Source organism: Dolichospermum sp. LEGE 00240 (assembly GCF_015207875.1).
In the GTDB taxonomy this organism is placed as follows: domain Bacteria; phylum Cyanobacteriota; class Cyanobacteriia; order Cyanobacteriales; family Nostocaceae; genus Dolichospermum; species Dolichospermum gracile.
On record NZ_JADEVZ010000040.1, the window covers coordinates 1 to 43,895 of the forward strand.

Sequence of the window (43,895 nt, forward strand, 5' to 3'; positions counted from 1 at the left end):
TATAAGAGACGGGAAGTAGGGGGAGTAGGGGGAGTTGGGAAGAAAGAATTTTCCCAATGACAACGGACAACGGACAACGGACAACGGACAACGGACAACTGACAACGGACAACTGACCAACCTTACAAAAATATTTTTAAAGAATTTGCAAAATTGGCGCGTGAGTTTGCTATTTCTTAAAAAGTCACTAAATTAGGAGAACCGCTTATGACTGCTAAAGGCAAACCCGCTGCTAAACCTTCCTATGCTTTCCGGACTGGTTGGGCGTTGTTACTTTTGGCTATTAACTTTTTGGTAGCAGCTTACTACTTCCACATCATTGAATAGTTAGAAGTAGACTGGTGCTGTTTAAATCGTGCCTTTGAATAAACCTTTGGGGCGAATTAGCAGCACCAAAATCATGATTAAAAGGGCTACACCTTGCTTGTACTGTGAACCTAGCCAGGGGGTGCTAACTTCTTGGGCAATACCAATGATAAAGGCTGCGGCGATCGCTCCGTAAGGATTGCCAATTCCCCCCAAAATCACTGAGGCAAACAAAGGTAAAATCAAAAACCAACCCATATTTGGACGCACTGCTGTAATTAGCCCATACATACTCCCACCTAAAGAAGTGAATGTCCCAGCAATTACCCAAGTCCACAAGATTACTCTATCAACATTAATACCAGAGACCCTAGCTAAATCTAAATCATCAGCTACGGCCCGCATTGCCTTACCAATTTTCGTATTTTGCAGCAAGTAGTGTAGGGATAAAATCGCCAGAATCGCTAACCCCAATACCAATAATTGATTTTGCGGTATTTTTAAAGTCCCCAATTCTAAGGCTGGAATCACGGGTAAATTATAATTTTGGTTTTTACCCCCCCAGAGAAAAATAATTCCATTGCGGAGAAATAAAGCTAGACCGATAGAGATAATAATCAGTGTTGTCGAACTAGCACGGATAGACCGCATTTTTGACCAGAGCAATTTTTCTGCTAGTAACATTCCTCCCACAGTTCCCACAGTAGCCACAATCATGGATAACCAAATATTGAGACCCATAGCATTGACCATAAGAGTCAAATAAGCGCCTAATGTGAGAAAATCACCGTGAGCAAAATTAGACAACCGCAAAATCCCATAGGTTAAGGTTAGTCCTACTGCTGCTAAGGCGATAATGCTACCGACAGCAATACCATTGATAATTAATTGAGAAAATTGTGTAATGTCCATAAATATGCAGTTGCGATGAAATTATTGTGAATTTTTGCAGTTGTTAAATAGATTGGCGTTGAAAATTGTCGCCATAGCAAGGCAAGAGGCAATCATATAATAGGCAAGAGTAAAGAAGTTTGCCGCGATTTTAGAACAAAATATTGATTTTATGTTATTATAAAAAAGTAGGTGTAGTCCAATTAAATGCAGAAATGCAGCCTACAAAACAAAAAACAAATCTCAAAACCAAAGAACCGTGGGGCGCACGGTCTTAAAGCTCAGTTAATGTCCTCATAGAGGAGTCACTGAGAAGCCCACACTCACCTGAAAGGGAGTGTGTGGAGTACGTCACGATCTCCCTGAGGAACGCAAATTTAATAACCTGCAATTCTGATTTAATGTGGAATGGTGCGTTACGCTGTCGCTAACACACCCTACTTTTTTAATTTTGCACTTTATTTAATTCACATTCCTTTTTAATAACCTGCAATTCTGATTTAATGTGGAATGGTGCGTTACGCTGTCGCTAACACACCCTACTTTTTTAATTTTGCACTTTATTTAATTCACATTCCTTACATTCAGGCCAGTTATCCAACAGAATCTTTCTTCCTTCTTCCTTCTTCTTTCTTCCTCCTGGGAATTACGAGAAACCCCAAAATATCGGCATATACCGATTATTGCTCAAACGGCTATGGCAATGAAGGGCGATCGCGAAAGTTGTTTTGCGGCTGGTGTTAACGAGTATATTTCTAAGCCAATAGATTTAAAGCTTTTAGCCAGTCTGGTGGCTAAATATAGCAATTCTCAATGAGTTATGAACAACAAGATCCCCGACTTCTTAAAGAAGTCGGGGATCTGACTTGAATGAGCGATCGCTTTCTCAACAACCATGAATCTTATATATATACCCCTATCATAATTCAAGATATAATTTTCTTCCCATAATATAGGGTAGGCAATTTTGCCCACCCCAGATTACTTTGCGCCTTTGCGCCTTTGCGTGAGACTATTTCAAACTATGCACCTTCCCGTAACTTATCCAACACACTGCGATCTTCCAAAGTCGAAGTATCCCCCGCTATTTCCTGACCTGATGCCAAATTCCGCAACAAACGGCGCATAATCTTGCCAGAACGGGTTTTTGGCAAAGCATCAGTAAACCTGATTTCACCAGGACGAGCGATCGCCCCAATCTCATTGGCAACGTGCTTCTTCAGTTCCTTACTCAACTCCTCACTGGCTTGATAAGTTCCCTCCAAAGTTACAAAAGCCACAACTTCCTCACCTTTCAAATCATCCGGTTTACCCACAACAGCCGCCTCAGCTACCGCCGGATGAGACACCAGAGCCGATTCCACTTCCATCGTCCCTAAGCGGTGTCCAGACACATTCAGGACATCATCCACGCGCCCCATCACCCAGAAATAGCCGTCCTCATCTTTTCTCGCCCCATCGCCGGCAAAATACGTATAATTACCATCTTGGGGGGGAATATGTTCCCAATAGGTACGACGGAAACGATCAGGATCACCGTACACAGTCCGCATCATTCCCGGCCAAGGATGACGAATGGCTAAATAACCACCTTCGTTATCAGGGACAGAATTTCCATCTAAATCTACCACATCCGCAATAATACCAGGGAAGGGGAGAGTAGCTGAACCGGGCTTAGTGGCAATTGCCCCAGGTAGAGGTGTAATCATAATCCCACCAGTTTCCGTTTGCCACCAAGTATCCACAATGGGACAGCGTTCACCACCGATGATTTTGTGATACCACATCCAAGCTTCGGGGTTAATGGGTTCACCCACACTTCCCAGTAATCGCAGAGAAGAAAGATTACGTTTGTTAGGATGGTGTTCACCCATTTTGATAAAGGCGCGAATTGCTGTTGGTGCGGTATAAAAAATATTAACGCCGTATTTCTCAATCACATCCCAAAAACATCCAGGATTAGAAGCACGGGGCGCACCTTCGTACATCAGAGTCGTTGCCCCGTTGGAAAGTGGTCCATAAACAATGTAGCTGTGTCCCGTAATCCAACCGACATCGGCAGTACACCAATATACATCTGTATCTTGGAGATCAAAAATCCATTTGGTGGTGATATGGCTGTATAAGTTATAACCGCCTGTGGTATGGACTACCCCCTTCGGTTTGCCCGTACTACCGGAAGTGTAGAGAACAAACAGCATATCTTCACTGTCCATCGGTTCAGCGGGACAATCAGCGGACACACCTTTTTGTAAATCGTGCCACCAATGATCACGCCCTGCCGCCATCTGTGTTGTTTGATTTGTGCGTTTGACAACTAACACATCTGTAATACTAGGAACGGCATTATTTTCTAAAGCTTTGTCTACCTGTTCTTTCAGGGGGACAATGGCATCCTTGCGCCAACCACCATCGGCTGTGATTACTAACTTGGCTTCGGCATCATTCAAGCGATCGCGCAAAGCTTCAGCACTAAAACCACCGAAAACAACACTGTGAGGTGCGCCAATTCTCGCACAGGCTAACATAGCAATGGCAGCTTCGGGAATCATCGGCATATAAATACCAATGCGATCGCCTTTTTTTGCCCCCAACTGCTTTAATACATTCGCAAACTGGCAGACTTCCCGATGCAATTGAGCATAAGTCAGCGTCCGTGAATCTCCCGGTTCACCTTCCCAAATCAACGCCGCCTTATTTTTCCGCCAAGTAGTGAGATGTCTGTCAAGACAGTTGTAAGAAATATTTATCTTCCCATTCACAAACCACTTGGCAAACGGCGGCTGCCAATCTAGCACCGTATCCCATTTTTGAAACCAATGCAACTCAGTTTCTGCCAAATCTGCCCAAAATTGCTGAGGATCGGCTTTGGCTTGATCATAAAGACGCTGATAATCTGCTAAACTTTTGATCTGGGCATTTTCTGAAAAATCACTGGTAGGCGGAAATAGCCGCTTTTCCTGTAAAATAGACTCTATAGTTGGTTGAGACATAATGATGGATGCAAACAATATTGTGACTGAAAACTATTTTTAACGAAGTTGTACCCAAAAACTTGAGATCTTCATCAGGTTGCGTTAAGTGTAAAGATTATTTACTGAGATGGTAATCCAGTCCTCCTCCAATACGACAATTAATTAACGCTGAATTAGTTCAGTCCGCCGTAACATAAAATAATGATAATGTTTTTAACAACCTTATTTACCGATTTAGTAGGATATAAATTCTCAGATGTCATGTTAGTATTTTACAATAGGGTATAGTTTGGAAGCCAAGGAAATTAAAGACAAACTCAACTTATTAATCGAGCAAGCCGCTGAAATAGATCCAAATCTCACCACAAAATTAAGAGATATCAACCGTTGGATTAAACACATCAAGCTTGGTTCACTGATATCCAAACCTATCGTCGTTGCCTTTTTATTAGAAGTAATTACGGATTCTAAGGTTTGGTTAGCAATTAAGTCTTTACCTTCAGAAGAAGATAAAAGATTACAGTTTGAACAAATGACCGCCAATGAAAGGTATTGGTACGGTTATCTGTTCCCTAAATGGATTAATGCCACAGACACCAAATTTTATATTTGGAAGAAAAAAATGATGGCGGGGGAGTTTAATCAAGCTGATAGTGATATCATTAAATATATAGCTCAGGATGTTGTTCATCGGGAAGGTAGTTTTTGGCGGCGTTATATAGCTGACCTTTCTATGGCGACAGACCTGATTGTTAGCAATCATCAAAATAAACCACTCTGTATTCAAGTTACCAGTGTCAGTGAAGAATTTCATAACACCAAGTATCAAAAGTGGCAAAATTCACTGCAATTGTGGGAAATAGAAAGAGGCTTATTCTTAAGTTACAACCCCCAAGACAATGATTTTATCCATCAGTTAGTCAATGTTGCCCTGTATAACAGTGATCATCTTGCGGAGGGAAAGTATATGAATTTTTCCTGATTCCCGAATGTTGAAATCGAAATCTGTGTCCTAGCTAACATCATTAATCCGCTGAAAACACCATTTATGGTTAACCAACAACAGACTAATAATAGCGCTCAACTCGAAAACCTGACAGAAGCGTTAGCAGCAGCCCGGAATATGCAGCAAGATTGGTTAAATTATGGACTAAATTTTGTTCATATTTATGTAGAAGATGTGGAAGGTGATTGGCTAGAAACTTGGGGTGATGATGAAATATCCAATCCTTTATTTGATGCAATTAAAGACTTTTTAGTTAGCGATGATGATGTCGCCATCAAAATTAGAAAATATGTGGGAGACACATCCTTGTTCGATTTAGCCGTAGATTTAGAAGAATGTTTAAGAATTTCTAGGGAAAATGAGAAAATATCGGCTGTAAAAGATATATTAGCAAGTGATATTGATATTGATGATCTAGAATTATTGGATTTAGCTAATAATTTTGTAGATAAGTGTTGTCAAAAGAATTTAGAAACGAGAATTGTGGAAGTATAGTTTTGGAGAGTTTCATATCCCCGACTTCTTTAAGAAGTCGGGGATCTTGTTTTTTACCATTCATTTAATGCTGGTAAACTATTAACTATTCTCATAGTTTCTAAACTGACTCTCACTATCCTTTTGAGTGACGTACTCCACACACTCCCTTTCAGGTGAGTGTGGGCTTCTCAGTGACTCCTCTATGAGAACATTAACTGAGCTTTAAGACCGTGCGCCCCACGGTTCTTTGGTTTTGAGATTTGTTTTTTGTTTTGTAGGCTGCATTTCTGCATTTAATTGGACTACACCTACTTTTTTATAATAACATAAAATCAATATTTTGTTCGTTTCGTCGCTGTAGCCTTCTTTGTTTTCGCTACGCTCAAATACAATTTGGGCTACGCAACTCAACTCACGCGCCATTCATCCCACGCTCCTAAGAGTGAGACGTGGGGCTTCTGTCGGTTAAGCTAAATCCACTATATAACGGGGATTTTCTGACCAATTATCCTGATTCAGACAAAAAATTGCATCCTGTAAATCCTATAATCCTGGTTATCCTGATTTAGACAATATCATAACTACACTTACCTATAGTTGTAAAGTCTCGACTAGGTTATGTTATATTAAGTTTTTTTATTATCTTAATAAAAATAATTTCATTTAAGTTAATATTCGTTGATGAACTTGTCAGAATCAGGATATCTCAGGATTTAAGGATTAACAGGATGTTATTGATCAATTTTCTGTTGATATCAAAGTTGAAAGAGATTAAATCGGCGTTGCTGAAACCAAGTATGAATTTAGATGTAGAGACGTTACATGGAACGTCTCTACAAGGGTTTGGAGATCATCAAAAATAATTTTCATACCTCAAATCAGCAACGCCATTAAATCATTATTTAATCTATGTTTATAGCGGTATGCAGTTGAATGAGATACAAACTGAAACTTAAAAATCATACAGGATAAGACTTTCCCTCCTGCCTTCTGCCCTCTGCCTCCTGCCTCCTGCTATATCATCTTTTCCTCAACAAAATAAATCATCCTGTAAATCCTGTAATCCTGGTTATCCTGATTCAGACAATTATTAATTATTTCGCCTATTTCCTTCTTTCCTGTAACTTGCGATAAACTGCCTTTAAATCAACCTGATGATGTGCTAAAGCTACAAGAGTATGATAAAATAAGTCTGCCACTTCACCAGCGATCGCATCGGCATCATCATCTTTACAGGCCATGACTACCTCGGCGCTTTCCTCACCAATCTTTTTCAATATCTTATTATCACCACCAGCCAATAATTTACAGGTATAGGAATCTTCATTAGGATGATCACGGCGATCGCAGATGACCGCAAACAACTGTGATAAACTATCCCCAGGTGGTGCTGTCACCGTGCCATCAACTTGATGAAAACAACTGCGTTCCCCCGTATGACAAGCAATATCACCCAATTGCTCCACCCCTATCAAAAGAGCATCACTATCACAGTCATAACGAATAGTTTGTACCTTCTGAATATGCCCAGAAGTAGCGCCCTTATGCCAAAATTCCTGCCGAGAACGACTCCAAAACCAAGTTTCCCCGGTATCCAAAGTCTTTTGTAACGATTCCTGATTCATCCAAGCCATCATCAGCACCGTACCATCTAAATAATCTTGGACAATTGCCGGCACTAAACCCAAGTCATCGTAGCGAATGTTTTCCACAGGGACAGCAGATTGGAAAGATAGCAGTTGGGAAGAAGACATACCAGTTAATTTACAATAATTATTTGACTCAAGATACCATTTTCAGCTAATCCTATACCAGAGAAATTCACAAGTAACTTTTCACCCTATTCTAAGATAGAAGCTCAATTTTAATCACCACTTAATAGGAGATACCCTTGGTCAATACCTCAATTAAAACCACCAAATCACAAGAAATCTTTGCTGCTGCTCAAAACCTCATGCCCGGAGGAGTCAGTTCTCCCGTTCGCGCTTTTAAATCCGTCGGGGGACAACCCATCGTATTTGATCATGTCAATGGCGCTTATATTTGGGACGTAGACGGCAACAAATACATTGACTATGTTGGTACTTGGGGCCCAGCTATTTGTGGTCATGCTCATCCAGAAGTAATATCTGCACTACACACAGCCCTAGATAAAGGCACAAGTTTTGGCGCTCCCTGCACCCTCGAAAACGTTTTAGCCGAAATGGTCATTGATGCTGTTCCTAGCGTCGAAATGGTCAGATTCGTCAACTCTGGAACAGAAGCTTGTATGGCGGTATTACGCCTGATGCGAGCCTTTACAAATCGAGAAAAAGTCATCAAATTTGAAGGCTGCTATCACGGACACGCTGATATGTTCTTGGTCAAAGCTGGTTCTGGTGTTGCTACCTTGGGCTTACCCGACTCCCCAGGAGTCCCCAAATCCGTCACCGCCAATACCTTAACTGCGCCTTTCAATGATTTGGAAGCCGTAAAAGCCCTATTTGAACAAAACCCCCAGGAAATCGCCGGTGTGATTCTTGAACCGGTAGTTGGTAACGCTGGCTTTATTACCCCTGATGCTGGTTTCCTAGAAGGACTACGGGAACTTACCCAAGAACACGGCGCATTATTAGTATTTGATGAAGTGATGACGGGCTTCCGTATTGCCTACGGTGGCGCACAAGCCAAATTTGGTGTTACCCCCGACTTAACTACAATGGGTAAAGTCATTGGTGGTGGTTTACCAGTCGGTGCTTATGGTGGTCGTCGTGAGATTATGTCAATGGTTGCCCCCGCAGGTCCTGTTTATCAAGCTGGAACACTTTCTGGTAATCCTTTAGCCATGACAGCGGGAATTAAAACCCTGGAACTCCTCAGCAAACCCGGTACTTATGAGTATTTAGAAAAAATTACTAAACAGTTAACTGATGGATTGCTAAAAATCTGCTCAGATACAGGTCATGCTGCCTGTGGTGGTCATATTAGTGCCATGTTTGGGCTATTTTTCACCTCAGGGCCTGTGCATAACTATGAAGATGCCAAAAAGGCGGATACAGGCAAATTTGGTCGTTTCCATCGCGGAATGTTAGAACATGGTATTTACCTAGCCCCATCTCAATTTGAAGCTGGTTTTACTTCTTTAGCACATACTTCCGAAGATATTGAACAGACATTAGCTGCTGCTAAAGAGGTGCTGTCTAGTCTGTAAATAGGTAATGGGTAATGGGTAATGGGTAATAAATTCCTTGTTTCCTGTTGTCTATTACCCTCCATAATGTAATAAGAGCATCATTCATTATTCCCCTGAAGCTGTTACGCAGCGAGTTTACATTGCATGAGCTATTGCGTAAATCCCACTTGTTCCCATCCTATAAATTCAGCCCCCAGTCTAATATGTCAGGCTTGTGGCTCGAAATTGCTGTTGCGCGATCGCTTTTGCGCAGTTAAACCCATCGGTCAAGGTGGTTTTGGGGCAACATTTTTAGCAGTAGATCAAAGTCTACCGGGTAACCCGCCTTGTGTGATTAAGCAATTACGTCCAGCAAGTACAACTCCGTACATATTAAAAATGGCACGGGAGTTATTCTCCAGAGAAGCAGAAACTCTCGGTAAAATCGGTAATCATCCCCAAATACCCAGACTACTAGATTATTTTGAAGACAACAATCAATTTTACCTAGTGCAAGAATATGTCAGCGGTTTTACTCTCCAACAAGAAGTGAAAAAAAATGGAGTTTATAGTGAAACCGCAGTCAGGCAATTTTTAAGTGAAATCATGCCCTTGCTGCAATATATCCACGAGCAACAGGTAATTCACCGTGATATTAAGCCAGCTAACTTAATTCGTCGTTCTCAAGATGCCAGATTGGTACTAATTGATTTTGGCGCTGTCAAAAATAAAGTCAGTCAAGTCACAACCAATCAATCCGAACAATCAGCCTTAACAGCCTATGCAATTGGTACTCCTGGTTTTGCACCTCCCGAACAAATGGCGATGCGTCCAGTTTACGCCAGTGATATCTATGCAGTGGGAGTAACTTGTGTTTATTTGCTGACTGGGAAAGTTCCTAAAAACTTAGAATACAATCCCACCACAGGGGAAATGATGTGGGAGCATCTGGTACAAGCCAGTGATCATTTCATTAAGGTATTGAGAAAAATGTTGGACGTATCTGTGCGCAATCGCTATCAAGCCGCACAGGACGTACTTACAGCTTTAGATATGGAGCCATATTTAGATAGTTTAAACCAAAGCTTACTCTCTAAACCCTCTGTACCTACTCAGAATTATTCTTCAAATTCTGGGATTGATTCTATTGGTTATACTCGTGGTAATAATGATGGTGTTGCGAAACTAGCGGCATCTATTCGAGCCAGAAAAGGCAAGACACCAACACCAGCAGACACAGAATGGAAACATGGACACAATCAGGGACGCATTCAGGATAGAGAATTAGCATCTAAACCAGCAGCTAGAGATATAAATAACGCTGATGATCCAGTCTATGCACGAAAATTAGATTCCCAAAGTCTACTGGCAGCCTATGAAAAGGGAAGACGGGATTTTACAGGCTACAATTTTATCCGGTTGAGTGTGCCTAGTGCTAACTTATCAGACAGTAATTTCCATGCTGCTCAATTTCAGAAACCTAATTTTCAAGCGGCTAATCTTCACAATACTGACTTTGGTAGGGCAAGTTTACAACAAGCAAATTTCAAAGATGCGGATTTAAGCAAGGCTTATTTTAGTAATGCTGATTTGGAAGGTGCAGACCTGAGAGGTGCAAACCTCAGTCAAGCTTATCTAAGTCAAGCTAATCTGCGGGGAGCTAATTTGTCTGGCGCTAATCTCACTGGCGCTAAGGTGACTAATGAACAATTGGCTGTAGCTAAAATTAATTGGTTAACGGTGCGTCCGAACGGTAAGCGCGGTTTATTTTAATTCAAGAAATTTATAAAATTATAGCAAATTGCCGATTAATGAGGTACATATACTAATTTTACGAAAACTGTCATCTGTTAACTATCTGACTTTCTATTCTGGCATATTATCTCTAAATGTTCGTTTCTGTCAAAAATTTAGAATTGATTTGTCATTTGTAATGCAATAACTTGACTAAATTACAAAAAAAGGGAACAGGGAACAGGGAAGATAAAAGAAAAATGTTCTTTATCCTTTATTCTGATAGCGCAGCGTGGCGTTAGCCATACTCCTGACTCCTGAATTCTTACGAGTGTAGAAACTACATTTTGAAATTTTCCAGGATTTCGTTTTCTACCTGATATTTTTTATTAACTAATTTTGAAACAGCACTGAAAGGTATGCAGTTGTGCAAAACCACAAGCTACAAGATTCATTATCTTCTCAGTTTATTCTCCGATTAGTGATAGGGAAGCGCTCCGCAGGAATCGCTATTGCCATGCTGGCATCTTTATCTGTGGCTAGTATTAGTGTTTTTATTGTCCTCAAATTTCGGGATGTAGATAATCAAAAACCAGCCAATCCTGTGGTAGCCATACCAGAGATAAAAACCGTCACAGCACTAGGGAGAATTGAACCAGAAGGGGAAGTGATTAAATTATCAGCAGCGATATCTGGAGAAGGAAGTCGAGTTGAGAAGATATTAGTCAAAGAGGGGGATATGGTCAAAACAGGACAGGTAATTGCTATTTTAGATAATAGCGATCGCTTACAGGCAGAATTAACTGAAGCCAAGGCAGAAGTAAACATAATTAAAGCTAAAATTGCCCAAATTCAAGCAGGTGCTAAACCTGGAGAAATTACCGCCCAAAAAGCCATCATTGACAGATTAGCCGCCGAAAGTCAAGGTGATATTAATACTCAAAAAGCAACTTTAGAAAAATTGCAATCTGAATTACTCAATGCTGAAACTGAAAATAAACGTTATCAGGAATTATATACAGCAGGGGCAATTTCCGCATCTCAAAGAGATATTAAAAACCTGAATGTACAAACTGCTAAAAACAATCTTCAAGCAGCACAGTCACAGTTAAAAAAGCTGGAATTTAGTGGTCAACAAAAAATCAAAGAAGCTGCCGCAACCCTAAATCAAATTTCTGAAGTTAGGAAAGTAGATATACAAGCAGCAATAGCCGAACTAAATCGAGCAGATGCAGTAGTGAAAAAAGCCACTATCAATCTTCAAAAAGCCTATGTCAAATCTCCTCAAAATGGACAAGTATTTGAAATCTACACTCACCCAGGAGAATTAATTTCTAATAATGGCATTGCTGACATTGGTAAAACCAGTCAGATGTATGTAGTTGCTGAAGTTTACGAAAGTGATATTACAAAAATTATTCAAGGAAAACAGGTGCGGATAGTTAGCGATACTTTTTCTCAAGAATTACAAGGAAAAGTAGAACGAATCGGTTTACAAGTAAGAAAACAAAACCTCACCAATACAGATCCTTCCAGCAATATTGATAACAGAATCATAAAAGTCCACATCCGACTAAATCAAGCCTCTAGTCAGCAAGCAGCCAAATTTACCAATATGCAAGTTAAGGCAATTATTAGTCTTTAGAGGGTGTTTGAAAAGTATTAGATGAACCCGATAATCTCTAGAAACCTAACCCCCCTCCCCTACAAGGGGAGGGAAGCGGAAAAACTTTTGTTAGTTGGAATGGGGGTTTCAAAGCCTCTCCCCGCACCTCTCCCTAACCCTCTCCTAAAAGGAGAGGGAAAAGGAATAACATTTAATACTGGAGAGGTTTGGAGAGGGGTTTATTTATACATTAAAAACTTTTCAAACATCCTCTTAGTCATTAGTAATTACTCAACACGATTCTTTCTTCTTTCTTTATTCTGACTCCTGACTCCTCGTTCCTATGATTAGTATTTTTCAAAAATTGTGCCGACGAACTCCTTTAGGTTGGTTACAACTTACCCATGAAAAAAGCCGTTTATTGGTAGCAGTATCCGGTATTGCTTTCGCCGATGTTCTTATGTTTATGCAGTCAGGTTTTCAAACTGCTTTATATGATAGTAATACTAGATTGCATCGGAGTTTACAAGCTGATATTATTCTCATTAGTCCCCAAGCTCGTAGTTTACAAAGTATGTCTATTTTTTCTCGTAGACGACTTTATCAAGCAATGGATGTACCAGGGGTAAAATCGGCAGAAGCTATGTATTGTAACCATATTATTTGGAAGAATCCCCAAACACGATTAGAAACAGGAGTGTTAATTATTGGCATCAATCCAGATCAACCAGCTTTTGATTTACCGGAAATTAATCAACAATTACAAAAAATTAAATTACCAAATACAGTCTTATTTGATCGAGCAGCCAGAGGAGAATATCAACAAGCAATTCAGCAAATTCAACAAGGTAAAACTGTCACAACTGAAATTAATGGTAATACAATTACTATTGGTGGCTTATTTAAACTTGGTGCTTCCTTTGCGGCAGATGGGAGCTTAATTACCAGTGCCAATAACTTTTCTCAAATCTTTGCCAGACAGCCTACAAGTAGCGTGAGTATCGGTTTAGTTAAAATCAAACCTGGTTATCAAACCGATCAAGTTGTTGCCCAATTAAAGGCTTATTTAAAAGATGATGTCAAGGTTCTTACTCATCAGGAATTTATTGAATTTGAAAATAATTTTTGGAGTAGTAATTCCCCCATTGGGTTTATTTTCAACCTTGGTGTATCAATGGGATTTGTCGTAGGAATAATTATTGTTTACCAAGTTCTTTCCACCGATGTTAATGCCCATTTGCGAGAATATGCAACTTTCAAAGCCATCGGATATGGTCATGATTATTTACTAACTATAGTGTTTGAAGAAGCTTTAATTTTAGCGGCTTTGGGATTTTTTCCAGGGGTAGCCGTATCTTTAGGACTTTACCAACTAACCCGAACAGCAACAAATTTACCCATGTATATGACGATAATTCGTGGTGTACAAGTCCTACTTTTAACTATAATTATGTGTGCTATTTCTGGGGCGATCGCTACTAGCAAACTCCAATCTGCCGATCCTGCGGATATGTTTTAAGAAGTATATAAGTAGGTGAACAAAATAAAAACCAGGGGTATTACGTTTTGTAAAATGGCGGAAACTCAATCAAAATATCGCATCGAAACAACTTTACATACCGTTACTACCTTTAAATTGTTCTGTTCACCTACTTATAGCCCTTTCTACTATTATGAAATAACGTTTTTACCACCAAGGCGGGGTTTCCCCGCCCTCTGTAAAGAAAGCGGTATAAACACAAGTTATTACCTTCTCAAGTATAGAATGATGGGGCTGGTGACAGTTTGGGCTTGGTTAAAGGATTTTTGGAGGTCGGTGATGATGTCATCCATTGACATATCAGAAGCATCCCGTAAGATTCTGGCATCAATCAATCCCAAGGCAATTGCTAGTTGAGGATCAACACCAAAACGGGTATTAACTATATTCTTCACATCGTCAATGTTTCTGGTTGGCCAAATATGCCCTTGAAATCCAGAGGTATTCAGTCCGGCCTTTTCCAGAGCTTTCCAAGTAAAGTCAATGCAACTGTTGTTAAGTACGCTGTAAGATGTGCTGAAACCGAAATCCTGTGGTCTATCGCCGAAATTTCTCATCACCTCATATTGCGCTTGCGTGATCTCTATAGTTTTAGAGTATTCGCGGCTCTGGTAGTTGGTGTTATCGCTGGTATAAACCTTGCCTGGAGCAAAAGGCGAACCGTGGTGTTGTTCGTCTGGCGCAAATCCATAGCTTTTAGCACTGCCACTGATATCTGTTAACGAATACCACATATGACCTCGAGACGATGTTGTTCCATCTGCAAGAGGAGTTCCACGTCCTGCAATGTTGATAGTTACGGTTTGCATATTTGACCTCTCATTTATCTAAATAGGTAATAGGACTTCTAGAATGTTTGGCATTGGTGAATTGGGGTATAAAAGTCGAAAATTCCATCTCTCACACTTTTACTCTCTGCGCCTCTGCGTGAAATAAAATCATACTTTTACTCAGCAACACCGATTATTGGTACAAAATCAGTAATTCTAATAACTAACAATCCGAGTCGGATAAACTCTAAAAGAATCGAAAAAATTAGCCACTTCTGTAGTTAATTCATTAGAAGTTACAGCTCCCAATATATAAAATCGTCGTCGCACTAAATATCCTTGATATTGTCCTTGAGTACCATCGGCATATTGCACTAGTAATTCAACGCCTGGATATCCTTTCAATACCATATTTGTGCTTTTTACAACTTTATCATTGCGAGAAATGGTTGCTCTTAAAGCAACTTGCAAAACTTCTCGAATCTCCTTTGAACCTAAATACGACATTTCTGGAGGCATATCTCTATGGGATATTAAATACACTGTTTGTGTCGCTGCATTCATTGATCTTAGAGTTTCATCTGTGTTCTACACAGACAAAACCCACCTTCGTGGGTTCAGAACCCTTAATTTTTTATTAGTCCACGTTCGCGTAGCGTGGCGTTAGCCATAAACTTTTAAAACATCCTCTAATATTCTTTGGCTGGTACTCTAAAAGCGGCATATTTCCATTCACCACTTTCTAAATATTCGATGTTAAATACTCCTTGAGTTAATAAAGCAATATCCTTGAGTTGGATAATTCCATCTTCTTTAACTACAACACAATCTGAATTAGTCACAGTAGTTTGATTTTGATTTGCATCTATTTGACTAAGAATTTTATTGCGCCGATCTTGATACTCTTGTTCTGTTATTAGTTTAGACTCGTACAATTTTTTTGATTCTCTCAGTTGGCTTTCTATATTAGATTCACCTGTTTTTTGGACATTATCTACCGTGCAAGAATCAGGTTTAAAAGCAATTTTTCTCACCGGATGATCCCACCATTTAGGAAACTGAGTGAATGCATTAGTTGTTCTGGTTGTATGTACTACTCTGACTTGATTTCCATTGATTTCTAACCGCACCCAATCAGTTGATTTTTTTTGGATTAATCCAGCAACTCCATGAAATAAAATGCTACCAACTGATACGCCAGAATCCGCTAGACGCAGCTTAATAACTCTAGATCCTATGCCTTGTGCTACTTTCATTTCAGGCTGAAATATAATTCTAGTTTTCTGAGGAAGAAAAACAGGATTTTTTTCTATAGCAACTGCTGGATTAACTGCTACAAAATTGACAAAAAATATGACCAATAAAACTCTAAATTTATTCTTCATGATTTCCTTAGATGTGGTATTATTTTCCTTGAATTTCATTTCAAAAATTCCATATCAACAGACGAACACCGCTTTTCATCATCACAAGTAGCAGCCACTAATGAACCATCAGGCTGAACTGCAAATACAAAGTTATCAGCAGCATAAGTAGGATGTGAAATAGACGTTCCAGCATAAACAGGGTTATATCCTAATAAAACCAATCCCTGTGATGAAGACATCAGTTTCATTCTTTGATCTATAGTCGCTTTCTTTCTTATCTCAGGATCAAAGTAACTAACTCTTAAATCTCCGTAATACCCTCTCATAATTAGATAACCTTTATAAACAGTTCCATTGACACTATATGTTAATGTCCATGAGCCATAAAGAGGGTAACTAGCTTCTGTTATTTGGGCAATTTTGAATGATAAAGATTGAGTATTTTGTGTAGAATCTGTAGTAAAAGATGCTTTTGTGAAAGCGGTTTTAGCCTCTACAGATTTCATCCCAAATAAACCCATTCCTACAACTGAAACTAAGACAGAAATAGTCTGCTTAAAATTCATATCTTTGATACCTCATTTTTTTAGGAGACCTATATTTAACCTGTATTTACCTGCGGTTTATTATTCAATTTGTTTGTGTGCAAAATAAAAAATACCTATGCAAAGATTTTGATGAATAGAATAAAATTTGTAGGGTGAATCTGAATCCACCCCACAATATGCAATTAACGATTAAAAACCTTGCCGATATCCGACACTCACACCAAAAGAACCGGGAGGCTCTATATGCAATTAACGATTAAAAACCTCGCCGATATCCGACAATCACACCAAAAGAACCGGGAAGTTCTTTTTCCAAACCCTCAATATTAGGATTTTTGTAATTGCTTATACCAACGTATTTGATTTCAGCGAAGGCATTACCTTTCTTTGCAATTTCATAGGAAACACCTACCTTTGCTTGATATGCAAGGGAGGTTTCAATTTCACTATTAAGGTCATTGCTAATAGAACCAACACCTATACCAGCACCAAGGTAGGGACGGAATTTAGAGCGAGTTCTAATATCGTAGTAGCCATTTACCATAACAGTCGTTGCGGTGACATTACCATCAACTGAGACAGGAGTGCCTAAAAAATCAAACTTATTTATACCAAAAGAACTACTAGCAATTTCTAGTTCTGCACGAGCTTGTGGCCATTGATAACCCCCGGCTATGCTCCATTGCAAAGCAGAATCCAATCCTACTGTCCCAATAGTCTCTGAGTCAATTTTACTTTTATAATCGCTTGGTGAAGCAATACCAACACTTCCACTAATATAAAAGTAGTTACTTTCAGGCAATTTAGAATCAGTCAAATTCATAAGAGGATCATTATTCTGAGCTACTAAATTAGATGATTTGGACTCCTTGCTAGTAGGTAACAAAGAACTATTTGGCATTAAATCGGCAGCTTTCATAGAAACTTCCTCAGCTTGAGCAGAGGTAGTGGAGAAAGTAGCCAATAGAGCCACTACAGAAAGGCACAAATTTTTATTCATGATGTAGGTAAACCTTGATTTTCAACCTGAAAAACTAAATTATTCTGAGTTAGAGACTGTGTAAAATTGACCTTAGCTGGGATACCAGCAAGGCCTTTCCTGAATCTGACGAGCCTTCGTTATCAAAGCATTTCTTCCCCCCAACTATGTCACAGAATTTTATTTTTGTGACATAATCTTTGACTATAATGTGACATATTTGCTTACAGATGTCAACCTCATGAGAGAGATGGGGATTTTCATATCACTTACGTAAATTTCATACCTGCCAAAGTCGTAATAGTGACAGAGAATACTTGATATTTGATTGTAAATTACTGTAAAATAGTCACAATAGTGAATATATAACTGATGCAACTTAAACCGAAAATGAATCAACAAGAGTTTAATCGCATATTTGATAACCTCACAGAAAACCGCAAAAATGTATTGCAGAAAATACTTGCAGGCCACACAGATCCGGCTATAGCTGAAGCCATGAACATTTCAGAAGTATCTGTCAGAAAATATGTTGAAAGAATATGTGATGAATTTAAACCGAAGAATGAATCGGCTGATCATCGTCGTTACAAACGCTCAGACTTAGTTGTATTGTTTGCTAAATACAAACCAGAGTTATTAACTGATAGTTCATCTAAATTAACAAAAGAACTAGAAAAAGCAGTAGATAAAGATAGTGAAGATATTACTAAATCTATCTTGTATCTACTATCAATTAATAAACCTGTTCCAGAGGAATTTAAAAAAGTGCTAAGACGTATTGATTTCAGTGAAAAAGAAAAAAAAGAAATTGCTAGATCTCTAAATAAGTTAGGACATGAAAGCTATCTAAACAATGATTTTGCAATTGCTGCATCTTATCTAGAATTAGCAGTTGAATTAAACCAAAACTATGGTTCTGCTCACTATAATCTGGGAGCAAGTTATGAAAAGTTAGATAATTTAGATGGGGCTTGTCATCACTATCAAATTGCCACTAGATATCAAAATCGTGCTGCTGATGCTGCTATTAATAACTTGGCTCGGTTGCAAATTACCCAAGGAAATAGTGCAGATGCGGTGGAAATGATTGAACCCATTTTATCAAATGTAAAAGATAATACAGTGAAATTAGCATTACACAAAAATCTTGCTTGGGCATATTTTCAGCAAAATTCCTATGAACAAGCACACCAGCATTTACTTATCTGTCTGGAGTTAGACAGCAATTATACTCCAGCTTATTGCTTATTAGCACAAGTCCAAGCAGCACAAGGAAATCAGCAAGCTGCTAGAGAATCATGGCGAAGTTTCCTAGAATTTTATTCCCATGATCAAGAACTTAAAAAAGCCCATTGTAAATTACCAGAATTAGAAAGTTGCAAGTTAGAAGCGATGAGAATTATTAATTCTCTAGACAAATAATATCCGCTCAATTAATTAGGAGGAACTATAGGATCATCATTCTCATCTCCTTGATGATCCTGCATAAACCAAATATTTCCTTTTTTCAGTAATTGTACTGAGAATGACTGCAAAATATGCTCTTGTCCATTGATGTTCGCAAGCTCTGACAGTGAAATTAGTGAATTATCAATACTATTCATATCACCCTCTTTTTTGTCCTTACACAACCAAGTATCTCGAAGGTCAGTGTGATTGTAAATACTAATTGTTAACCAGTGTTTTAGTTAATAAAACTAATAAAACTAATAAAACTAATAAAGTTATGGCAAATTAAGATACAATCCACAACAGGATATCAGGGGAAAACTAGACTATGGATGCGAAACAGATAATTAGAGGACTGAAGGATTGGGTAAAGCGTGAGAAAGCAATAGATTTGAACTTGAGTGATTGTCAAGAGGCGATTTTAGAATATTCTTTGCAAAATATCGCCTATGCCAATATGGAGAATCTCGGTTATGCTGTTGACACCATCAAAAATAATACCGGTCCTGAGTTATTCCAATACCTCAGTCAGGTTACGGGTAGGACAGTTAGCAAAAAGAATTGCTTGTTAACTCTTTCACGACTTTTAGAGCATCCAGGTGGTGAAAAAGATCCAGAAAACAATTCATTACGGTTAGATCTAGAAGAAGCACCAAATCTTCAAGATGTCTATGGACGTGAGCAGGAATTATCTAAATTAGAAACATGGATAGTTACAGAACACTGTGCCTTGGTGGGTGTTTTGGGTATGGGTGGAATTGGGAAAACACTACTATTAAGAAAGTTTGTTGACAAAGTTAAAGATAAGTTTGATTATGTCATTTGGAAGAATTTTAAATATCCCGCTTTATTGGAAGACTTTTTAACTCATATAGAATCATATTTTTTCGTTAATAATTCAGAAACAACTGCAAATAAAAAAAATATATCCCAAAAAATTCTTAGCCTAATTTCTTTCTTGAAACAACATCGTTGCTTACTGATTTTTGATCATTGGGAACAACTAATGATAACTAATGAAATATCAGCAGATCAACGAGAAATCAACTATGATAACTATGGAAGATTTTTAAGGTCTGTTTCAGAATTAGAACATCAAAGCTGCGTAGTATTTATCGGTTTAGAAATACATCGGCAAATGGATATTGCCGACAAATTCAGAGTTAGAGAATTAACCTTAACTGGTTTAAACAGTCGAGACACTCAATATTCTCAATATCTGTTGAGGAATTTTCAGTTGTCAGATCAGGGAATAGAAAAACTGATTGAAGAATATCAAGGATATCCATTAGCTTTAGAATTGGCTGCTCCATATATTCAAACATATCATAATGGTCAAATTTATGAATTCCTGAAAGGAACATTGTTCGTTCACGATGCCATAACTGACATATTTGATAAACATTTTTCTCGGTTATTAAATATAGAAATCAATATTATACGACAATTAGCTCATGAAACAGAACCAATATCACTCCCTGAACTTTATCAATTGTTCCCTTCTATTTCCCAAGCAAAAATTAGTCAATCTATGGATAAATTATGTAGAACTGGGTTAGTCGAAAAGAATGATAGCCAAAAGTTACCAACTTTTGGCGTTGTTCATCGTTTACTTACCAAGTACATTAAAAACCGTTATCGAGAAATTTAATCACTTAAAAGGATACTGACATGATAAATTTTCCTAGAAGAATCCTCAGATACCCTATATTAGCTAAACGTTTATTGTCAATAATCTTGATACTTAGTATTGTTTTATGGGTATATTTGATTTTTAATCCGCAGTTCTTCAGAGATATTTTTTCTGACCTTTCTGAAAATTGGTGTGAAAACTTTGCTTTAAAGGATAATTTGTCTTGTGGTGAGGAAAGTCTTTTTCCAGAGTATAAATCTCTATCTAGTGACTTTAAAAGTGCTGTTTATTCTTTTCAAAAAGGTAACTTTAAAGATGCTATCAATTTTTTCGAGAAGGCGAGAAAAAAGGATCAAAATAACCCCGAAACTCTAATCTATCTCAATAACGCCAAATTAATGCAAGAAAAAGGTAGAAAAAGTTACACTATTGCTGTTGTTGTTCCTATTAATCAGGATTCTAGAGGTACAGGCATAGCAGAAGCTTTGTTAAGAGGCGCGGCTCAGGTTCAAGAAGATTTTAACAAGGAAATAAAACATCCTGGTCTGAAAATTATTATTGCTAATGATGCAAATGACCCTCAAAAGGTTAATAATTTAGCAAAATATCTGCTCTCGAAAGAGGACATAGTTGCAGTTATCGGACATTATGCATCTGAAGTCGCTAAAGAAGCTTTACCTGTTTATCAACAGGAACAAGTAATTATTATGTCTTCTGCTACGGCTGCCAGAGAACATATTTTATCTGGTAGGAAATTCTCACCAAATTTTTTATTTCGGACTGCCCCTAGTGTTAAGTTTCAGGTTCCTATATTAATTAATAAGTTGAAATTATTCCAATTGGCTAATGCAGAAAAAGTAGCTATTTTTTACACACCAAGCAGCACTTTTAGTAAATCTGCTTTTGAAGAGTTCCGCAACCAATTAGGTATAAATAAGATAATTGAAAAAGATGTATCTATCTCTGGTTTTATTCCTGATAGTACCTTAAATGAAGTTAAACAGCAAGGAGCTAAAGCACTGATTCTTATTCCCGATGGTCGAGTTAGTCCCAAAAGTTTCACAAATACTTTAAGCCTGATTGATGTCAATGCAGATCAACTACCAATGGCAGGACAATTGGTTCTGTATGATGAACAAATACTCAACAAAAAAAATATTGTTAAAAACCTTTCAATAGTCATTCCTTGGCATCCTTTAAACAGTCCCAATCAAGAGGTTGTTTCCACAGCTAAACGAATCTGGGGAACCAGTAATATAAATGCTCAAAGCGGGATATTTTATGATGCTACTTTAGTTTTGGCAAAGGCTCTAGAAAAAGTGTCTATAAATGATTCTTTGAAAAAACAAAGATTGGATATACGGCAGCAATTAACTAACTTGCAGGTGCTGGAAGGAGCATCAGGACAGATTTCTTTTGATCAGGATGGAGATAGGAAAGAAAACACTTCACAACTAGTCCGTGTTGTCCCTAATAAATGTTCGACATATGGAGCTATGTTTGTGCCAATTGACTATGATACAAGTAAGTTAAATTGTCCATAAAATAATAAACTATTGAAGTAAATTAGCACTTTATTAACACAACAGAGAGAGAACTATGATTGAGCCTGGAGATATTATTAATAATCGTTATCATATCCTTAAAGAATTAGGAGATGGTGGTTTTGGTAAGACTTTTGAAGTAAAAGATAGTTTTACAAATGATCATAAAGTCATGAAAATTCTAACTCAATATCGGCCAAAACTATTTGAACTTTTTGCACAAGAATGTGATGTATTAAGAAAATTAAATCATCCAGGAATTCCTCATGTTCAAGTGGATGGTTATACTATATTTGGCTGTCCTCACACCCAAGAAATTTTGCATGGTTTAGTGATGGAAAAAATTGCCGGACAGGATTTGGGTAAATGGCTGGAACAAAATAACAAAATTGCTAATACAAAACAAGCCCTTGAATGGTTAGAACAATTGATTCATATTTTGTCTCATGTTCATGCTCAAAACTATTTACACCGAGATATTAAGCCAGGTAACATAATGCTAAAACCTGATAGTCAATTAGTATTAATTGATTTTGGGATTGTTAAGGAATTTATCCAAAAAACTCAAAAGCAAACTATTCCTGCGACAATAGTAGGAACACCAGGCTATAATTCACCAGAACAAGAAGCTGGAAACCAAGTGGACTATACGTCTGATTTTTTCTCATTAGGGCGTACATTTCTTCACTTACTCACAGGTATTTATCCTGGATACGACAACTTTCTAAAAGATGCACGGGGAAGGTTATTATGGCAAGATAAAGCACCAGAAATTTCTGAAGAATTTAAAAACTTAATTGATTATTTAATGGATAATAACCGAAAAAGTAGACCACAAAATACACAAGAGATTTTGCAAATCATTCAAAGAATTAAAGATGGTGAGAAAAAAGTTATATTCCCTATGCCAATCATTTTCTTCAGCCTTGCTCTTAATTTCCTTTTCCTGACTTTACTAGCTATGGGAGTTACATTAGATATAGGCTTAAAAGTTCTCTTCGTCGTTGTTTTATGTGTGATTAGTAGTTTTCTTGTTTTCCCTTGGATTAAATATCTATCATGACATGGACACCCCTCCACGCCCAAATACATCGTACTATCCACGCCCGTCATCTATTCCCACCCAAACAACGTCTATTAGTTGCAGTATCCGGTGGACAAGATTCCCTCTGTTTAATTAAATTACTATTAGACTTACAACCCAAATGGGAATGGAACATAGCCATAGCCCATTGTGATCATTGTTGGCGCGAAGACTCCCAAGCTAATGCTCACCACGTCGCCAATTTAGCAAAAACTTGGCACAAACCCTTTTATTTAGAAACAGCCAATCAACCCGTCAAAAGTGAAGCCACAGCCAGAAATTGGCGATATCAAGCCTTAGCAAAAATCGCCCAGTCTTATAACTATCAATATATTATTACCGGACATACCGCCAGCGATCGCGCCGAAACCTTACTATACAATTTAATTCGTGGTACTGGCACAGATGGTTTGCAAGCCCTAACTTGGCAACGTCCACTCACCGAAAATATTACCCTAATCCGTCCACTCCTTGAAATCACCCGTTCCCAAACAGAACAGTTCTGCCAAAAATTTAACTTACCAATATGGGAAGACTCCACCAATCAAAACCTCAAACATCCCCGCAACCGCATTCGCAAACAACTAATTCCATATCTCAAAGAAAATTTCAACCCCCAAGTAGAAGGAAACCTAGCCCAAACAGCAGAACTCCTGCAAGCAGAGGTAGAATTTCTTGAAGAAACAGCCCTTCATTGGCGGCTAGAAGCCTCAGCAAAGGGTGATAAAGATAATTTACAAATTAATAGGCGCGTATTACAAAAAGCACCCCTAGCAGTGCAACGTCGAGTCATGCGTCAGATCCTCCAAGAAATACTTCCCCATGCACCCAACTTTGAACATATTGAAAAACTCACAGCCCTAATTACAGCCCCCAATCGTTCCCAAACAGATCCTTTCCCCGGTGGTTTGACAGCCATAGTCCAAGGTGACTGGATTAACCTGAGTTCGGTGTTAGGAGTTTCTCCTTCGGAGACGCTACGCGAACGGAGTTTCTCCTTCGGAGACGCTACGGGAACGGAGTTATGATTTTTTCAACGAGATCATCAGGGCTTGAGACTCATATTTGGGGCAGTTTTCCAAAAATTATCGTTATGTCGAACTCAGGTCAGGTTCAATTAATTATTTTCGGCGATTACATTATTCCCTCTTTCCTCTTGCCTCTTGCCTCTTGCCTGTCCCCTTTTTTTTGTAATAAATTAGACTTTTCAAACACCCCCTAAGAAACCAATACCTCCGGTAGATTGACAAAACTCTCAATCACCTGACGCAGATCAAAAACAACCTGAATCTGAGAATCCCCAAATGCTTGTACTTGAGTCAAAGATTCACCCATCTTTGTTAACTGCTCCCGTAACCTATCAAGCTCATCCTGAATAGGTTGCAGAGCTTCCTGATAAAGATTCACTCTTCCCCAACACTCACCAGTAGCCGTTCGTAAATTCAGCAATTGCTCCTCAAGAGCATCAACTTCCCGACGCTTTATTTCTACCTCCTGAGTTTGATGATCAATAGCTACTTGATCCGCTGCAATAGTAATCAGCATCAAAGCTATGTCACTTTCCAACTTTTCAATTTCCGCAGATTTTCGCTGTTTCTCGGCTGCCAATTGGGAAACCAATAATTCTAAATCACTAGATTCCCCCTTAATCTCCACCGAAATCCCTTGTCTTTGCCACAATACCACTTGATTCTGCTGGAGAGTCTTTTGCTGTCCAATCAAATTGCGTCTTTGTCCTACCAAACTTTCGTTCAGCATCTGATAAAGATCCTGTTCATCCGCTAATTCTAAATCTAAATTTACCAGTTCTTCCCCAGTGGCATAAACAATTTTTTGTTGAAGTTCTTCTATAAGTTCTTGCTTGTATTTAAGCTCCTGCTCCTGTTCCTGGACAAAATTAGAATCCCTGTCTAACTTCTCCTGCCAATCTTGCACCATTTTCTCCAATTCTTTCAGCGGCATTTGTTGCAAAGCAGTCACATCAACTGCCGGTTTAGCCACCTCAGCGCTAGTCTTAGTCGCCAAAAGATGCAGCTTGTGGTAAAATTCCTCCTCAGTTTCTAAATGCTGTTTGAGTATGGCAGTTAATTCCTGTTTACTATTAACTATTGTTATTTGTGATTGTAACTGGGTAATTTTTTGTGCTAGAGAATCCTGTGCCTGTTGCAATTCATTTTGGCGATCGCCTAAACTTTGCACCAGTTCCTCTCCCTCCCTTTGCTGCTGATTAGCCCCATGACGTTGGATGTCCAACTTTTGCCAATGTAGATTCAAAGCATCCTGCTGTTTATTTGCAAACTCAAAAGCGTAACCTAGACTTTCCTTAACTATATTAATAGGAGCAGATGTACTTGATAAACGATTAAGCAAATCACTTAATTTTTGACCGCGCTCATTATCCACGAATTGAGACTGTTGAACATTTAATCTAATCTCCTCTAAACAGCGCTGCTCAACGCGCAGATGTTCCCACGCACCTTCTAAATCCCGGCGATTACGTTCAACTTCTGCCCGTAACCGCTCAACTTCCGTGCGAGACGTATTAATCAAGTGTTGTTGTGTATCTATCCGTTTAGAGTCATTCTCCAGTTTTTGTACCTCGTCCCACCGGGATTCCATTTCCATTTCCCGACGATTCAGTTCCTGAATTTGGAGATTCAGCGACTGTTTCCACTGGTCAATTTCCTCCTCCTTAAGTTTAAATTTTTCCACCTGTCGGGAAAAATTTTGCAAAATATTCACCAATGGACGACCAGCATCTTGAACCCGCTGTACTTGACGATTTGGACTCAAATCCACCAGTACCAATGCACCATCATTGAATTTACTTGCTTCATCAGCAACAATCATTTCGTCCGGGATTGGACTCCAATTTTGGTCAGTACGTTGACAAGCGATCAATTTTAGTTCGCTTTTGCCACCGCCACTAAGTAAGCCACCTTTCTGTTTTTGTACTTCTGCTAAATACAGCACACCGTCAATCCTTTTGATGTACTTTGTGTCCGTGTTCTAGGATATACCGTAAATAATTCTGTCAACTTGGTTTTCTTCAACATTAGTCTAGCAGCAGAACGAAGATAAAATTATTTTCTTAGATATCGCATATATTAATACTTGCTCACACTTAATCAAAATCATAAGAATACCCGGTAAGAGGGAAACGGCACGAGCCGTTCTAACCACCTTGAATATTTTTTCATCCTTGCAAGCCCAGTCCCTTTAGGGCTGGGTTACTGACTTAGGCAGTTAGGTTTTTATACAGGTTGATTACCTTTCCTGTTAACAATACTGTGGGCAAAAATCTGAAACCCTATTGATATCGTCACGACTTTATCGGGTTTCAGCCCTATGTTTAGAAAATTGGCAAAGGTATTGTGTTAATTGAGATTATAACATCAAATATAATCAACTTATCACTGGGGGATAAGTCCCCCAGATGGCTTTCATCCCTGGCTCAAAAGACATTAATACTTAAAAATCCCCAAAATTTTTAGGTATCAATTCCGGGGTTTTTAGCCTATCTGCTGATAAGGTAGGGGGAAAGAGGTTGAGTTTTCTTGACTTTTATTCACATACCTTGAATTTTTTCTGTTAACCTACTTAGTCACGAAGAGGAAAAGGGGCAGGGGGCAGGGTGCAAGGGGGAAGACCGGGACGGAGCTTGTACTCATCCTCCGCTCCGCTTGCGCGTTAGGGGAAAGGGCTTCCCCCGCTAGAAAGCTCCCTTCCCCTGCCTATTCCGGTCAAAATACCTCAAGTAGTAAAACTAAAACATCAAGGAGTGCTTTGTAGCTAAATGCAGGGAAACTTAAATGAGATTGATATTTGCAGTATTCTCCAACTAATTGAGTTAGGACAACGGACTGGACAATTATGGGTAGAAGCCCGCACATCATATCCAAGTCACCAACTCAGTGGAGAAGAAACCTTCAAAAATCGGCAAGGAGGAGAAAATACAGCACAGTCATGGTTTGTATTTTTTCTCAACGGTCGAATCGTCTATTGCCAAGCAGATGACAGTAGCTTATCGCGGCTTGACGATTACCTACGTTATTATCGAGTCGAACAGCGACTTGAATCTAAACAACTAGCATCTCTAGCAGTCACTAATTCTCCAGAATATGCTTATATTTGGGCGCTTTTGGAGCAAAATATTATTACTCCGAAAATTGCTCGGACAATCATTTATGGCTTGGTACAAGAAACTTTATTTGATCTCTTGAGCTTGCACCAAGGCAGTTTCATCTTTGAATTAGGGACGGCAATAGTCCCACAATTAACCACCTTGGAAATTGCTCCGCTAGTTGCTAAAATCACCAAACAAGTGCAAGAATGGAAGCAATTATACCCACATATTCAATCTACAGAACAATTACCCGTTCTAGCCGATATAGCTAAATTAAGTGCCTCGTTACCAGAAGATACAGTTAAAAAATTACATAAATGGGCTGATGGAAAAACTTCTCTACGCCAACTAGCTCGCTATCTTAACCGTGATATTTTAACTTTAGCAAAAGCTATATATCCTTATGTGCAAGAAGGTTGGCTACAATTAGCATATTCAGACACATATAAACTTGGCAAAGAAAAACAAAACTTAGAAGCAAAAAAACATAAAGGGCGGATAGTATGTATTGAAGATACACTAGTGATTTGCGAGACGATAGAATCTATCCTAAAATTGCAAGGTTATGAAGCGATTTCCATCACTCGTCCCTTACAAGCCTTGAGTCTCGTCTTTCAACTCCAGCCAGATCTAATTCTCTGCGACATTGCCATGCCAGTATTAGACGGTTACGAGATTTGTGCCATGTTACGGCACTCCACAGTATTTCGGTCTGTGCCAATTATTATGCTAACTGGCAAAGACGGGTTTATTGATCGTGTTCGTGCCAGGATGGTCGGGGCAACTGATTATCTGACTAAGCCCTTTACAGATCAAGAACTGCTCATGCTAGTAGAACAATATCTCAATTTAGATTATTGTACAAGTGTACAAACAGGAGATAAGACTTGTTGATTGAGTACAGAATAGGGTAAAAGATGTGATCACAGGAATAAAATTTAGTTGTTTAACTCCGTCCGTATACGGTAAACTAGTGAAACAATAGACTTAATTTATACAGTTAATCTTTGCCATCACAGCAAATTATTTTCCTCAACGGAAAATCTAAATCAGGAGGCTAAATAGACATTTATGAGCACAATTCTCATTGTTGAAGACAGTATTGCCCAGCGGGAGATGATTACAGACCTACTGAAAGCTAGTGGCTTAAAAGTTACTCATGCCAGCGATGGTGCAGAAGCTTTAGAAGCAATTCAAACCACACCTCCCGATTTAGTGGTTTTGGATATTGTCATGCCCCGCATGAACGGCTATGAACTCTGCCGACGATTAAAATCTGATCCTAAAACCCAAAATGTTCCTGTTGTCATGTGTTCTTCTAAAGGTGAAGAATTTGATCGCTATTGGGGCATGAAACAAGGGGCAGATGCTTATATAGCTAAACCTTTTCAACCAACTGAATTGGTAGGAACGGTCAAACAACTCCTGCGAGGACAAGGATGAAAATAACATGGTTAGTAAACCAGATTTTTTAAGTGGTACAGGGCAAGATCAATTTCGTCCCGAATTACAACTAGAAAGTCCTGAAGGTGAGTTGCATTTGCGGTTTTATCTGCCCTCACGTCAGGAGTTTGCATTACAAGCCAAGGGAATTCGGGAAGTAATTGAACTTAGTCCTGATCGGATTACACCAATTCCTAACACATCGCCCTTACTTTTAGGTACGCTAAATTTACGGGGGCGCTTGATTTGGGTGGCTGATTTGGGTCAATTCCTGGGAGGAACAACGCCATTAAATACTGGTTGCTCAGAAATTCCAGTCATTGCCATTGAAGATCAGGATACGATAGTAGGTCTAGGGGTAGAAGAAATTTGTGGGATGGACTGGCTTGACGTACAGTATCTAATGCCACAAAATAACGTACCAGATGCGATGGCTCCGTTTTTGCGTGGAGAATGGTTATTTGATACAGAAAAAGAAAGAAAATATTTGCGACTACTGGATCAAATAGCAATTTTGCGAAGTGCGCGGTGGGCAGGGTGAAATTAGTCGGAATGTAATTGGGAGGGAGGAAATGGAAACACGTATAAATGCTCAAGAAATAACTTATGATAGAGCTAGAGTGGCCTATGAGCAGCAAGATTACGAATTAGCTGCGATGGTGATTAATCAGTTGATGCAAAATTCACCAGATGACCCTGATTCACATTTGCTAAAGGGACACATCCACTATATGTTGCAACAATATGATGTAGCCAGGGATGAGTATCAAATAGTATTGCAGCTAACAGATGATCAGGAAATTGTCAGCCTTGCTAATAATAGTCTGGCAACTATAGATCAGTATACACAGCCCTTTGGTGATGATGAATCTCCATCTCAGGGGACAGCTGAAATATCTTTAGATTCAGGGGTTATGGGGAATTGGCATGGTAGCAGCTTGGAAATGAATTCCTTGGCAGAATCCGAACCACCCCTAGATATTCAAGAATATAATCCGTTTACTGATCCAGACGGTCTGGAATTTGATAGCGATTCATTGGATACTGCCATGACTAATGATCCCTTTGGCTTATCTACCGAATATCTCCAGGATAATCCAATATCAGATCAATTAGAATTACCACCTTTTTGGCAAGAAGGAATTTCTTCCGGTCATAGTCATGGGGATATTAATAACAATCTGGCTAATGGCAATTCAGTCGTGAGTGATGGTGAAAAGAGCTATTCACCTTTTGCAGAAACTAGATTATCGGTTGATGATGATGCTGAAAATCGGACTGAGCTATTTATGGGGGAAGATATAGATAAATTAATGGATGATAATTTTGCGGACTTAACCACTAGTCTAAAAGATACATATTTGGAGACTAATGAACAGGCTATCAACAACGATAATAATATAGGAAGTAATTGGCAAAATAGCCAAGAAGAGGAATTTTCTCTCGGTAGCCAAGATAGTTTGCTGGATAATATATCCGCGAAAACCGCATCTGGATCACAAACCCAACTTAATCAAGAACCAGTATCATTTACTAACAATTCTATACCACCACAACAGCAGCAGTTTAATTTCAACTCTTCATTAGGAAAAAATAATTTTGATGATGATAACTTTGATTTAGATGCGTTTGAATCGGCTTTTGGGTCAGAGGATGAAGTAGATTCGGGGAGTGAAACCTTTGTTTCCACTCAATATATCAGTAATATCTCTAGCGGAAATATTGGTAAGAGCAATATAGAGTTTCTCAACGACTTTGATGCATTTGATGATCTCGGTGATATTCCAGGCTTTGAACTCACTGACGATGATAGTTTGGATGATGGGGAAATGCTGTCAGAATTTCTGGATAGTCGGGGAAATTCCAGAGCTGAATATGTTAATAACTCATTCCCTCATCAAAGAGGAGATGACTATCAGGATCTGGGTCATGGTGATGAAGAACTATTCACAATTACAGGCGCTCAAGAGGCAGTTCCTGTGTTTACCCAATCAGAGGTTGCAAGAACAGAACCAATTGTAGCCTCAGAACAAGGGCTATTTGGGCCTTTTGAAAATGCCTCTTTAGAGCATAAACAATGGTGGATAGCTGGCAGCGTTGGTTTGGTATCAATGTTAGGTGTCGCTCTGGTTAGTGCTTTGGCAATTTCCATTTCACCGGCTCAACAACGGGAATCTGTGAGAAGTACAGGGTTGTTAATGGCTTTGGCCGCGGGAGCTACGGGTGCTGCTAGTGCCGGGTTTATGGGGAATCTCACCCTTAAACAAATTCGCCGGACTACGAAGAACTTACAAGCTCAGTTTGATTCTGTGCGTCAAGGTAATTTGAATGTGGAAGCTACTGTTTATTCACAAGATGAATTAGGCTACTTGGCTACTGGCTTTAATGACATGGCTAGGGTAATTTTCACAACTACCAATGAAGCCCAACGTAAAGCTATTGAGATGGAAGAAGCCAAGGAAAACCTCCAACGTCAGGTAATTCGCCTTCTGGATGACGTAGAAGGAGCAGCTAGGGGAGATTTGACGGTGCAAGCTGAAGTTACAGCCGACGTACTGGGAGCGGTAGCTGATGCCTTTAATCTGACAATTCAAAACCTGCGGGATATTGTCCAACAGGTGAAAGTGGCGGCACGGGATGTCACCAAAGGTTCAACTAATTCCGAAACCTTTGCGAGAGCTTTGTCTGGGGATGCTTTGCGACAAGCAGAAGAGTTAGCTGTGACGTTAAATTCTGTGCAGGTAATGACAGATTCCATTCAACGGGTAGCAGAGGCAGCTAGGGAGGCGGAAACCGTAGCCCGTGATGCTAGTAAAATTGCTCAGAAAGGGGGAGAAGCGGTAGAAAATACGGTGGCAGGGATTTTGGAAATTCGAGAAACTGTGGCAGAAACTACCCGCAAGGTGAAACGTTTGGCGGAATCTTCCCAGGAAATTAACTCTATTGTGGCCATAGTTTCACAAATTGCTTCTCGCACTAATTTATTGGCTCTGAATGCCAGTATTGAGGCGGCAAGAGCGGGAGAGGCGGGTCGAGGGTTCGCTATTGTGGCTGATGAAGTGCGACAGTTGGCAGATCGATCTGCGAAGTCTTTAAAAGAAATTGAGCAAATCGTGATGCAAATTCAAAGCGAAACTAGCTCAGTGATGACAGCTATGGAGGAAGGGACCCAACAGGTAATCCATCAAACTAAATTAGCAGAAGAAGCCAAGCGATCGCTCGATAATATCATCCAGGTAGCCGAGCATATTGATATTTTAGTACGATCAATTACCAGTGATACCGTAGAACAAACGGAAACCTCTCGTGCCGTCGCCCAAGTTATGCAATCTGTGGAATTAACGGCCCAAGAAACCTCTCAAGAAGCACAGCGGGTTTCTGGCGCTTTGCAACATTTAGTGGGAGTATCCCGGGATTTAATTGCCTCCGTGGAACGCTTCCGAGTGGAAACTATCGAATCAAGGTAAGAGGTAAAAGGAACAATTAATGCCTACCTCTATGCCTAGTTTGTTACCTTTTTTGTTTGCTACCCGCCTTTTCTTGCACCTTTTACCTGTAGTAAGCCGATTTAATTAACTATGCAGCCGGAACAACAACAACGGATTTTAGGTTACTTTCTCGAAGAAGCCAGAGAACACCTAAACACTATTGAACAAGGATTACTGAATCTGCAACGGACCCTGGAAGATTCAGAAATGATTAATGAAGTCTTCCGTGCAGCCCACTCTATCAAAGGTGGTGCAGCTATGTTAGGTCTAAATAGTATTCAGCGCACATCTCACCGTCTTGAGGATTGCTTCAAAACTCTTAAAGAACATCCTATTCAAGTAGACCAAAGATTAGAATCTTTGCTACTGGATATCTGTGATACATTAAAAGCCCTGATAGAAAATCTTGGCAATCCCTTTGGATTGTCACAGGAAAAAGCTCAAGCTTTGATGTCAAAAACTGAACCAGTCATGCAATGGCTGAATGAGCATATAGAACTACTGGTAAAACAGGGTAATAATGGAGCATTGAACCATCACAACGCCTCCGTTACCAGTTTACCAATAGAGTCACCTGTTTCCCCGCAGATCCAAAATTCACCTGTACCAAGCAAACCAAATCAGGATTGGACAGAGTTTCAAGCACAGGTGTTACAAATTCTGCGGGAAATGTTGCAACAGTTTAAAAAAACTAACCTAGAGACTTCCCGCAACAATTTACAAGAATGCTGTCATCAATTAGTAGAAATTGGTAGAAAATTAAATTTATCAAATTGGTGCAATCTGTGTGAATCAGCAGTCCTGGCTATATCCAATCCTGATAATAGTTATTTAACCTTAGCCAAAATCATTATTACTGAAATTAAGCAAGCGCAAGAATTAGTTCTCCAACATAGAGATGGGGAAATTACTATTAGTCAACAATTAGAAAATTTGTTCCCCCTTGCACCACTGGAGTTATTAGAAGTTAAAGAAACGGAACCTGGGGAAATTTTATTTCCAGATCCAACAGAACTCAATTTAGAATCCAATACAAATGGATTTACTGATCCGCCTTTGTTTGATCATCAATCAACTGTGATTGAGAATTCTCCAGAAATAGGAATCTCTGAGTTAAACACTCTGGCTGATTTGTTTGAAGGCGATACTCCCGATTTAGAAAATCATTGGCAACAAGAAGAAATATTAGAAAATATAACTAGCTATCAGTTAACAAGTACCAACAGTGAGTCGGAAAATAATAATCACAGTTTAGCTGATTTCCTCTTCTTTAAAGATGACAATACAGACAAAATAACCGCAAATAATCATGAAGATCTAAGTCTCTTATTTGATGATAGTCTATTAGAATTTGAGAATATAGCGGAAACAGTTAGTTCTCAACCAATGGAAACTAGTAATCTGTTGGCAAATCATACAGATTTACCATTTCCATCAGATGATGTATTACTAGAATTAATCTCGATTTCCAGAGAATCTCGTCGGACTAATTCAGAAAATGAGACAAATAGCAGTAATAATTTAGAAGAATTATTGACATTCACAGCCGATGATAAATTAGTATTTACGGAGGAAACAACTGAATCAGAAAATACTAGAATTTCAGAAATAGCTGGGGAATCTCCAACCAGGTTTGACAATTCCTGTTTATCGGCAAATACAGATGCCAGTTTTCCATTATTAGAAGTTATTTCTCCAACTGTAAAAATATCAAAAATAAAACCATCGGCACCAGAAAGTTTATCATTAGATGATTTATTTACAGAAGCAGGAAAAAGCCAAGCACCGCTGGTACATGAAATTGATGATTTATTTAGGACAACAGAAATAACATCTCCTCTTGCTAATTCAGGAGATGATCTAGATAACTTTTGGGATGATCTAGGCATAAGTGACTCACAAAGCACTTCTGTAATTAATCAAGATATAGCGAAAGAACTAGAGGAAAGTCTATTTAGTGCATCTGTTGAAACTGGTACAAAAAATCAGCAAGGGACAACAAGCAATAGTGGAAATAAAAAAGAGTTTGATCTGATTTTCCAAGCACAAGAACAATCTTTTGATTTATTCTTTACATCAGATAGTGATAGTGGGGCGCAAGTTATAGATAATTTATTTGGTGATATTGACAATATTTCCGAATCTAGAGAATTATTTCTACCAGAAATTCATAATTTTTCCCAATCTCCAGAACAGCTTAATTCAATACCAGAGTTTGCCTCAATTTCGCCAACAGCAATAACGACAGCTAGTTCTGTAGTGGATGAAACTCTCTCAGAATTAGAGTTAGACAGTCCACTACAATCATCTTCAATAGATGATTTCGCGGCAATAGAAGCACTGTTGGATGACCCCGGACAAGAAGATATAGTAGAAGCATCTTCAATAGATGATTTCGCGGCAATAGAAGCACTGTTGGATGACCCCGGACAAGAAGATATAGTAGAAGCATCTTCAATAGATGATTTCGCGGCAATAGAAGCACTTTTATCCACAGCATCAGGAGAAATTACTGATCAGGAATCAGAATTTATCCCAGGGGACGATTTGTCCGCATTAGAAGCATTGTTGGATGAGGTTGAAAACAAAGAAGCACAGATAATTTCCCCTGTACCAATAATTGTTCAACCTGTGGTAGCAAAGTCTCAAAATACTTTTTCTTCCTTGGGATTAGAAGATGAATTTAGTGAATTAGAGGATTTGTTAGAACAGGCTGATAAAACAATATCTGGTTCGTCAGCAGTACCAGGAAAAACTTCTACTAGCAACATCCCCCGTCCGACAACTCGACGAACGATCAAAGAAGAAAGTATGAAAATTCCAGTGAAACAACTGGATGATATGAGTAACTTAGTCGGGGAGTTGGTGGTAAATCGTAACACATTAGAGCAGGATCATGAACGTCTGCGACAGTCTCTAGATAGCCTGTTAGTGCAGGTACAGCATCTATCAGATGTGGGAGTGAGAATGCAGGAATACTACGAGCGATCGCTCTTAGAAGCCTCTCTCCTATCCAATCGCCGTTCTCGAGAACAGGATGGATCCCCATCAGGCAATACCCATAATCGCGGCTTTAGCGAAATTGAAATGGATCGGTTTACGCCCTTCCATATCCTGGCGCAAGAAATGATCGAGTTTATCGTGCGAGTTCGGGAGTCAGCCAGTGATATTGACTTTGTTACCGAAGAAACAGAACAGGTAGCCAGACAATTACGCCAAGCAACTAGTCAACTACAAGAAGGATTAACAAAAGCCCGAATGGTGCCATTTAGCCAAGCTGTTGATCGGTTGCGGCGAGGGGTACGGGATAATGCCATTAGATATGGCAAACAAGTAGAATTGGTAACAGAAGGAGTTGATACCTTAATTGACAAGATGATTTTGGATCATCTCACAGATCCATTGACTCACATGGTCAATAATGCGATCTCCCACGGTATTGAAACCCCAGGAGTTAGACAAGCCGCAGGTAAATCACCCGTAGGTACCATTAATATTCGCGCCTTACAACAAGGAAACCAAACCATCATTGCTGTCAGTGACGACGGCGCAGGTATTGATCATCAAAAAGTTAAAAACAAAGCCGTGAAAAAAGGTATCCTCACCCCCGAACAGGCACAAACCATGTCTCGGATTGATACCTACGAACTGTTATTCCTCCCCAGCTTTAGCACCGCCGACGAAGTAGACGACATCAAAGGTAGGGGTGTGGGCATGAACGTCGTCCACAATGATATCAGCGAAATTCGCGGTACTGTTAGCACCGACTCCACACTAGGTCAAGGAACTATCTTTACCATTCGGTTACCACTCACCCTCAGTATTTGTAAAGCCCTATTCTGCATCTGCGATCGCACCAGAATCGCTTTTCCAATGGATGGTGTGGAAGATACCCTAAATATTCCCAGCAAAAATATTCAGCAAGGTGCTAACGGAGAATCATTTATCGTCTGGAGAGAGATTATTCTGCCCTTCAAACCTTTAAAAGATATCTTAGTCTTTAATCGTCAGCTTAGTCGTGGCAACATCTATGGTACAAAGAAAGATGATGACATAATTTCCCTCGTCATTGTCCGCTCAGGTAATACTATGATTGCTTTACAAGTTGATCAAGTCCTCAGTGAACAAGAAATTGTAATTAAGCAATTTGAAGGACCCGCACCTAAACCCAGTGGCGTAGCCGGTGCTACAGTCCTTGGTGACGGGATGATTATGCCCATTGCTGACGTACTAGAAATCATTGACATCTTCCAAGGCAAGATGTCTAAGCATATCGGTGGCAACTGGCAGCAAACAAGTTCACCATCAGTAAACACCATTACCGCTGATAAAGTAGAAAAAACAGTATTAATCGTTGATGACTCCATCACAGTTCGAGAACTTCTATCTCTTACCTTTAGCAAAGCTGGTTATCGCGTAGAACAAGCCCGTGACGGACAAGAGGCATGGGATAAACTTCGTTCCGGTTTACCCTGCGATATCGTCTTCTGTGACATTGAAATGCCTCGTTGTGATGGATTAGAATTACTATCTCGAATGCAGAAAGATGGTTCTTTTGGCAACTTACCTATTGCCATGCTGACCTCTCGTGGCGCTGACAAACACAGACAAATGGCATTACAACTCGGTGCTAGTGGCTACTTTACCAAACCCTATTTAGAAGAAGCACTTTTAGAAGCAGCTTCGCGGATGCTAAAAGGAGAAAACCTCGTAGTTACCGTTTAACCCAAATAACCCAAAATCCTAGGGGCAATCCCCCCGTAATTGCTCCTTCTTGTGACTCCTGAATCCTGCTAAAACAACCTTATGATTGGGGAATCAAACTAGTGGTTTTATTCACACCATCCCAAACTATCCAATTAATATCATTAGCTAAATTATCAGTTTGATTGGTAACTTTAAAATAGAATTTGTCACCATTTTTAAACTGCACTGCAAAATCAGCATTTTGGGCAAAAACAACAATAAAACCTCTATCCCGTAAACAATACATCGCCCAATTTTTTAAAGATTGTTTATGGGGTTCATGAGGAATTGGAGGATTAGTAATTACATCTGCAATCACTTTTAAAACTTTTTCCATGTTCGGATTGAATCAGAATCACAACCAATTCCCATCATAAACCCATCTGGGTCATAAAAGTATAGCGGTTTCCGCTCTTACAGCACTTTCTAATATTATGAAGTACAGTTTTTTATCGCCAAACCCGCAGGGCCTGCGCCCTCCATTGTGTTTCATAAGAACGAGAATTGCTGTATGAGGTTTCCGCTCTTACAGCACTTTCTAATTGTCGTGAAGTACAGTTTTTTATCGCCAAACCCGCAGGGACTGCGCCCTCCATTGTGTTTCATGAGAACGAGAATTGCTGTATGAGGTACATCTTAGCCCCCTATCGAAGAGCGGAGAGGGAGTTGGGGTTCATTAAGGTTTTCAAACCCACGCAGGTGGGTTTCGCCTGTGTAGACGCGGTTTCTAACCGCCCAGATATGTATGAATTGAGGCTGAGAGAGCTTTTTTACCCACTCACTGACTTTTCAAATAACCCTAATGAACAAATAATTTGCGCTTCCTGTTGTCTATCATCAGGATGAATTACACACAGGGAATTATTATCACGTAAAGAAATAATCATTGTCGCTAATTGTTCATCACTAATCCCACTTTTCAACTGCCGATTAAGTTTAACAATCGTCGTTTCTTTTAATGGATAAAGATAGATTTCTTCAACCGCCTTTTTCAAAGTTTGCCAATCTTCACCTAATGAAAATAATGGGGTTTCTGTCTTCTTAATATAAGCATCTAATCTATAATATGTTCGATATCTTGCGCCTTTAGAGCTTCCTAATTGTCCTCCAGTCGTTTTATGCTGTTCCAATACCAAATCAGCGCCTTGCGAGACAATTTCATGATGTTTGGGATGCTTTTCTAAAGGGGGTGTATTCCGGTTACATCTCGCCATTCTCAAAATTCGCATTTGTGATTGAGTTACACTTTCTCCTTCCCTATTTATCCAAGCTAAAGCATCTGTACCATCAGCAGTGCGAAGATACATTAATACACCTTCAGGATCTAAATTTGTTCCTTGATATTCGCGGGTAGAATAGATAACATTAGGCAGATTTTTAATAATCTTCTCTAAATCAGGATCAGCATCTATCGCATTTTTCCAAATTTGAAAAGCTTCCGATGTTAAATCAACCTCTCCATCTTCTGCTTCATCTAAAATACCAGACTTTTCATGATAAAGATCAAGAATTTCTTGGTAGGAAAGAGTATCTTCAAAAAATGCCTCATCTGTTCCCACCACATTAGCATTTTCTTGCAACCTTTCACCTAATCTTCCGCGTAGATTAATTAATTCCTCCACTCCCTCCGCAGGTAAAAAGGAATAACAGAAAATTTCTGCGGCTTTCTGGCCAATTCTGTCCACCCTTCCCGCTCTTTGAATTAAACGAATAATTGCCCAAGGTAAGTCATAATTAATAATAATCCGACAATCTTGTAAATTTTGACCCTCACTTAAAACATCAGTAGCAATTAAAATTCTCACTTGTTGTTCTTGGGCAATATTTTGTTTATTACTTTCTGGACTAAACCGATATGCTATTGATGTCGGATCATTTATTTTTCCTGTGACCAAAGCAACTTGTGGAATATCCTCTTTTTCTAAAGATGCTTGTAAATAACGCGCTGTATCTGCAAATTGAGTAAAAATCAATATTTTCTCATTTGGATGAGTTTGTGTGACTAATTTTTGCAAAGTTTGAAATTTTTGATCTTGTTGATAATTCCATTCTCCACAGTTATTTAATAATTTCAATAATGATAAAGCATCTTCTCGTAAATGTTTTTTTAATTCAGATTTGAACAATCGCGGATCTAACCATTTAAAGCGTTTTTGATATTTGGTTTGATAAAGTTCATAAATAGCTGTTGCTTGACGTTTATATTCTGTATCTTTACCGGTTAAACTTGCCAAACTAATTTCATCACCTGCATCATTGTCATCATCAGCTATTTCAAAATCTAAAGTTGTAGAATTAATATTATCAGCATCTTCATCATTATTGGTAGTATCTAAAAACTCGGCATCCTGTGTACCAATCGGAATATCTAACTTATTTTCTAACGCATAAAGATAAACATAATTTCGCAAAATATGCCGTTCTAAAGACTCTAAAAAAGCAATTCCACTACTTTCCAATCTTTTAAATAAATTCGTGCGACAAAAACCCATTAACCGTCTGCCACCACGGGATAAACTATTTAAAATCTGTTGTTCTGTTGCTGTGGGAGGTTGTTTATATTTATCTAAAGTGTAATTTCCCAAACCGTAACGGGGTAAAGATAGAGAATTGATAATTTCGACAACTTCACTAGAGTATAACTTTCCATAATGATCATTTTCGACATTACTAATAGTAAATTTAGCAGTTTTCGGAATCCGCACCGGAAAATAAGAACGAGTACCATCAGTAAATTGTAAATATTTGCGTCCATTTAGAGGATCTGTTTCTGCATAATTATTTTTAATAAAACTGCGAGTTCTCCTAATCATATACCGATTCATCAATTGTTGCCAATCTTCAAAATACTCGCTTTTTTCAAATGCTGCTAAAGTTTTTACATCAGTTTGTGGATATTTACGTTTAAATTCATGTTCACCACCTAATTTTGTAATTAAATTGTCTGGTTTAATCCCTAAATATTTTGATTCAGGAACGAATAACCGTAACTGTGCAGATAAGTCAAAATAGCTTTTATTATAAGGAGTTGCGGTAAGTAAAATACACCTACTTCCGCTTTGTTCTATATATTCTTTAATAGCTGCATAACGTTGTCCTTCTCGATTTCTTAAATTATGACTTTCATCTATTAAAACTAACCGAAACCCTGCGGAAATTGTGGATAATATTTTCGTGACTTTACTAATAGAAATTACCTTAGCTGCTAACCTATATTCATCCTTATATTTTTCCCACATAGAAACAAGATTTTTAGGACAAATAATCAAGGTACTAATCCCCAGTTCCTCTTCAATAATTTTCGCTATAGCTGTCCCAACTAAAGTCTTTCCTAATCCTACCACATCCCCAACCATCACACCACCACGACGGTTAACATAGTGGGCGGCTATTTTTACCGCTGCTGCTTGAAAAGGAAATAATTGAAAGTCTGAAGGTATTTGATATTGACTTAAACCATCTCGCGCTTCTTGGGAGAGATGATAAGCCATTTTTAGATAAACATAATAAGGATCAATTAACTTATCTGTCGCCCAACTTTCATCTATAATTTCTGCTAATTGTTCAGAAATATCTAAACAAAAATTATCTTGCCAACGTTCATTAAACCAAGTTTGTAATTTATTGGTAGCATCATGATCTAAAATATCAACATTCAATTCTCCCTGTGCTGATAAACCAGAAAAGGTTAAATTACTACTTCCTAAAAAACCGATAGCGGGTAAATTGGCATGATTTTGAGGAACTAAATATAATTTCGCGTGGAGAGGATGACGTAAATAGAGTTTCACAACTACTTTTTTAGCTTTTAATTGTGATTTAAGTCTTTTTAAACCCAACTCATCAGCATTATTGGGTTTTCCAATCATTAACTGTTGGCGAAATTCCTGAACAATGCGTTTTTGCAGTTGCAAAGATTTACTTCTATCTATGGGTTTTTGGGATATTCCTAAACCTAACATCTCATGAAGTTCATCTTTGGGCAGTTTTTGCATTCCAATTAATAACCGACAACAATTATTTTCTCCGCCGGTAAATTGTTCAATTTCTTCTTGTATTAATTTCCATCCTCGCAAGTTAAAATAACCGACACAAAAATCAGCCCTATTTGCAGATTGGAGGCTTTTTTTGAGTATAGGTAATAGTTGATCATTAATATTATCAAAAATCCGGGGCATAGTTTTTTATTAATTACCAAATTCTTTTTGAAAAATGTCCTCAAAATACAATCTGAGACTACGAGACATAAATTACCTCTGTTTCCACCACATTTCTAATTTGAGGCTTTAACATCTTCTTGCTAACTACATCTACCGAACATCCTAAACTATCCTCCAGAAAAAATTTTAAATCCATATAGCAGTCAAATGTTACTTTTCCCTCAAACTCCACTAATAAATCAACATCACTTTTAGCCGTCGCTTCATCTCTTGCTACCGAACCAAATAAACCGAGAGATTTTACACCATAACCTCGAATCTCTACCGCATGATCTTTTAAAAAAGTGATCAGTTTTTCTCGTTTCATTTTTTAACTCCTTAAAGATTTTTTATTTCTTTCAACTTAGATAATATCCCTTTTTTCACTTTTATTTTTATCTATAAATTCTTTAATTAATTGATAAAACTGATCAAGTTTTTCTTCAGGTATATTGTCAATTTCTGCTTGAATCAATTGTTGAACAGTCATGATTTTACTCCTGTTGCTAATTTTGATATTATAGCATATTGTCAGATCCCCGACTTCTATTATCAATTTATCATTTATTGACAATATTAAAAAAGCAGTCGGGGATATCAAATCTTAATCTTCAACTTTTGCTAACCAAGCAAGTAAATCATCCACATTATTAAAATCTAATAATGCTTCACTCAACTCTTCTAAAATATGTAGGGATAAACCAGCAACAGAACCGCGTATTTTCGGCGATATTTTACCAAACCGCTTACTCAATTGTCGCATAACTAAATTAAAAGTTGCTTCTTCTAGTCCTTCTTCTCGTCCTTCTTTTCTTCCTTCTTCCCGTCCTTCTTCTTTAATTTCTTGATAAACTCGTGTTTGTTTGAGTGTGATTCCTAACATAGATTCTACCTCTTGACGGTTGAGATTTTCAAACTTGTACATCATGATAGTTGTGATCATTTCTATTATGACGCTATTTGATGATGATGGTATTTCTTCCTTAGTTTTTGTTAATAAATACCTGGCTGCTTCTGGTGCTTGACTTTCTTCTAAGGTAGTTAATATCATCACTCCTACCCATGTTGGTAATTGATGAATATCCCCCAATTCATCTAAGTATACTCTATGTACTTGATCACTTTTCAAAAATGCCCGCAATGGATAAGTATTACTTTGTTCAATGTTACGAGATGGATAAATTATAACCGCTTGCCAATCACTAAATCTAGTCCGGTTACGATAAAAATATAAGGAAGATTCAGCTACTATTCTTTCATACAATATTTCATCTTTTTGAAACTGCACTTCACAAAAATATACAACTCCTGGATTTTCATTTTCTGGTGGTAAAAATACGCCATCAATTTCAAATTTTGGTTCTTTAATTGCTACGGAATCAAATTTATAACTATCGGCATTTTCTGGAGGATTTTCCAACAGTTGAAATAATAAAGATGGATATTGTTGAAATAGTTTGTAAAAGATTGTGTCTCAACGCATAACATAAATATTTTCTAGGATGTAGTTACTATTTTATTCTAACAGGATTTATGCAATCTGATGCACCATACAATTTATGATTTATTGACACAATTAAAACAGAAGTCGGGGATCTTGATCAATGTTTACTATAATATAGTAAAATAGTTGTACTAATTACAGGTGAGTAAATATGATAGCGCAAGAAATAATGGCAAGGATTGATCAAAGTGGTAACATTTCCTTAGATACTCCTTTGATAGTTAATAAACCAAGTCGGGTTAAATTAATTGTTTTGTTTATTGAAGATGAATTAGATGAAGATGATGAATCAAAAGAAGCTGTTTTAGAAAGTTTGAAAACCTCATTACAAGAAGCTAAAGCAGGTAAAGTTCATCCAATTTCCGAACTTCATGATAATCTTTATCCTTTACGTGGTAAAGTGATCCATTATGATGATCCTACCGAACCTGTAGCTTTAGAAGATTGGGAATGTTTACAATGATCATACTTGATACACATATTTGGGTGTGGTGGGTTGATGGTAATAAAAGACTTACTCAAGAATATGAAACATGGATAGCAGAATATCAAGCAGAAGGTATAGGAATTAGTATTGTTTCCTGTTGGGAAGTAGCTAAATTGGTAGAAAAAAATAGACTAAATTTTTCCTGTTCGATTACTGAATGGTTAGAATTAGCGTTAGCTTATCCAGGAGTACAATTATTAAATTTAAACTTACCTATCATCATTGATTCAACTCAATTAAATGGTTTTCATAGTGATCCTTTTGATCAAATGATTGTCGCAACTGCTAGATATTATAATTCCTATTTATTAACTGCTGATAGCAAAATTATTAATTATTCCCAAGTTAAAACATTGTAATTGTAGGGGTAATTCATGAATTACCCCTACGTTGACGTTATTTAAGCATATCCCGATAAGCATTTAAAGCTGCATCTTTCACGGTTTCTGCAACAATGGGAAAGGTACTCAATATATGACTAAATTCCCCTTCTGTTAACCCATATAAATGGGCAATTATTCCATCTAATTCCGCGCGAATTTTCCCTCTTTCTCTCTCGTCTGTAATTCCGTTTTCATGACTTCCTAAACCTACTTCTTTGGCTAATTCATCATATTCTGCTGTGGTACAGATTAGTTTGGCTGCACGTTCTACTATTTCTTGAAAATATGGGTCTTTTTCTGTTAATCTGGGAACTGGTGTTTGATAAACAGGCTCTTTCGTCTCTTTTATGGTCACAACTAAAATTACCAAAATTTAATGCCGATAAATCTAAACCATAAAAGCCGAAAACTCTATCTCTGTAAAGGTTTGCAAACTTTTAAATACAAGAGAATCAG

At 38.4% G+C, this 43,895-nt stretch carries 36 protein-coding genes; 19 read left to right on the plus strand and 17 right to left on the minus strand.

All coding sequences use genetic code 11. The annotated features are described in order from the left end of the window. The first annotated feature begins 207 nt into the window (after positions 1-207). A complete protein-coding gene (psaX, locus tag IQ226_RS14300) occupies positions 208-327 on the plus strand; it encodes a photosystem I protein PsaX (RefSeq protein WP_027404674.1) in 120 nt (39 codons plus the stop codon). 21 nt (positions 328-348) lie between these two features. On the opposite strand, the gene IQ226_RS14305 is transcribed toward psaX, so the two are convergent. Together IQ226_RS14305 and acs are read right to left on the minus strand one after the other, a co-directional pair. Beyond that, positions 349-1,218 (minus strand): branched-chain amino acid ABC transporter permease, encoded by an 870-nt coding sequence (locus tag IQ226_RS14305; protein ID WP_193896378.1) that lies wholly within the window; start codon positions 1,216-1,218, stop codon positions 349-351. A gap of 1,001 nt (positions 1,219-2,219) precedes the next feature. Beyond that, positions 2,220-4,190 carry an acetate--CoA ligase gene (acs, locus tag IQ226_RS14310; RefSeq protein ID WP_193896380.1) on the minus strand — a complete coding sequence of 657 codons (1,971 nt, stop codon included), beginning with the start codon at positions 4,188-4,190 and terminating at the stop codon, positions 2,220-2,222. Between the two features lie 271 nt (positions 4,191-4,461). Here acs and IQ226_RS14315 point away from each other — a divergent pair, with 271 nt between their 5' ends. After that, on the plus strand, positions 4,462-5,154 hold the full coding sequence (locus IQ226_RS14315) for a hypothetical protein (RefSeq protein ID WP_193896382.1): 693 nt from the start codon (positions 4,462-4,464) through the stop codon (positions 5,152-5,154). Between the two features lie 66 nt (positions 5,155-5,220). Further along, entirely contained in the window at positions 5,221-5,673 is a 453-nt protein-coding gene (locus IQ226_RS14320) for a hypothetical protein (RefSeq protein WP_193896384.1), read from the plus strand. A 204-nt stretch (positions 5,674-5,877) separates the two neighbouring features. On the opposite strand, the gene IQ226_RS14325 is transcribed toward IQ226_RS14320, so the two are convergent. Next, a complete protein-coding gene (locus IQ226_RS14325; protein ID WP_193896386.1) occupies positions 5,878-6,078 on the minus strand; it encodes a hypothetical protein in 201 nt (66 codons plus the stop codon). 680 nt (positions 6,079-6,758) lie between these two features. Then, positions 6,759-7,409: a bifunctional phosphoribosyl-AMP cyclohydrolase/phosphoribosyl-ATP diphosphatase HisIE gene (gene hisIE, locus IQ226_RS14330; protein WP_193896388.1), complete on the minus strand. Its 651-nt coding sequence runs from the start codon at positions 7,407-7,409 to the stop codon at positions 6,759-6,761. A gap of 137 nt (positions 7,410-7,546) precedes the next feature. Here hisIE and hemL point away from each other — a divergent pair, with 137 nt between their 5' ends. The 4 genes from hemL (at position 7,547) to devC (ending at position 13,665) form a co-directional block, all read left to right on the plus strand. Next, a complete protein-coding gene (gene hemL, locus IQ226_RS14335) occupies positions 7,547-8,845 on the plus strand; it encodes a glutamate-1-semialdehyde 2,1-aminomutase (protein ID WP_193896390.1) in 1,299 nt (432 codons plus the stop codon). Positions 8,846-8,971: 126 nt separating this feature from the next. Further along, positions 8,972-10,579: a serine/threonine-protein kinase gene (locus tag IQ226_RS14340; RefSeq protein WP_193896392.1), complete on the plus strand. Its 1,608-nt coding sequence runs from the start codon at positions 8,972-8,974 to the stop codon at positions 10,577-10,579. A 388-nt stretch (positions 10,580-10,967) separates the two neighbouring features. Beyond that, positions 10,968-12,185 carry an ABC exporter membrane fusion protein gene (locus tag IQ226_RS14345; protein ID WP_193896394.1) on the plus strand — a complete coding sequence of 406 codons (1,218 nt, stop codon included), beginning with the start codon at positions 10,968-10,970 and terminating at the stop codon, positions 12,183-12,185. Positions 12,186-12,489: 304 nt separating this feature from the next. Beyond that, entirely contained in the window at positions 12,490-13,665 is a 1,176-nt protein-coding gene (devC, locus tag IQ226_RS14350) for an ABC transporter permease DevC (RefSeq protein WP_193896396.1), read from the plus strand. A gap of 227 nt (positions 13,666-13,892) precedes the next feature. Here devC and IQ226_RS14355 read toward each other — a convergent pair whose 3' ends face one another. From IQ226_RS14355 to IQ226_RS14375, 5 genes are all read right to left on the minus strand, one after another. Then, the gene (locus IQ226_RS14355) at positions 13,893-14,495 is read right to left on the minus strand and encodes a hypothetical protein (RefSeq protein ID WP_193896398.1); all 603 of its coding nucleotides are present in this window, start codon (positions 14,493-14,495) and stop codon (positions 13,893-13,895) included. Between the two features lie 177 nt (positions 14,496-14,672). Continuing rightward, the gene (locus IQ226_RS14360) at positions 14,673-15,020 is read right to left on the minus strand and encodes a hypothetical protein (protein WP_193896400.1); all 348 of its coding nucleotides are present in this window, start codon (positions 15,018-15,020) and stop codon (positions 14,673-14,675) included. A 125-nt stretch (positions 15,021-15,145) separates the two neighbouring features. Beyond that, complete coding sequence (locus tag IQ226_RS14365) at positions 15,146-15,880, minus strand: SHOCT domain-containing protein (protein ID WP_228039446.1); 735 nt, start codon at positions 15,878-15,880, stop codon at positions 15,146-15,148. Beyond that, positions 15,877-16,389, minus strand: coding sequence for a hypothetical protein (locus tag IQ226_RS14370; RefSeq protein ID WP_193896401.1), 513 nt, complete (start codon positions 16,387-16,389; stop codon positions 15,877-15,879). The genes IQ226_RS14365 and IQ226_RS14370 overlap by 4 nt, the downstream gene beginning before the upstream one ends. 238 nt (positions 16,390-16,627) lie before the next feature. Next, positions 16,628-17,371 (minus strand): outer membrane protein, encoded by a 744-nt coding sequence (locus tag IQ226_RS14375; RefSeq protein WP_193896402.1) that lies wholly within the window; start codon positions 17,369-17,371, stop codon positions 16,628-16,630. Between the two features lie 369 nt (positions 17,372-17,740). Here IQ226_RS14375 and IQ226_RS14380 point away from each other — a divergent pair, with 369 nt between their 5' ends. Continuing rightward, positions 17,741-18,775: a LuxR C-terminal-related transcriptional regulator gene (locus IQ226_RS14380; RefSeq protein ID WP_193896403.1), complete on the plus strand. Its 1,035-nt coding sequence runs from the start codon at positions 17,741-17,743 to the stop codon at positions 18,773-18,775. Positions 18,776-18,786: 11 nt separating this feature from the next. On the opposite strand, the gene IQ226_RS14385 is transcribed toward IQ226_RS14380, so the two are convergent. Beyond that, positions 18,787-18,957: a hypothetical protein gene (locus IQ226_RS14385; RefSeq protein ID WP_193896404.1), complete on the minus strand. Its 171-nt coding sequence runs from the start codon at positions 18,955-18,957 to the stop codon at positions 18,787-18,789. 173 nt (positions 18,958-19,130) lie between these two features. On the opposite strand from IQ226_RS14385, the gene IQ226_RS14390 reads away from it, so the two are divergent. Genes IQ226_RS14390 through tilS form a run of 4 tightly spaced genes read left to right on the plus strand, consistent with a single transcriptional unit; the run spans position 19,131 to position 24,091 of the window. Next, a complete protein-coding gene (locus IQ226_RS14390) occupies positions 19,131-20,453 on the plus strand; it encodes an NB-ARC domain-containing protein (protein ID WP_193896405.1) in 1,323 nt (440 codons plus the stop codon). A 20-nt stretch (positions 20,454-20,473) separates the two neighbouring features. After that, entirely contained in the window at positions 20,474-21,979 is a 1,506-nt protein-coding gene (locus IQ226_RS14395; protein WP_193896406.1) for an ABC transporter substrate-binding protein, read from the plus strand. Positions 21,980-22,034: 55 nt separating this feature from the next. Continuing rightward, a complete protein-coding gene (locus tag IQ226_RS14400) occupies positions 22,035-23,042 on the plus strand; it encodes a serine/threonine-protein kinase (RefSeq protein WP_193896407.1) in 1,008 nt (335 codons plus the stop codon). Next, the gene (tilS, locus tag IQ226_RS14405) at positions 23,039-24,091 is read left to right on the plus strand and encodes a tRNA lysidine(34) synthetase TilS (RefSeq protein WP_193896408.1); all 1,053 of its coding nucleotides are present in this window, start codon (positions 23,039-23,041) and stop codon (positions 24,089-24,091) included. The genes IQ226_RS14400 and tilS overlap by 4 nt, the downstream gene beginning before the upstream one ends. 190 nt (positions 24,092-24,281) lie before the next feature. On the opposite strand, the gene hmpF is transcribed toward tilS, so the two are convergent. Then, entirely contained in the window at positions 24,282-26,036 is a 1,755-nt protein-coding gene (gene hmpF / locus IQ226_RS14410; RefSeq protein WP_193896410.1) for a pilus motility taxis protein HmpF, read from the minus strand. Between the two features lie 823 nt (positions 26,037-26,859). On the opposite strand from hmpF, the gene IQ226_RS14415 reads away from it, so the two are divergent. The 5 genes from IQ226_RS14415 to IQ226_RS14435 all read left to right on the plus strand — a co-directional run bounded on the left by IQ226_RS14415 (position 26,860) and on the right by IQ226_RS14435 (position 36,845). Continuing rightward, on the plus strand, positions 26,860-28,083 hold the full coding sequence (locus IQ226_RS14415; protein WP_193896412.1) for a response regulator: 1,224 nt from the start codon (positions 26,860-26,862) through the stop codon (positions 28,081-28,083). Positions 28,084-28,260: 177 nt separating this feature from the next. After that, positions 28,261-28,632: a response regulator transcription factor gene (locus IQ226_RS14420; protein WP_027404669.1), complete on the plus strand. Its 372-nt coding sequence runs from the start codon at positions 28,261-28,263 to the stop codon at positions 28,630-28,632. A gap of 7 nt (positions 28,633-28,639) precedes the next feature. Next, positions 28,640-29,173: a chemotaxis protein CheW gene (locus IQ226_RS14425; protein WP_193896414.1), complete on the plus strand. Its 534-nt coding sequence runs from the start codon at positions 28,640-28,642 to the stop codon at positions 29,171-29,173. Positions 29,174-29,204: 31 nt separating this feature from the next. Then, positions 29,205-32,099 carry a methyl-accepting chemotaxis protein gene (locus IQ226_RS14430; RefSeq protein ID WP_193896416.1) on the plus strand — a complete coding sequence of 965 codons (2,895 nt, stop codon included), beginning with the start codon at positions 29,205-29,207 and terminating at the stop codon, positions 32,097-32,099. 111 nt (positions 32,100-32,210) lie between these two features. Then, complete coding sequence (locus tag IQ226_RS14435; RefSeq protein WP_193896418.1) at positions 32,211-36,845, plus strand: hybrid sensor histidine kinase/response regulator; 4,635 nt, start codon at positions 32,211-32,213, stop codon at positions 36,843-36,845. Between the two features lie 79 nt (positions 36,846-36,924). Here the strand turns inward: IQ226_RS14435 and IQ226_RS14440 are convergent, their stop codons facing one another. From IQ226_RS14440 to IQ226_RS14455, 5 genes are all read right to left on the minus strand, one after another. Continuing rightward, positions 36,925-37,203 (minus strand): hypothetical protein, encoded by a 279-nt coding sequence (locus tag IQ226_RS14440; RefSeq protein WP_193896419.1) that lies wholly within the window; start codon positions 37,201-37,203, stop codon positions 36,925-36,927. Positions 37,204-37,636: 433 nt separating this feature from the next. After that, on the minus strand, positions 37,637-41,044 hold the full coding sequence (locus tag IQ226_RS14445; protein ID WP_193896421.1) for a helicase-related protein: 3,408 nt from the start codon (positions 41,042-41,044) through the stop codon (positions 37,637-37,639). Between the two features lie 58 nt (positions 41,045-41,102). Beyond that, positions 41,103-41,393, minus strand: a complete 291-nt coding sequence (locus IQ226_RS14450; protein ID WP_193896423.1) for a nucleotidyltransferase family protein — start codon at positions 41,391-41,393, stop codon at positions 41,103-41,105. Positions 41,394-41,429: 36 nt separating this feature from the next. Next, a complete protein-coding gene (locus IQ226_RS25595) occupies positions 41,430-41,555 on the minus strand; it encodes a hypothetical protein (protein WP_255539969.1) in 126 nt (41 codons plus the stop codon). A 114-nt stretch (positions 41,556-41,669) separates the two neighbouring features. After that, positions 41,670-42,533: an Rpn family recombination-promoting nuclease/putative transposase gene (locus tag IQ226_RS14455; RefSeq protein WP_370567149.1), complete on the minus strand. Its 864-nt coding sequence runs from the start codon at positions 42,531-42,533 to the stop codon at positions 41,670-41,672. A gap of 187 nt (positions 42,534-42,720) precedes the next feature. Between IQ226_RS14455 and IQ226_RS14460 the strand changes: the two genes are divergently transcribed. Continuing rightward, a complete protein-coding gene (locus tag IQ226_RS14460) occupies positions 42,721-43,032 on the plus strand; it encodes a hypothetical protein (RefSeq protein WP_228039447.1) in 312 nt (103 codons plus the stop codon). Beyond that, positions 43,029-43,415 (plus strand): type II toxin-antitoxin system VapC family toxin, encoded by a 387-nt coding sequence (locus IQ226_RS14465; protein WP_193896425.1) that lies wholly within the window; start codon positions 43,029-43,031, stop codon positions 43,413-43,415. Before IQ226_RS14460 ends, IQ226_RS14465 begins: the two co-directional genes overlap by 4 nt. A gap of 37 nt (positions 43,416-43,452) precedes the next feature. Here IQ226_RS14465 and IQ226_RS14470 read toward each other — a convergent pair whose 3' ends face one another. Next, complete coding sequence (locus tag IQ226_RS14470; RefSeq protein ID WP_228039448.1) at positions 43,453-43,794, minus strand: hypothetical protein; 342 nt, start codon at positions 43,792-43,794, stop codon at positions 43,453-43,455. Positions 43,795-43,895 lie beyond the last annotated feature (101 nt).

Coding starts and splice junctions, on each gene's coding strand:
- psaX (WP_027404674.1), top strand. CDS start 208: ATGACTGCTAAAGGCAAACCCGCTGCTAAACCTTCCTATGCTTTCCGG.
- IQ226_RS14305 (WP_193896378.1), bottom strand. CDS start 1,218: ATGGACATTACACAATTTTCTCAATTAATTATCAATGGTATTGCTGTC.
- acs (WP_193896380.1), bottom strand. CDS start 4,190: ATGTCTCAACCAACTATAGAGTCTATTTTACAGGAAAAGCGGCTATTT.
- IQ226_RS14320 (WP_193896384.1), top strand. CDS start 5,221: ATGGTTAACCAACAACAGACTAATAATAGCGCTCAACTCGAAAACCTG.
- IQ226_RS14325 (WP_193896386.1), bottom strand. CDS start 6,078: ATGGCGCGTGAGTTGAGTTGCGTAGCCCAAATTGTATTTGAGCGTAGC.
- hisIE (WP_193896388.1), bottom strand. CDS start 7,409: ATGTCTTCTTCCCAACTGCTATCTTTCCAATCTGCTGTCCCTGTGGAA.
- IQ226_RS14340 (WP_193896392.1), top strand. CDS start 8,972: ATGAGCTATTGCGTAAATCCCACTTGTTCCCATCCTATAAATTCAGCC.
- devC (WP_193896396.1), top strand. CDS start 12,490: ATGATTAGTATTTTTCAAAAATTGTGCCGACGAACTCCTTTAGGTTGG.
- IQ226_RS14355 (WP_193896398.1), bottom strand. CDS start 14,495: ATGCAAACCGTAACTATCAACATTGCAGGACGTGGAACTCCTCTTGCA.
- IQ226_RS14360 (WP_193896400.1), bottom strand. CDS start 15,020: ATGAATGCAGCGACACAAACAGTGTATTTAATATCCCATAGAGATATG.
- IQ226_RS14365 (WP_228039446.1), bottom strand. CDS start 15,880: ATGAAATTCAAGGAAAATAATACCACATCTAAGGAAATCATGAAGAAT.
- IQ226_RS14370 (WP_193896401.1), bottom strand. CDS start 16,389: ATGAATTTTAAGCAGACTATTTCTGTCTTAGTTTCAGTTGTAGGAATG.
- IQ226_RS14375 (WP_193896402.1), bottom strand. CDS start 17,371: ATGAATAAAAATTTGTGCCTTTCTGTAGTGGCTCTATTGGCTACTTTC.
- IQ226_RS14380 (WP_193896403.1), top strand. CDS start 17,741: ATGAATCAACAAGAGTTTAATCGCATATTTGATAACCTCACAGAAAAC.
- IQ226_RS14385 (WP_193896404.1), bottom strand. CDS start 18,957: ATGAATAGTATTGATAATTCACTAATTTCACTGTCAGAGCTTGCGAAC.
- IQ226_RS14390 (WP_193896405.1), top strand. CDS start 19,131: ATGGATGCGAAACAGATAATTAGAGGACTGAAGGATTGGGTAAAGCGT.
- IQ226_RS14395 (WP_193896406.1), top strand. CDS start 20,474: ATGATAAATTTTCCTAGAAGAATCCTCAGATACCCTATATTAGCTAAA.
- IQ226_RS14400 (WP_193896407.1), top strand. CDS start 22,035: ATGATTGAGCCTGGAGATATTATTAATAATCGTTATCATATCCTTAAA.
- tilS (WP_193896408.1), top strand. CDS start 23,039: ATGACATGGACACCCCTCCACGCCCAAATACATCGTACTATCCACGCC.
- IQ226_RS14415 (WP_193896412.1), top strand. CDS start 26,860: ATGCAGGGAAACTTAAATGAGATTGATATTTGCAGTATTCTCCAACTA.
- IQ226_RS14420 (WP_027404669.1), top strand. CDS start 28,261: ATGAGCACAATTCTCATTGTTGAAGACAGTATTGCCCAGCGGGAGATG.
- IQ226_RS14425 (WP_193896414.1), top strand. CDS start 28,640: ATGGTTAGTAAACCAGATTTTTTAAGTGGTACAGGGCAAGATCAATTT.
- IQ226_RS14430 (WP_193896416.1), top strand. CDS start 29,205: ATGGAAACACGTATAAATGCTCAAGAAATAACTTATGATAGAGCTAGA.
- IQ226_RS14435 (WP_193896418.1), top strand. CDS start 32,211: ATGCAGCCGGAACAACAACAACGGATTTTAGGTTACTTTCTCGAAGAA.
- IQ226_RS14440 (WP_193896419.1), bottom strand. CDS start 37,203: ATGGAAAAAGTTTTAAAAGTGATTGCAGATGTAATTACTAATCCTCCA.
- IQ226_RS14445 (WP_193896421.1), bottom strand. CDS start 41,044: ATGCCCCGGATTTTTGATAATATTAATGATCAACTATTACCTATACTC.
- IQ226_RS14450 (WP_193896423.1), bottom strand. CDS start 41,393: ATGAAACGAGAAAAACTGATCACTTTTTTAAAAGATCATGCGGTAGAG.
- IQ226_RS25595 (WP_255539969.1), bottom strand. CDS start 41,555: ATGACTGTTCAACAATTGATTCAAGCAGAAATTGACAATATACCTGAA.
- IQ226_RS14460 (WP_228039447.1), top strand. CDS start 42,721: ATGATAGCGCAAGAAATAATGGCAAGGATTGATCAAAGTGGTAACATT.
- IQ226_RS14465 (WP_193896425.1), top strand. CDS start 43,029: ATGATCATACTTGATACACATATTTGGGTGTGGTGGGTTGATGGTAAT.